General features: G+C 30.1%; 56 protein-coding genes and 1 tRNA gene (1 of these 57 running past the window's edge). 27 read left to right on the top strand and 30 right to left on the bottom strand.

What is annotated here, in order from left to right:
* Positions 1-420, bottom strand: the start of a protein-coding gene (locus L8V77_RS05440) for a metallophosphoesterase (RefSeq protein ID WP_263707057.1). Its footprint begins 711 nt before the window's first position; the window shows 420 of its 1,131 coding nt (coding positions 1-420); its start codon is at positions 418-420; its stop codon lies beyond the left edge, outside the window.
* Positions 421-490: 70 nt separating this feature from the next.
* Here L8V77_RS05440 and abc-f point away from each other — a divergent pair, with 70 nt between their 5' ends.
* Genes abc-f through L8V77_RS05405 form a run of 7 tightly spaced genes read left to right on the top strand, consistent with a single transcriptional unit; the run spans position 491 to position 7,232 of the window.
* A complete protein-coding gene (abc-f, locus tag L8V77_RS05435; protein WP_263707056.1) occupies positions 491-2,428 on the top strand; it encodes a ribosomal protection-like ABC-F family protein in 1,938 nt (645 codons plus the stop codon).
* 53 nt (positions 2,429-2,481) lie between these two features.
* Complete coding sequence (locus tag L8V77_RS05430) at positions 2,482-3,669, top strand: M48 family metallopeptidase (RefSeq protein ID WP_263707055.1); 1,188 nt, start codon at positions 2,482-2,484, stop codon at positions 3,667-3,669.
* Positions 3,669-4,469, top strand: a complete 801-nt coding sequence (locus L8V77_RS05425; protein WP_263707079.1) for a HemK/PrmC family methyltransferase — start codon at positions 3,669-3,671, stop codon at positions 4,467-4,469. Before L8V77_RS05430 ends, L8V77_RS05425 begins: the two co-directional genes overlap by 1 nt.
* A gap of 30 nt (positions 4,470-4,499) precedes the next feature.
* Entirely contained in the window at positions 4,500-4,982 is a 483-nt protein-coding gene (locus L8V77_RS05420) for a DUF4149 domain-containing protein (protein ID WP_263707054.1), read from the top strand.
* Positions 4,983-5,002: 20 nt separating this feature from the next.
* Entirely contained in the window at positions 5,003-5,752 is a 750-nt protein-coding gene (locus L8V77_RS05415) for a flagellin (protein ID WP_263683021.1), read from the top strand.
* 38 nt (positions 5,753-5,790) lie between these two features.
* The gene (cmoB, locus tag L8V77_RS05410; RefSeq protein ID WP_263707053.1) at positions 5,791-6,666 is read left to right on the top strand and encodes a tRNA 5-methoxyuridine(34)/uridine 5-oxyacetic acid(34) synthase CmoB; all 876 of its coding nucleotides are present in this window, start codon (positions 5,791-5,793) and stop codon (positions 6,664-6,666) included.
* 2 nt (positions 6,667-6,668) lie between these two features.
* Positions 6,669-7,232: a hypothetical protein gene (locus L8V77_RS05405; protein ID WP_263663982.1), complete on the top strand. Its 564-nt coding sequence runs from the start codon at positions 6,669-6,671 to the stop codon at positions 7,230-7,232.
* On the opposite strand, the gene L8V77_RS05400 is transcribed toward L8V77_RS05405, so the two are convergent.
* Both L8V77_RS05400 and L8V77_RS05395 read right to left on the bottom strand, forming a co-directional pair.
* A complete protein-coding gene (locus L8V77_RS05400; protein WP_263707051.1) occupies positions 7,212-7,397 on the bottom strand; it encodes a hypothetical protein in 186 nt (61 codons plus the stop codon). The genes L8V77_RS05405 and L8V77_RS05400 overlap by 21 nt on opposite strands.
* Before the next feature lie 8 nt (positions 7,398-7,405).
* Positions 7,406-7,930, bottom strand: a complete 525-nt coding sequence (locus tag L8V77_RS05395; RefSeq protein ID WP_263707049.1) for a thermonuclease family protein — start codon at positions 7,928-7,930, stop codon at positions 7,406-7,408.
* Between the two features lie 53 nt (positions 7,931-7,983).
* Between L8V77_RS05395 and L8V77_RS05390 the strand changes: the two genes are divergently transcribed.
* Together L8V77_RS05390 and L8V77_RS05385 are read left to right on the top strand one after the other, a co-directional pair.
* On the top strand, positions 7,984-9,252 hold the full coding sequence (locus L8V77_RS05390; protein ID WP_263707047.1) for a M20/M25/M40 family metallo-hydrolase: 1,269 nt from the start codon (positions 7,984-7,986) through the stop codon (positions 9,250-9,252).
* 130 nt (positions 9,253-9,382) lie between these two features.
* The gene (locus tag L8V77_RS05385; protein ID WP_263663985.1) at positions 9,383-10,777 is read left to right on the top strand and encodes an anaerobic C4-dicarboxylate transporter; all 1,395 of its coding nucleotides are present in this window, start codon (positions 9,383-9,385) and stop codon (positions 10,775-10,777) included.
* 29 nt (positions 10,778-10,806) lie between these two features.
* Here the strand turns inward: L8V77_RS05385 and L8V77_RS05380 are convergent, their stop codons facing one another.
* The 8 genes from L8V77_RS05380 to L8V77_RS05345 all read right to left on the bottom strand — a co-directional run bounded on the left by L8V77_RS05380 (position 10,807) and on the right by L8V77_RS05345 (position 21,078).
* Entirely contained in the window at positions 10,807-12,657 is a 1,851-nt protein-coding gene (locus tag L8V77_RS05380) for an aryl-sulfate sulfotransferase (protein WP_263707045.1), read from the bottom strand.
* A gap of 43 nt (positions 12,658-12,700) precedes the next feature.
* Complete coding sequence (locus L8V77_RS05375) at positions 12,701-13,345, bottom strand: thiol:disulfide interchange protein DsbA/DsbL (protein ID WP_263707043.1); 645 nt, start codon at positions 13,343-13,345, stop codon at positions 12,701-12,703.
* Positions 13,346-13,400: 55 nt separating this feature from the next.
* Positions 13,401-15,800 (bottom strand): DUF3726 domain-containing protein, encoded by a 2,400-nt coding sequence (locus L8V77_RS05370; RefSeq protein ID WP_263683030.1) that lies wholly within the window; start codon positions 15,798-15,800, stop codon positions 13,401-13,403.
* Between the two features lie 18 nt (positions 15,801-15,818).
* The gene (locus L8V77_RS05365) at positions 15,819-17,345 is read right to left on the bottom strand and encodes a BCCT family transporter (RefSeq protein WP_263707042.1); all 1,527 of its coding nucleotides are present in this window, start codon (positions 17,343-17,345) and stop codon (positions 15,819-15,821) included.
* 9 nt (positions 17,346-17,354) lie between these two features.
* A complete protein-coding gene (locus L8V77_RS05360) occupies positions 17,355-18,347 on the bottom strand; it encodes a dipeptidase (RefSeq protein ID WP_263707041.1) in 993 nt (330 codons plus the stop codon).
* A 26-nt stretch (positions 18,348-18,373) separates the two neighbouring features.
* Positions 18,374-19,819 (bottom strand): aldehyde dehydrogenase family protein, encoded by a 1,446-nt coding sequence (locus tag L8V77_RS05355; protein WP_263707040.1) that lies wholly within the window; start codon positions 19,817-19,819, stop codon positions 18,374-18,376.
* An 18-nt stretch (positions 19,820-19,837) separates the two neighbouring features.
* On the bottom strand, positions 19,838-20,221 hold the full coding sequence (locus L8V77_RS05350) for a RidA family protein (protein WP_263675187.1): 384 nt from the start codon (positions 20,219-20,221) through the stop codon (positions 19,838-19,840).
* Between the two features lie 227 nt (positions 20,222-20,448).
* Entirely contained in the window at positions 20,449-21,078 is a 630-nt protein-coding gene (locus L8V77_RS05345; RefSeq protein ID WP_263663994.1) for a GntR family transcriptional regulator, read from the bottom strand.
* A gap of 146 nt (positions 21,079-21,224) precedes the next feature.
* Here L8V77_RS05345 and L8V77_RS05340 point away from each other — a divergent pair, with 146 nt between their 5' ends.
* Positions 21,225-21,605 carry a YbgC/FadM family acyl-CoA thioesterase gene (locus L8V77_RS05340; RefSeq protein ID WP_263707038.1) on the top strand — a complete coding sequence of 127 codons (381 nt, stop codon included), beginning with the start codon at positions 21,225-21,227 and terminating at the stop codon, positions 21,603-21,605.
* On the opposite strand, the gene L8V77_RS05335 is transcribed toward L8V77_RS05340, so the two are convergent.
* From L8V77_RS05335 to L8V77_RS05325, 3 genes are read right to left on the bottom strand one after another with little or no spacing between them, the layout of a single operon-like run.
* Positions 21,583-22,800, bottom strand: coding sequence for a hypothetical protein (locus tag L8V77_RS05335; protein ID WP_263707036.1), 1,218 nt, complete (start codon positions 22,798-22,800; stop codon positions 21,583-21,585). The two genes, L8V77_RS05340 and L8V77_RS05335, sit on opposite strands and share 23 nt — an antisense overlap.
* Complete coding sequence (locus tag L8V77_RS05330) at positions 22,797-23,408, bottom strand: uracil-DNA glycosylase family protein (protein WP_263663998.1); 612 nt, start codon at positions 23,406-23,408, stop codon at positions 22,797-22,799. Before L8V77_RS05330 ends, L8V77_RS05335 begins: the two co-directional genes overlap by 4 nt.
* A complete protein-coding gene (locus L8V77_RS05325; RefSeq protein ID WP_235362456.1) occupies positions 23,408-23,881 on the bottom strand; it encodes a GNAT family N-acetyltransferase in 474 nt (157 codons plus the stop codon). The genes L8V77_RS05330 and L8V77_RS05325 overlap by 1 nt, the downstream gene beginning before the upstream one ends.
* A gap of 138 nt (positions 23,882-24,019) precedes the next feature.
* On the opposite strand from L8V77_RS05325, the gene rpmH reads away from it, so the two are divergent.
* The 11 genes from rpmH to L8V77_RS05270 are packed head-to-tail and all read left to right on the top strand — an operon-like array spanning position 24,020 to position 35,071.
* Complete coding sequence (gene rpmH / locus L8V77_RS05320; RefSeq protein ID WP_012661270.1) at positions 24,020-24,154, top strand: 50S ribosomal protein L34; 135 nt, start codon at positions 24,020-24,022, stop codon at positions 24,152-24,154.
* Complete coding sequence (rnpA, locus tag L8V77_RS05315; RefSeq protein WP_263664026.1) at positions 24,151-24,477, top strand: ribonuclease P protein component; 327 nt, start codon at positions 24,151-24,153, stop codon at positions 24,475-24,477. The genes rpmH and rnpA overlap by 4 nt, the downstream gene beginning before the upstream one ends.
* Complete coding sequence (gene yidD, locus L8V77_RS05310) at positions 24,465-24,848, top strand: membrane protein insertion efficiency factor YidD (protein ID WP_263664027.1); 384 nt, start codon at positions 24,465-24,467, stop codon at positions 24,846-24,848. Before rnpA ends, yidD begins: the two co-directional genes overlap by 13 nt.
* Positions 24,812-26,392 (top strand): membrane protein insertase YidC, encoded by a 1,581-nt coding sequence (yidC, locus tag L8V77_RS05305; RefSeq protein ID WP_263707035.1) that lies wholly within the window; start codon positions 24,812-24,814, stop codon positions 26,390-26,392. Before yidD ends, yidC begins: the two co-directional genes overlap by 37 nt.
* A complete protein-coding gene (locus tag L8V77_RS05300; protein WP_263702801.1) occupies positions 26,376-27,221 on the top strand; it encodes a Jag N-terminal domain-containing protein in 846 nt (281 codons plus the stop codon). Before yidC ends, L8V77_RS05300 begins: the two co-directional genes overlap by 17 nt.
* The gene (gene mnmE, locus L8V77_RS05295; RefSeq protein WP_263707033.1) at positions 27,218-28,546 is read left to right on the top strand and encodes a tRNA uridine-5-carboxymethylaminomethyl(34) synthesis GTPase MnmE; all 1,329 of its coding nucleotides are present in this window, start codon (positions 27,218-27,220) and stop codon (positions 28,544-28,546) included. The genes L8V77_RS05300 and mnmE overlap by 4 nt, the downstream gene beginning before the upstream one ends.
* A 12-nt stretch (positions 28,547-28,558) precedes the next feature.
* A complete protein-coding gene (gene purL, locus L8V77_RS05290) occupies positions 28,559-30,736 on the top strand; it encodes a phosphoribosylformylglycinamidine synthase subunit PurL (RefSeq protein ID WP_263707032.1) in 2,178 nt (725 codons plus the stop codon).
* 2 nt (positions 30,737-30,738) lie between these two features.
* Complete coding sequence (locus L8V77_RS05285) at positions 30,739-31,509, top strand: TerB family tellurite resistance protein (protein WP_263707031.1); 771 nt, start codon at positions 30,739-30,741, stop codon at positions 31,507-31,509.
* On the top strand, positions 31,506-33,038 hold the full coding sequence (gene purH, locus L8V77_RS05280) for a bifunctional phosphoribosylaminoimidazolecarboxamide formyltransferase/IMP cyclohydrolase (protein WP_263707030.1): 1,533 nt from the start codon (positions 31,506-31,508) through the stop codon (positions 33,036-33,038). The genes L8V77_RS05285 and purH overlap by 4 nt, the downstream gene beginning before the upstream one ends.
* A 15-nt stretch (positions 33,039-33,053) precedes the next feature.
* On the top strand, positions 33,054-34,646 hold the full coding sequence (locus L8V77_RS05275; RefSeq protein ID WP_263707029.1) for a methyl-accepting chemotaxis protein: 1,593 nt from the start codon (positions 33,054-33,056) through the stop codon (positions 34,644-34,646).
* An 11-nt stretch (positions 34,647-34,657) separates the two neighbouring features.
* Positions 34,658-35,071, top strand: coding sequence for an META domain-containing protein (locus tag L8V77_RS05270; RefSeq protein ID WP_263707028.1), 414 nt, complete (start codon positions 34,658-34,660; stop codon positions 35,069-35,071).
* A 10-nt stretch (positions 35,072-35,081) separates the two neighbouring features.
* On the opposite strand, the gene pyrF is transcribed toward L8V77_RS05270, so the two are convergent.
* From pyrF to L8V77_RS05240, 6 genes are read right to left on the bottom strand one after another with little or no spacing between them, the layout of a single operon-like run.
* Positions 35,082-35,765 (bottom strand): orotidine-5'-phosphate decarboxylase, encoded by a 684-nt coding sequence (pyrF, locus tag L8V77_RS05265; RefSeq protein ID WP_263707027.1) that lies wholly within the window; start codon positions 35,763-35,765, stop codon positions 35,082-35,084.
* Positions 35,762-36,160, bottom strand: a complete 399-nt coding sequence (nusB, locus tag L8V77_RS05260; RefSeq protein WP_257397005.1) for a transcription antitermination factor NusB — start codon at positions 36,158-36,160, stop codon at positions 35,762-35,764. Before nusB ends, pyrF begins: the two co-directional genes overlap by 4 nt.
* 1 nt (position 36,161) lies before the next feature.
* The gene (gene ribE / locus L8V77_RS05255; protein ID WP_263707026.1) at positions 36,162-36,632 is read right to left on the bottom strand and encodes a 6,7-dimethyl-8-ribityllumazine synthase; all 471 of its coding nucleotides are present in this window, start codon (positions 36,630-36,632) and stop codon (positions 36,162-36,164) included.
* A gap of 13 nt (positions 36,633-36,645) precedes the next feature.
* On the bottom strand, positions 36,646-37,449 hold the full coding sequence (gene kdsA / locus L8V77_RS05250; RefSeq protein ID WP_263707024.1) for a 3-deoxy-8-phosphooctulonate synthase: 804 nt from the start codon (positions 37,447-37,449) through the stop codon (positions 36,646-36,648).
* 21 nt (positions 37,450-37,470) lie between these two features.
* The gene (locus L8V77_RS05245; RefSeq protein ID WP_263658722.1) at positions 37,471-38,832 is read right to left on the bottom strand and encodes a uracil-xanthine permease family protein; all 1,362 of its coding nucleotides are present in this window, start codon (positions 38,830-38,832) and stop codon (positions 37,471-37,473) included.
* Positions 38,822-39,754 carry a DMT family transporter gene (locus L8V77_RS05240; protein ID WP_263707023.1) on the bottom strand — a complete coding sequence of 311 codons (933 nt, stop codon included), beginning with the start codon at positions 39,752-39,754 and terminating at the stop codon, positions 38,822-38,824. Before L8V77_RS05240 ends, L8V77_RS05245 begins: the two co-directional genes overlap by 11 nt.
* 99 nt (positions 39,755-39,853) lie before the next feature.
* Here L8V77_RS05240 and der point away from each other — a divergent pair, with 99 nt between their 5' ends.
* The 5 genes from der to L8V77_RS05215 are packed head-to-tail and all read left to right on the top strand — an operon-like array spanning position 39,854 to position 46,334.
* Complete coding sequence (der, locus tag L8V77_RS05235) at positions 39,854-41,239, top strand: ribosome biogenesis GTPase Der (RefSeq protein WP_263707021.1); 1,386 nt, start codon at positions 39,854-39,856, stop codon at positions 41,237-41,239.
* A complete protein-coding gene (locus tag L8V77_RS05230; protein WP_263664012.1) occupies positions 41,223-41,720 on the top strand; it encodes a shikimate kinase in 498 nt (165 codons plus the stop codon). The genes der and L8V77_RS05230 overlap by 17 nt, the downstream gene beginning before the upstream one ends.
* Positions 41,717-42,676, top strand: coding sequence for a tryptophan--tRNA ligase (gene trpS / locus L8V77_RS05225; protein WP_263683056.1), 960 nt, complete (start codon positions 41,717-41,719; stop codon positions 42,674-42,676). Before L8V77_RS05230 ends, trpS begins: the two co-directional genes overlap by 4 nt.
* An 11-nt stretch (positions 42,677-42,687) precedes the next feature.
* A complete protein-coding gene (gene serS, locus L8V77_RS05220; protein ID WP_263707019.1) occupies positions 42,688-43,923 on the top strand; it encodes a serine--tRNA ligase in 1,236 nt (411 codons plus the stop codon).
* Between the two features lie 8 nt (positions 43,924-43,931).
* A complete protein-coding gene (locus tag L8V77_RS05215) occupies positions 43,932-46,334 on the top strand; it encodes a tetratricopeptide repeat protein (RefSeq protein ID WP_263678842.1) in 2,403 nt (800 codons plus the stop codon).
* A gap of 85 nt (positions 46,335-46,419) precedes the next feature.
* Here L8V77_RS05215 and L8V77_RS05210 read toward each other — a convergent pair.
* The 7 genes from L8V77_RS05210 to secA form a co-directional block, all read right to left on the bottom strand.
* Positions 46,420-46,494, bottom strand: a tRNA-Asn gene (locus L8V77_RS05210).
* Between the two features lie 68 nt (positions 46,495-46,562).
* Positions 46,563-47,471 carry a radical SAM protein gene (locus L8V77_RS05205; RefSeq protein ID WP_263707016.1) on the bottom strand — a complete coding sequence of 303 codons (909 nt, stop codon included), beginning with the start codon at positions 47,469-47,471 and terminating at the stop codon, positions 46,563-46,565.
* Complete coding sequence (hemE, locus tag L8V77_RS05200; RefSeq protein ID WP_263707015.1) at positions 47,468-48,490, bottom strand: uroporphyrinogen decarboxylase; 1,023 nt, start codon at positions 48,488-48,490, stop codon at positions 47,468-47,470. The genes L8V77_RS05205 and hemE overlap by 4 nt, the downstream gene beginning before the upstream one ends.
* Positions 48,491-48,502: 12 nt before the next feature.
* The gene (locus tag L8V77_RS05195) at positions 48,503-49,009 is read right to left on the bottom strand and encodes a YqhA family protein (protein WP_012661246.1); all 507 of its coding nucleotides are present in this window, start codon (positions 49,007-49,009) and stop codon (positions 48,503-48,505) included.
* 11 nt (positions 49,010-49,020) lie between these two features.
* Positions 49,021-50,037 (bottom strand): aspartate-semialdehyde dehydrogenase, encoded by a 1,017-nt coding sequence (locus L8V77_RS05190; RefSeq protein WP_263707014.1) that lies wholly within the window; start codon positions 50,035-50,037, stop codon positions 49,021-49,023.
* 12 nt (positions 50,038-50,049) lie between these two features.
* Positions 50,050-51,339, bottom strand: coding sequence for a sigma-54-dependent transcriptional regulator (locus L8V77_RS05185; RefSeq protein WP_263707013.1), 1,290 nt, complete (start codon positions 51,337-51,339; stop codon positions 50,050-50,052).
* 8 nt (positions 51,340-51,347) lie between these two features.
* On the bottom strand, positions 51,348-53,939 hold the full coding sequence (gene secA / locus L8V77_RS05180; RefSeq protein WP_263707012.1) for a preprotein translocase subunit SecA: 2,592 nt from the start codon (positions 53,937-53,939) through the stop codon (positions 51,348-51,350).
* Between the two features lie 117 nt (positions 53,940-54,056).
* Between secA and lolA the strand changes: the two genes are divergently transcribed.
* On the top strand, positions 54,057-54,563 hold the full coding sequence (lolA, locus tag L8V77_RS05175) for a LolA-like outer membrane lipoprotein chaperone (RefSeq protein WP_263707011.1): 507 nt from the start codon (positions 54,057-54,059) through the stop codon (positions 54,561-54,563).
* Here the strand turns inward: lolA and L8V77_RS05170 are convergent, their stop codons facing one another.
* The 3 genes from L8V77_RS05170 to L8V77_RS05160 are packed head-to-tail and all read right to left on the bottom strand — an operon-like array spanning position 54,564 to position 57,332.
* A complete protein-coding gene (locus L8V77_RS05170; RefSeq protein WP_263707010.1) occupies positions 54,564-55,208 on the bottom strand; it encodes a flagellar basal body-associated FliL family protein in 645 nt (214 codons plus the stop codon).
* 2 nt (positions 55,209-55,210) lie between these two features.
* Positions 55,211-56,566, bottom strand: coding sequence for an ATP-dependent DNA helicase (locus tag L8V77_RS05165; RefSeq protein WP_263707009.1), 1,356 nt, complete (start codon positions 56,564-56,566; stop codon positions 55,211-55,213).
* Position 56,567: 1 nt separating this feature from the next.
* Positions 56,568-57,332 carry a class I SAM-dependent methyltransferase gene (locus L8V77_RS05160; protein ID WP_263707008.1) on the bottom strand — a complete coding sequence of 255 codons (765 nt, stop codon included), beginning with the start codon at positions 57,330-57,332 and terminating at the stop codon, positions 56,568-56,570.
* Between the last annotated feature and the right edge of the window lie 339 nt (positions 57,333-57,671).

The raw sequence follows: 57,671 nt of genomic DNA, 5'->3' as shown, positions 1-57,671 counted from the left end.
CTTAGGCGTGCTGATAGCATTTGCAAAGCCTTTAAACACCATACTAACGCTAAGTATAATAAGCCAAGAATCAAAAATTAATTTTAAAAACTTTCTTCTTTGAAGGCTAAAAATTTGCTCTTTTTTATTTTCGTTAAAGAAAATCCAAGAACCAATTTCAAAAACCACTCCAAAAAGCAAGAAAAAGCAAGTAATAGTAGGAAAAATAGCTAAAATATAATAAAGCTTTTCATGCAAAAAATCCCCGCGCATATTTACAAAAAAGATTAATTCGCATGCAAAAACTATTAAAACAAAAGCTAATACAAACTTCTTATAAGGTTTTAAAAATTCAACCCTACTTAAAAATCTTTTATAAATATACCAATTTGCCAAAGCAAAAAATAAAACCAATAAAGTAAAAAAAACAAACACTCTCATAGTGTAATTTTATTTAAGCAAAATTAATACTTTTTAAAGTAAAATCGCAAAAAACATTTGGGAAAGAAATTTGGCTTTAATAGATTTAATCGATGCAAATAAGAAATTTAATACAAAAATAGTTTTAGAAAATGCAAATTTTAGTGCAAATTTAGGAGAAAAAATCGCCATTATAGGCAAAAACGGCGAAGGAAAATCAAGTTTTTTAAAAGCCCTTATGGGAACTTTAAAACTAGATAGCGGTAGAGTGATTAAACAAAATAACGCTAGCATAGGTATGCTAAGCCAACAAGTAAGCTTTGAAAGCACCTTAAGCGTGAGTGAGGCTATCAAAAAAGAACTTGAAGAAATTTATCAAGCCTTAAAAGAATTTGAAAACTATAATGAAAAACTAGCTCTTGATCCTGAAAATAAAGAATATTTAAAGAAAGTAGATGAATTAAGTTTATTTATAGATTCAAAAGATGCATGGAATTTAGACCAAAAAATACAAAGAATATTAGAAGAGTTTAAACTATTAGAGTATAAAGACAGAACACTTTGCTCTTTAAGCGGAGGAGAGATAAGACGTGTAGGGCTTTGCACGCTTTTGCTGAAAAATCCTGATATATTATTGCTTGATGAGCCAACCAACCATCTAGATGTATATATGAGTAGCTTTTTAGAAGAAAGATTGAAAGCTTCTAAAATGTGTGTTATTTTCATCTCCCATGATAGATATTTTATCGATGCGATAGCACAAAAATGCGTTGAAATAGAAGCAGGAAAACTAAGTATTTTTGAGGGTGGATATACGCAATATCTAGAAAAAAAAGCAGCTATTTTAGCTTCCTTAGCTAAAAGTCATGAAACCTTACTTAAGCAACTAAAAAGCGAAGAAGAATGGTTAAGAAGAGGAGTTAAAGCTAGACTTAAACGTAACGAAGGGCGTAAAGAACGCATTTTTAAAATGCGTGAAGAAGCCAAGAAAAACCCAGGAGCTATCAAACGCTTACAACTTGAGATTAAAAGAGCAAGTAAAAATTTCAACCAAACCCAAAGTCAAAATCGTAAAAAAATGCTTTTTGAACTTAAAAATATCTCAAAATCTATCGCTAACAAGACACTTTTTAAGGACTTTAATGCACGAATTTTACAAGGTGAACGCATAGCCATAGTAGGTAAAAATGGCTGTGGTAAATCTACTTTTTTAAAAATTTTACTTGATCAAATTCCACTTGATAGTGGAGAAATTAAAAGAGGTGAAGTTAAGATAGGCTATTTTGATCAAAGTAGGAGCTTACTCAATACTGATAAAAAACTTTTAGAAATTTTTTGCCCAAATGGCGGTGATCGCATTCAAGTGCGTGGTAAAAATATGCATGTTTATGGGTATTTAAAACAATTTTTATTTCCAAAAGAATTTTTAGAACAAAGCGTGAGTGTGTTAAGTGGGGGTGAGAAAAACAGAGTTGCTCTAGCCTTGCTTTTTACTAAAGAATATGATGTATTAATCTTAGATGAACCAACAAATGATTTAGATATAACTACAATAAATATCTTAGAAGAATATTTACTTTCTTTTGAAGGTGCGATTTTACTTGTATCACATGATAGATATTTTGTTGATAAAATAGCAACTAAACTTTATGCTTTTGAAGATAATGCAAATATTAACATAGAAGTTCTTTCTTACAGCGAATATTTAGAAAACGAAAAAGAATACAAAGACTTTGAAGAATTTTCTAAAAGTTTAGAAACAAACACCACAACAAGTGTAAAAACAAAAGAAAAATCAAATAAAAAACTAAGCTATAAAGAAAATGAAATTTTAAACTCATATCCTGATAAAATTCATAAATTAGAAGAAGAAATCAAAGAAATCAAAAATGCCCTAAGCAATCCTGCAATCTATCAAGAGCTAGGTATAAATACCCTTTATGAAAAACTAAATTCCTTAGAAAATGAACTTAGTATTTTAGAAGAAGCTTATTTTGAGGTTTTGGAAAAAAGTGAAAGCACTGATTAACTTTATATATTTTAAATAAGATAAAATTACTCAAATTTATTTAAGGAAAAATTATGACTTTAATAACTATTTTATGTATTTACACGGCCTTTTTGGTTTTTATATCTTATATGCAAATTTCTTTTTTAAAAAAAGAAAGAGAAAAACAAGCAATTATTTTAAATGAGCATGATTATAAAAATGCTGCAAATATCGCTATAGAAAATGAAAAATACAAAATCTTTTCTAATCTTTATAATCTGATGATTAATATTTCTTGGATTGGCTTTGGCTTTTTATATTTAAAAGAAATTTTTATAAAAGAAAATTCTACTTTAGAAAATACTTTATTTTTACTTACATTTTTATTGATTATTAGTATTTTAAATTTACCACTTAGTTATTATGAAAGCTTTGTAAAAGACAAAAAACACGGATTTTCAAATATGACTTTAGTACTTTTTATTAAAGATAGTATCAAATCTTTAGCCCTAATGCTTATTTTTGGCTTTTTAATTATCTATGCTTTAGTATTTTGCTTTGAATTTTTTAACACATACTGGTGGATCGTTGCTTTTGCTTTAAGCTTTATAATCATACTTATTATAAATCTCATCTACCCTACACTTATTGCACCTATGTTTAATAAAATGAAAAAACTTGAAGATGAAAATTTATTAGAAAAAATCACCAATTTAATGCAAAAATGTGGCTTTAGCGCAAATGGTGTTTATGTTATTGATGCAAGTAAAAGGGATAAAAGATTAAATGCTTATTTTGGCGGTTTATTTAAAAGCAAAAGAGTGGTGCTTTTTGATACACTTTTAAATGCTTTAAAAGAAAAAGAACTCATTGCTGTTTTAGGTCATGAGCTAGGACATTTTGTGCATAAAGATTTACTAAAAATGTTATTTTCTAGTGCTTTGATGCTTTTTACTTTATTTTTTATCTTTGCACATTTACCAAGCTTTTTTTATATTGAAAGTCATTTAGATGGAGTAAATGCTGGAGTTTTTGCGCTTTTATTGATTTTTGGAAATATTTTTACTTTTATTATCTCCCCGCTACTTAATAAAATGAGTCAAAAAAATGAATTTAATGCTGACTTACATGGAGCAAAACTAAGTTCTAAAGAAGATATGAAAAATGCCCTCATAGCCTTAGCAAAAGAAAATAAAGCCTTTGTTAAAACAAGTAAAATTTATACCTTCTTTCATCTAAGCCATCCTTGTATTTACGATAGAATCAAAGCTTTGCAATGATTTCAATCAAACAGGCCTTAAAGCAAGCTTACGCAAAAGATCCTACTCACAAAGAATATATACTTTTTATTCTTTGTGAGCTTTTACAAAAAGATAAGGCTTGGATTTTTTTAAATCCTGAATTTCAAATCGATGAAAAAGTTTTTTTAGAATACGTAGATAAATTTTTAAATGGCGAGCCTTTTGAGTATTTATTTCAAAAAACACAGTTTTATGGTTTAGATTTTTTTATTGAAAAAGGGGTTTTAATACCGCGTTTTGATAGTGAAATATTACTTGAAAGATGCTTAGAAATTTTAGATCATAACTCTTTTAAAAATATACTTGAAATTGGCTTTGGGAGTGGAATTTTAAGCATCTCTCTAGCAAAGTTAAAGCAAATTTTTATACAAGCTTGCGATATCAATCCAAAAGCATTGGAACTTGCTAAAAAAAATGCAGATTTTCATAATGTTTCAAATTTAATTGATTTTCAACTTTGTGATTTTAAAAATATGCAAGGAAATTTTGACTTTATTTTTTCCAATCCACCTTATATTAAAAATGACTATCCTTTAGATAAATGGGTGCAAAATGAACCACATAATGCTTTATTTGGCGGGGATAAAGGTTGGGAAATTTTACATGAAATTATCCTTTTTGCCAAAAATCATAACACAAAAGTCTTAGCGTGTGAATTTGGTTATGATCAAAAAGCAATTTTAAATAAAATTTTAGAAGAAAATGATTTTAAAGCTACTTTTTATCAAGATTATAATGGATTTGATAGAGCCTTTGTTGCGTGGAATTTAAAAAATTAGACTATAATTATCTTTTTATAGGAGAAAATAATGAAATCAATATATTTATTTTTACTAGCAAGTTTAATTGGGATTGAAATTAGCATAGGCGTACTTTTAGCTCCGACTATATTTTATCCTGCTAAATTCATAGGCGAAGGAGTTTTAACTCATTTTCAAAGTGGACTTTTAATGACACACATTTTTGTGCAATTTGGTTATGTTTTACTAGGTGTGAGTGTTTTATCTGTTTTAATGGAAATTTTCTCATTTAAGGATAAAAATTTAACTTTTAAAATAAATTTTTCAAAATTCATGCTTTCTTTAATCATTTTGGCACTAAGTTTGCTTTTTGTATTTTACTTCACTGCTTATGTTTTAGAAGCACAAAACTTAGGAGAAGAAGCAACTAAGACTCAAGAATTTATAAAAATTCATGGTGCAAGTGAAGTTGTGATGAAAATTATCATGTTATCACAAGTAATTTTATTTTTTTTAAATTTTAAAACAAAAAAAAATGATATAATAAAATAAGTCTTTAAAAGGAGTCAAAGATGAAAATAGGCGATATAGGGACAACTCAACAAAACCATTACTTAAATCAAGCGCAAAAAAACCAAGAAAAAGCTTTAGAAAATATAGCCGCAATGCGTGCTATAGATGGGAGCGATGGGGCAAATTTAGCCATAGCTGATTCTTTAAGAAGTCAGTATAGCACCATAGATCAAGGCATTTTAAATGCTTATGATTCAGTAGGTGTTTTACAAATTGCTGATTCGACATTAAATAATATCTCAGCTACTGCAGATAGACTTAATGAGCTTTCTGTACGCTCAAATAGTGCTGCATTAAATGATAGACAAAAAAGCATGCTAAATGCTGAAGCAAATAAGCTCATCAGCTCGATCAATGATGCATTTTCAAACGCGACTTTTAATGGAAAAAATGTTTTCCAAAGTATGGATTTTGTTGTTGGATCTGGGGTTGAAAGTATCAATTTAAATCAACCAAGCACGGCAAACTTAAGCCTTGAAAACCAAGATGGAATTCGCGATTTTCAAGATCAAGTAGGTTCTTTACGCGCAGATATTGGTGCTGGGATCAATGCTATCCATTCTAATATCAACTCATCTTTGCAAACTAGCATTAACACTAAAGAAGCTGAAAGCAAATTGCAAAATAATGACTTAGCGCAAAATATTAATGATTTTAATGCAAATTACCTAAAAGAAAATGCGTTTTTGTTTGCAAATGCTCACTCAAATGTAATGCTACAAACTAAATTAGCAAGCCTACTTCAATAATAAAAACTCCCAAATAAGGGAGTTTTTTAAGGAAAAATATGCAAGATAATGCTTTATTAAAGCAAGTTTTAAAACATCCTTTATATAAAAAAATTCAAAAACTTAGTACAAAAGTTAAAAACTCAAATTATCTAATAAACGAAAGTTTTGATATTTTTTGCGATAAAAGTTTAGATAATGAGATTGAGGACATTGCCTTAGAATTAAAACCTTGGCGCAAAGGACCTTTTAAAATCAATGATTTGTTCATAGATACAGAGTGGCAAAGTTTTATTAAATTTAACATATTAAAGCCTTATATGCAAGAAATCAAAGGTAAGGTGGTTGCGGATATTGGCTGCAATAATGGTTATTATATGTTTAAAATGCTTGAATTTAATCCTTCAAAACTCATAGGTTTTGATCCTTCTATTAAGTATTATTTGCAATTTTTACTTTTAAACTCTATTGCAAAAACTCCTATACAATATGAGCTTTTAGGCGTGGCTGATGTACCAAATTATGGCATAAAATTTGATGTGATTTTTTGTCTTGGCGTAATTTATCATCGCAGTGATCCTATAGCCATGCTAAAACAACTCAAGCAATCTTTAAATAAAGATGGTGTAGTCTTTTTAGATACTATGTATATAGAAGATGAAAGAGAAATTGCACTTATTCCTCAAAAAACTTATTCAAAAATACCAAATATTTTTTTCATTCCGTCGATATTGGGTTTAAGAAATTGGTGTTATAGAGCTGGATTTAGTGAATTTGAAGTTATAGCAACCAAACAAACTGATTTTGAAGAACAAAGAAAAACACAATGGATTGATTCTTATTCTTTAGATCAATTTTTAGACGAAAATGACTCAAATTTAACTTGTGAAGGCTATGAAGCACCAAAAAGAGTTTATGTTAAATTAAAGGTGTAAAAATGGCAAGAACAGTAAGTGCTGTTACTATAGAAGAGCTAATAGACCCTGAAGAATTAAATCGCATTAAATCAGAACTTATCACTTGTCCAGGGATAAATAATGCTTTAGCAGGAAGCATTTCTCATATAGAAAAAAACTTTGCTAAAGGTATCTTAATCACAACCCATGATATGGCAGTAGATGAGCTAGGATTAGTGCATAGTGGTTTTGTATTTAATGCAGCAAATTATATAGCTCAAGCTGCAATCAATAAAGAATTTAGCGTCTTAATAGGCTCAAGAAGCTTTTTTTATGCGCCTTTAAAAGTTGGAGATGTTTTAAATCTTGAAGCAAGCGCTCTATTTAGCGATGATTCAAGAAAAAGAGAGGTTAAAGTAGTTGGCTTTGTAAATGATATTAAAATTTTCGATGCATCTTTTCAAGTAATCACCACAGATGATCATATATTTAAATTAAAACAAAGTCAAAGCACAAGCTCTAGCAGTCAAAACCAACAAGAAACCTCCAAGCAAGATGCTACTCCAGAGGAATTAAATGCTGTTTTAAAAGGAATCGGGGGTTAAAGGTAAATCCGCCCAATTCTTTGGGCATTCTTTATGGTAAGTCCCGCTTGCATCATAATATTCTTTACAATCATCATAAAAGCGGTTTGAAATTCCTCTTTCATTTACAAAACAACCACCAAAAAATAGTGCTAAAAATCCAATGAAAAATATTTTTTTAAACATCTCTTTTCCTATTTTAATCTTATTTGTTTACGCCATTTGTAAGGCTCTATAGGATTTTCATCTACCCATAAGCCTTTTCTATTTTCTTTGGCATAATTTTGCTCATTTACATACAAATCACTATAATGTTCATAAGCCCAAGCAAAGCCATTTTTAACCATAACTTGGTTGATATCTTTATCATTTAAATATACAATGGCTAAAATTCTACCATATTTATCCTCATCTTTTATATTCAAAACCACTTCTTTATTCAAGACAATTGCATTTAAAAATTGCGTAGCCATCTTTCCATAAGCTTGATCACTTTCAGGTGCATCTATACCAAAAAGTCTAATTTTAAGTTTTTCATCTTCAAATTTAGCCTCAATAGTATCCCCATCCACTACACGACTTACCTTAGCATTAATATATGAGCCACTATCATAATTTAAAATATAAGCAAAAGCAAATAAAAAAAGTGCAATTAAAAATTTCTTTGGATCTTTTAGTAAAGTTATTAATAATTTAATTTGCTTTTGAGAAATTTTCATTTAAACCTCATCTATATAAAAATATGCCATAATTACAACAAAAAGGAGATTTTATGCAAGAAATTATACAAAATTTTAAACAAATTACTCAAATACCCCATTGTAGTTTCCATACTGAAGAATTAAAAAATTTTCTCATTGACTTTGCTAAAAGTCAAAACTGCCAAGTAAGTGTTGATAAAGCAGGTAATATCCATGCATATAAAGGAAAACCTAAAATTTGTTTACAAAGTCATTATGATATGGTTTGCATGGGAGAGGCTCCTAATATACAAATGTATGAAGAAAATGGATATTTAAAGGCTAAAAACTCGAGCTTGGGTGCAGATAATGGCATAGGAGTATCATTAATGATGCAAGCTTTAAAAGACTTTGAAAATATCGAATGTCTTTTTACTAATGATGAGGAAGTTGGCCTTTGTGGAGCAAATAATCTTGCACATACTTTAATTTCAAACAAGCTGTTAAATTTAGATCATGAGAGTGATGATGAAGTTGTTATAGGTTGTGCTGGTGGTGTAGATATTTTTGCTAGCTTAAACTTAGAAATAGGCGAAAAAGAAGGTGAATGCTATGAAATAGAGGCAATTGATTTTAAAGGTGGGCATTCAGGGATTGATATTGTTAAAAATATTAAATCTTCTATTAAAGAAGCAAGTTATTTTATCACTCAAAACCAAGGTGAGCTTTGTAAGTTTAACGCAGGTGAGAGAATCAACTCTATACCAAAACATGCTAAAATCATAGCATTTTTTAAAAATCCCCCAAAAGAAAATAATCATTTTAAAGTGAATTATATAGGTAAAATCAAAAGGACATATTATAAAAATTCTCAAATCATTTTAAATCTTATCAATGCTTTTGCACAAGGTGTTAGAACTTTTAATCATCAATTAAATTTAGTCCAAACAAGTATCAATCTTTCATTAGCTTATGAAAAAGAAGGTAAATTTCATTTTGAACTTTTTGCAAGGTCGAATGATTCACAAGAGCTTAAAAATATAGAATTTGAAACCTTAACTTATTTTAAAATGCAAAATTGTGAAGTTTCAAGTGCAAATTTTTATCCGCCTTGGGCCAACAAAGATACTAATTTTGGAGAAGAAATTCTAAGTTATTTTAAAAAAGAAAATCCAAATGCCAAGCTTTATACTATACATGCTGGTTTAGAATGTGGTATTATAAGTGAAAAACAACCACTAGAATGTTGCTCCATAGGCCCAAATATCCATAACCCCCACTCAACAGATGAAAAATGTGAAATAGCTTCTATTGAAAAAATCAGCAAAATTCTTTTTGCTATCTTAAAAAATTACCAATAAGCAAAAAACCAATATTTTGACAAACAAATTCAAAATATTGGTAAATATTTATTTAAATAAGAAAAAATTTTATTTACTATTAATAAAAATTACACTATACTCTCGCATATTTTAAAAACAAGGAGAGAGTATGGAAATGCTAACTAGCCTTAGCGAAGGCACTCAATTTAGTATCCAACTAGCCGTAGTTCTCATTTGTCTTTTTTATGGGGCAAAAAAAGGCGGTATCGCTCTAGGTTTGTTAGGCGGTATAGGTTTATTAGTTTTAAGTTTTGGTTTTGCTGTAGCACCTGGAAAACCTTCTATTGATGTTATGCTTACCATCTTAGCTGTTGTTGTTGCTAGTGCAACTTTACAAGCTAGTGGTGGTTTAGATGTAATGTTGCAAATTGCAGAAAGAGTTTTAAGAAAAAATCCTAAATTTTTAACCATCTTAGCTCCTTTTGTAACTTGCTTTCTGACCATGCTTTGTGGAACCGGACATGTTGTTTATACTATGATGCCTATTATTTATGACATTGCTATTAAAAATGGCATTCGTCCAGAAAGACCAATGGCTGCTTCTAGCATTTCTTCTCAACTTGGAGTTATAGCAAGTCCTGTTTCAGTTGCTGTTGTAAGTTTAACTGCATTACTTTTAAATCCAGAAATTAATAAACATCCTTTAGCAGGATTTGATGGCTATGTAGATTTACTTGCTATTACTATACCTTCTACTTTAGTGGGCGTTTTAGCTATAGGAATTTTTTCTTGGTTTAGAGGAAAAGATCTTGATAAAGATGAAGAATTTCAAGCTAGAATCAAAGATCCAGAACAAAGAGAATATATCTATGGTGATAGCAAAACTCTTCTTGGACAAAAACTTCCAACTATTCAATGGGTAGCTATGTGGATTTTCTTAGGTGCTATTGCAATAGTGGCTATACTTGGAGCCTTCCCAGAACTTAGACCACAATTTACCTCAAAAGGCGTTACTAAACCTATGAATATGGTTGCAGTAATTCAAATGTTTATGCTTTTAGCAGGTGCAGCACTTATCATCTTTACTAAGCTTGATGCAAGCAAAATTGCAAAAAATGAAATTTTTAAATCAGGTATGATAGCTTTAGTAGCTGTTTTTGGAATTTCTTGGATGGCAGATACTATGTTTGCAGTACACACTCCTATGATGAAAGAATCTTTAGGAAATATTGTTATAGAACACCCTTGGACTTATGCAGTTATGCTTTTATTAATTTCTAAATTTGTTAATTCTCAAGCAGCAGCAATTGCAGCTTTTGTGCCACTTGCATTAGGAATTGGTGTTGAACCAGGTATTATCATTGCTTTTGCAGCAGCTTGTTATGGATATTATATTTTACCAACCTATCCAAGCGATCTTGCAACTATACAATTTGATAGATCAGGTACTACAAAAATAGGTAAATTCGTCATCAATCACAGCTTTATCTTACCAGGTTTAATTGGTGTAATTGTTTCTTGTATAGTGGGTTATTTCTTAGCTTTAGGTGCAGGATATTTATAAAATCAAAGGGCTTGTTTTAAAGCCCTTTTTTATTTAAATGCTTTTTCTAAATCAATAGGCATAGCCTGATAACCAGTACTTGCTCCACTAAAGCGAATTTGTACTGAAGGTTCTTTAGCTCCCCATTTAAACTCATCTATTTCAGGTTTTGGTTCTCCTATAGCAACACCCTTGCTTAAATCAAAAGCCATACCAGCACTAGCACTATAAACCATAATAGAATTTTTATCTTTATAATACTCAACTAAAGAAGTAATAGGCGAAAACCATTTATTACCTCTTTGTTTGCCATATTCCCAAATTTGCTCTACGGTTTTATTTTTTTGATCTATTTTATATACAACCGCTCTTGAATATTTCATCGAAGCAAAAGCAGGTTGTGTTATAGCTCTTGCATCGCCATTATCAAAAGCTGTAATGTAAATATATCTTTTATTAGATTTTTCATCTATTCTAAAAGCAGTGTGTTGTGTCCATATAAAATCAAAGCCACCTTCCATATTTTTATAACCAGGACATTTACTATAATCATCTTCACAAATTATATTTTTGCCATTTTTATCAATAGGTTGTAAAAGTGCTTTTTTATACTTTTCTCCCCAGCCCTTATGCGCTCCTAATATCCATTTTACTTTTTTATCACGGCCGATTTTTATAATAGCGCTTTGATGACGACTTGAAATGATAATGCTATCATCACTTGGATCATAATCTACACTATTTACATGAGCCCAGTTACGCCCTACTCCAGTGCCTGCTATATCCCCAAAAATTTCACTTGTATCCATTTTGGCTAATTCTTCATTGCTTAGAGTTTTACCCGCTTTTGAAACATCTACATTCAAACAAACCGCACCTTGATCTAAAACTTTGATAATATTAGCTCTATATGGATCTAAAATTTCAAAAAGCCTCCACTCTTCTACCACATTGCCATTTTTATCAACTTCTACTATCACATCACGCACCGAGCGCACATTTTTACCATCAGGACGCTTAACATTAGCCAAAGCTACTCTTAAAAGATAATTTCCATTTGGCATTTGACTCATAGAATGAGAAAAATCTATATAAGAAGAAGGTAAAAGGCGGTTAAAAATTTCTCTACCCATTAAATCATATTTTACATATCTTTGACCAAACCCAAAGCTTAATGCCCCATCTGAGTTTTGTCTAAAACCCATCATAATACCACGATTATAAATATTATTTTTATCCATTAGCTTATCATTATCTAAATACCAACGAATTTCACCCTTTGTATCGACAATGAAGGCATTAGAAGCCTCATCCCATTCTAAAGCACCACCACTTGGGTTATTCCATATAGCTTGAGAGCTTTTTGCGCTGTATTTTCCTGGAGTATTATTTACTAGATACAATCTATCTTCAAATTCTTTATCTACTTTAATCACTTCCACTTTTTCAAAAGGTACACCTCTTTGCATAAGACTTCCACTTGGCTCTATATTTACCCCACCTGTTGCTATTTTATATACCTCATCTATTACTTTTTCACTTTTTCCAAAAGCACTTTTAGTATAGCTTACTTTTACTGTGTTTAAATACGATGGATAAAGTCCAAAAATAGGAATTCCTCCATAAGTTTTGATTTTACTAGGGCTAACCTTATAAGATATAGTTTGCCCATTTGGTTTTGGAACTATAGTTACGCTTACATCGCTTAGTTTATACCCTCCATCCATAATTACAGCACTAAGCGGGGATAAACCATAAGGATTAAGCTTTATAGCTCCAATTTTTCCTTGCACTTGATAGTCTATCTTAGCCCCACTTGCTCCGCCTACAGCTAAAGCTAAATTTGGCGCTAAAACCACGCTAGCTAGCAAGCTTAAGCTGATGATTTTTTTAATTTTCATGCTTATCCTTTATAAGATCAATAACACCTTTAAAATAAAGGCATTATTTAACTGAAAGTTCTTTAACTATACGGATTAGTTCTTCTAAAGAAGTAATGTATTCAGGATTGATTTGATATTTACCATTTACTACAAAAGCAGGTGTGCCGTAATTTCTTGAAATTTCATTAGCCACATCATAAGCAGCTAAAAGCTCTTTGGCTTCTTTGGTTTGTAAAAATTTTTGCAATTCTTCTTTGCTAGAACCGATAGCATTTAAACCTATTTTATAAAACAAATCAAGATTATTTAAATTTAACTTTTGCTCAAAATGACTTATAAAATACACATCAGCAAGCTTATAGGTAAGACTTTTTTCGCTAGTAACATCCAAACCTAAGGATTTTTCTTTAAAAGAAGCTAAAGCAAACATCTCATTTAAAGCCCCACCATACTCACTCATAGAACTTACTGAAAAAAGATCATATTTTAAACTTGGCAAAACCTCTTTAACCTTTGCTAAAGTGTGAAATTGATGATGAGTGTAACAATGAATACAACGATAAGAAAATACCTCTATTAGAGAATTTTGTGCATTTGGGATAGGTGTTTTTAAAGTAATATACTCTTTACCCTCACTTAACGCATTTGCATTTATAGCAAAACTGAGCGTACAACAAACAATCAAAAAAATATTTTTTAAATTCAATTTTAACTCCTATATCATGATATTGCAATATAATTATATTGCAATATCATAAACATCAGGATTCAACCACACCTCCAGCATCTTTTCTTGATTGCTCACTAGATTGAACCATAATTCCTTTTGTATATTTCAACAGTTCCTCCCATTCTTTCTTTTGTAGCAAGATGCCTTTTTGAACACTCTCTTCGTAATTTTTTTCAATAATATCATGAGAAATACTTACATTCTCATCATTTCTGATTAAAGGATTTTTAGAAATTTCAATATAAAGCGCTCTTTCATCTAAATCACAAGGTATATTTTTCATTAAAATATCTGGAAAATCTTCATTATTTTTTATAAAGTATTCCACATACTGAGATTGCTTTATGTCATACCAATAAGCTTTAACATATAAATTTTTATTTGATAATCTTTTTAACTGAGAATACACAAAACACCTATTATAACATTTTGAAATTTTTATATTTAAAGAATTATATTGATTTAAAAAATCAAGTGCATACGCAATAATAATTTGAATATGACATAATATGCTATGATGATTAAGATCAACACTTAAATACTCATTTGTAATGTTTAATGTTATATCTAAATTGTCACTTTTTAAATAAGGCGCAGCTTTAAGAAAATTTGACAATCCATTTAATCCAGCCATTTGCATGTCAATAACCATAGATGCAATTAAATCAGCTTCTCCAAGATTTAATTTTAATCCATTATAAGCTTTAATACAAGCAGCTTTAAGTTCATTTTTGGAAACATAAACATTATTATTAGATAAATCACAAACACTATGCTTATTTTTTGGCAATAATGGAAACATCCACTCATTAGCATGAATTTCATCCATTAAAGGTGCATTCTGAAACAATGTCACTTGAACCCATCTATCTGATCTTGGATCATACTTTGTTGCACCAAACATAGACAATTTAGCTCTTAAAAGATGCATAGGCAAAAAGTCTTTTGCTAAAACATTAGCTCTTATATCACCCATTACACAATTTCCCATAGTCCAAACTCTTCTAGCTATAGATGTAAAACAAGGGTTTTCTAATAAAAATTTACTTATATGTAAATAATCATCCTGATTTTTTAAAGCATTGTAAAATTTAACCACTTGCCTAGCAATATCTAAAGGTTGTTCTAGTTCATCTCCATTATCAATACCTCTTACTCCAAGCCTAGGCTCTTCTTTTTCTTCAGATATATACCAAAACCAATAATTATTTTCAGGATTTTCAAAATTAATACCTAAAGCCCAATCATATTTTTTCTCTATTACATTTTTAATTTCAGAAATTTTAACACCAGTAAGTTCTAATGGAGTTTCATCGATTGTCATCATTTTATCGTGTATATCAACTAATTCAGGATACAGTTCTAATAAACACGAAAGTACGATTTCTTGTGCTTCCAAAGAATATTTTTTTGTATATTCTACAAATTCCTCAATAACCATAGAAGCATTTATTTTTGTTTTTATTTCTTTTACTATATAAGAAAGCTCACTTGAAGCTATTTTGTTTAAATTATCTTGCCTTGAATCTATTGTTGTTATTTCTTTAAGATGTAAACTTGCTCTTTTTAAATAATCAATCAATTCTTTAGCCTTACTCATATCAAGCTTTTGTTGCATAACTTTTGACAAAGCTAATTCTCTTTGATAAAGCCAGTTATCAACAACTTTTGGGTGTTTAATCAAATAAGGAGCCATACCAAGTCCAGTAGCATTTCCCACACCTAAATATCTTTGAATATCTCTATCAAGTTCTACAGCTTTATCTCCGCAACGCTGTTTGGCTATATAATTTACCCAATCTAAACTAAATTGCCTTACAATATAAACAGCGCACATTTCAGCAGAAAATGACTGAGAAAAATCTCCATTTTTTTGCAGATTATCAAAATCAGAAATTCCAAATTTTCCACTTCCATATACAGCTGTGGTTCTTAATATATAACCAACTTTAGCTAGTTCATCTAAATCAGGTTGTTTTCCATTAGCTAAAGAATTAACAATATATTCAAAAATTCTTACACTTTTATTAGCCCTTGCTAAAACAAAAGCATTGTTAAAATTTCTACCAGCTTCTTGCAGTGGAACATTTTCTTTTAAAACAGTCAATAACCCACTATCAATCTCTCCATTTACAAAAGTAAAAGTAACATCCCACTTATTTGCTATAACCCTATCATTTCTTTCTTCATCTTTTATATAATTAGCAAATATAACAAGATGATATATTCCATGAGGTGTTCTAACTTGATATATTACATCACCAAATCCTTTATCATCTAAATCCCATAAAATATTTTTTAATACCCATTTTTCTTGAGCAATTTTCCTCATCAAAGTTCTAGTAAAACTAAGTCTAGATGAGTGCATAGAGCCTAGTCTTTCTAAAGACATGACTTCTTGTGGACTTCTTAATTTCATATCATTTTTCATTTTGTCTCCTTTTTTGTATTAACGTAAATTTTGCTCATCTGCCATTTTAATTGCAATCTGTATAGAGTTCCATAAGGTTGGTAATAATATAAATGAAACAGGCACAGCAGTAATTACTATAAATGATTGTAAAGCCGAAATTCCTCCCTGTCCGATAGATATTAAAATAATTGCCAATACCCCCATTAAAATTCCCCAAAAAGCTCTAAGAAATTTACTAGGTTCAGTGTTCCCACTAACAATAACACTCATAGTATAAGTCATAGAATCACCAGTTGTAATAATAAAAATAGCTGCCAATATCAAAAATAATGCTGAAATAAATGTTGACAATGGCAATGACTGTGTTATTGCTATTAACGCAGCAGGTATATTAAAACCTTTAAAAGCAGAGCTTATGCTGCCTGGATTTTCAATCTCAAAATATAATCCTGTTCCACCAACAATAGTAAACCAAAACATTGTAATAATTGGTGCGCAAATACTTACAGCTATAATAAGCTCTCTTAAAGTCCTACCTCTTGAAATTCTAGCAATAAAGATAGCCAATACTGGACCATATCCTAAAAACCACCCCCAAAAAAACAAAGTCCAAGATGCAAGCCAAACAGTATCTTCTCTATAAGTAGCCATAGGTATAAAATTTTGTATCAAAGTTCCAACACCTTGAACATAAACATCCAAAATAAATTTTGTAGGACCAAAAATAAAAATAAAAAACATCAAACCTACAGCTAAAATAACATTCCATTTACTAAGAATTTGAATGCCTTTTGCTAAACCCCTAAGCGAAGATATAGTATAAACTAAAATAGCCAAAATAATAATACTCATTTGAGTGATTATATTATCTGGTATTTGAAAAATCATATTTAGTGCATAAGAAATTTGTAAACCTAAAAATCCTATAGGTCCTATAGTACCAGCAGCAACAGCCACAATACAAAAAGCATCTATTAAAGAACCAATCCATCCGTGTATAACTTTATCACCAAAAATAGGATAAAGAATAGTTCTAGGTCTTAAAGGAAGGCCTTTTTCATAGTGTAAATACATTAGCACTATTGTGGTAATAGTTCCAGAAACAGCCCAAGATAAAAAACTCCAATGCATGTAAGATTGCGCTAGAGCTTCTGTGATTTTTTGAAAAATATTACTAGTATTTCCAAATACAGGAGATGGAGAAACAAAATGAGCTATAGGCTCTCCAGCAGCCCAAAAAACACCTCCGCCTGCAAGTAAAGTACACATAATAATAGATATCCATTGAAATGTACTCATTTCAGGATTTTTAATATTACCCAAAACTACGCCGCCTGTTCTTCCCCAACTAAGCCCGATCCCAATAATAAAAGTCAAAAGTAGTAAAATTTGCCAATAAGCACCAAAGTATTTTGCTGAGACATTAAAACCAAACTCAACGATCGCACTAAGTAACTTTGAATCAATTAAAGCTATTACAACAAATATCATCAAAAATCCACTACTACAAATTAAAGTCAACTTATCAATACGAGTATTGTTTTTAGGAGCACTGTTTAACATTTTAACTCCTTAGCAAGTTTGAGCTTTTAAGCCATCTTGTAAAAAATAAAGCCAATTAAGACCCATGATTTTTTTTACATCATTCTCAGAAAACCCATAATTAATCAATCCTTTATAGATATTATATAAGCCACTAGAATCATTAAACCAAGACACATTTTTAGGCCATGTGGAATTAGTAGCACTACCTTCGCCATAATCTTTTATCTTAGACCATCTACCATTGCGCATCCATTCTAATACATCTAATGGTTGATTCAAACATAAATCACTTCCTATACCTATATGATCAACCCCTATCATATCTGCCAAATCAGCACTCATTTTACAAAAATCATCCAATGCGCAATCACTTCCATTTGGCAAATGAAAAGGATATAAAGACAAACCTATCAAACCTTTTCTCTTAGCTAAAGCTTTTATCACCTCATCGCTTTTATTTCGCAATCCATTGTGCGCAAATTTAGGATTAGCATGAGATATACATATAGGGCGAGACGATATGTCAATAGCTTCCAATGTTGATCTATCACTACTATGAGACATATCAACAATCATACCAACCCTATTCATTTCTTCAATCGCTTGTTTGCCAAAGCGAGTGATACCACTGTCGTTTTTTTCATAACAACCAGTAGCCAATAAGCTTTGATTATTATAAGTTAGCTGCATAATCAACAAACCAAGCTGTCTCATAACAGATATTAACCCTATTTCATCATCAATCAAAGAGCAATTTTGTGCTCCAAAAAAAATCCCTACCTTATTTTGAGCTTTTGCTTTTAAAATATCTTCGCTTGAAAAAACAGGCAATATATATTCATTAAATTCTTCAAAAAATCTATGCCACTGGGCAAATCTAGTGAGTGTTTCTCTAGCATTTTCATGATATACTAAAGTAACATGCACAGCACTAACACCGCTTGATTTTAAAAATTTAAAATATTCTTTATCCCATTTGCAATATTGCAAACCATCTATAATGATATCTTTCCCAAACATAACCACCTCCTTTTTGTAAACAACATTTAATAAGCTTTTACATAAGTTGTTTTTACAACTGTGTAAAATTCCTTCGCATAAGAACCTTGCTCTCTTGGACCAAAGCTAGATTCTTTTCTGCCTCCAAAAGGTACATGATAATCTGTTCCAGCTGTAGGAAGATTAATCATAACACAACCACTTTTTGCTTCTTTTTTAAATATGTTTGCATTTTTTAAACTCGATGTTACAATCCCTGAAGTCAATCCAAAACGAGTACCATTATTAAGCGCAACAGCTTCTTGTAAATCTTTTGCTTTAATCACACATGCTAATGGAGCAAAAATTTCTTCCTGATTAATATCCCAATCATTTTTAGTATTAATAAATAAAGTAGGAGACATATAGTAACCATTTTTATCAAGTGATAATTTTTTACCACCAAATACCAATTCCGCTCCAAGATCTTTAGCTCTTTGAACCCATTTGAAATTAGATTCAAATTGTTTATTATCGGCTACTGGTCCCATAAAAATTCCATCATCTAAGCAATGGCCAACCTTTAATGTTTTCATTCTAGAAACCATTTTCTCAACAAAAGCATCGTGAATACTTTCTATAACAATCAAACGAGAACTTGCTGTGCATTTTTGTCCAGTACCTGAAAAAGCTCCTGCAATAGCACACTCAACAGCAAGATCAAGATCTGCATCATCCATAACAACTAAGGCATTTTTACTACCCATTTCTAATTGACATTTAACAAAATTTGCAGCCGTAGCACGTGCTATTTTTCTACCAACATCAACAGATCCAGTAAAAGAAAGTGCGTTGATATTTCTAGAATTAATAATAGTCTCACCAACTTCTCCACCACTACCTAAAACTAAATTAAATACACCGCTTGGCAATCCATGCTCATGAATAATCTCAGCCAAAGCTACAGCAGAAGCTGGAGTGGTATTAGCTGGTTTCCATACTATACTATTACCAAAACAAAGAGCAGGAGCTATTTTCCAAGAAGCTGTTGCAATAGGGAAATTCCAAGGAGAAATAATACCAACAACACCAACAGCCTCTCTTGTAATCTCAACATCAACACCACTTCTTACAGATGCTGCATTTTCCCCAATTTGCCTTAATACTTCAGCTGCATAATATTGAAAAAATTGACCTGATCTAAATGCTTCTCCTTTTCCTTCTATTTTTGTTTTTCCTTCTTCTAAGGATATAATTTTTCCAATCTCATCGCTTCTATTCATTAAAGATTCACCGATTTTATAAAGCAAATTTGCCTTTTCTTCTAAAGGAGTTTTTTCCCAAGAAACTTGAGCCTCTTTAGCAGCATCAATAGCTAGCTCTACTTGTTTTTTATCAGCCTGTGCTACATCCCCTAGATCATTATCAATATCAGATGGATTAATATTTTTTATAGTATTAACACCCTCTACCCATTGACCATTAATATATAAACCCTTAGTACAATCTAACATTTTATCTCCTTTATAATTTTAATTATGAGTTTGCGCATAAACTACAAATTCAACCAGCATTTCTTCTCTAGCCAAACCAGAAACAATAAATGCAGCTCTATTTGGATAAACTGTATTGAAATAGGTTGAATATACCGAATTTACAAATTTTAAATCTTCTCTTTTTGTAACATAAATTAAAATCTGTAACACATCATCTAATTTAGAACCAGCACATTCTAAAGTATGAATAAGATTTGAAAAAACTTGCTTGGTTTGCGCTTCTATACCACCAGTAACAACCTCTCCATTTTTATCAATAGGAATTTGTGCTGTATATAAAATATTATTTGATACAACCGCCCATTCTAATGGAGATTTTGAGGGGAATAATTTTGTTTTAACCGCTATTTTACTTGACATACAACTCCTTTTTGTATTGTTATATTTTCAAGTCTATAGGAAAAAAACTTAATAAATACTTAATGCCGACAATAAATATATTATATATTTTCTTACCTTGAAAAAACATGTAAATATGTGAATATTGGTAAATATATTTAAAAGATATCCCTATGATTAAAACATCAAATAAGTTAGTAAGGTAGTTTTAGTTGTAAAATTGAATATATACTTATTATATGATTATATCAAATCAAATATTGTTTAACAAAATTCTCAAAATAATCAATAATGTCATCAACATATTCCAAAGCTTTTTCTGTGTTTTTTTGATACACAGCTTTTAATATATTCTTGTGTTTTTCTTTTACAATATCATGTTGACTATTTTGAGCATAGCGATACCAAAATCTCCTTGAAATCCCTTGCACATTTCTCAATTCTTCGTAAATAAAATAATTTTTAGAAGCTTTAGCTAATACATCTTGTCTTTTATCAAGCCATGATAAAAAATTTATTTCATCATAATTTTCAATTTCATTTAAAAGTTCATTTATAGCTTTTTTATCATCCTCAGTAAGTCTTTTTATAGCACATTCTATACAAAGTTTCAAAATAACTCTTCTTACTTCCAAAAGTTGCATTTGTAAAGAAGCATTCATTTGTGGAACCATTATTCCTGCTTTTGATATATTCACCAAATAACGTTTTGAAAGCAACAATAACGCTTCTCTTACAGGCGTACGTCCAACATCAAGCATATTTGCTATGCCCTGTTCTGTCAAAATACTACCAGGCTCTATTTCACAAAAAACTATTCTTCTTTCTAATTCATCATATACTTGTTCGGCTAAAGTTTTATTTTTCACTTTTTTCATGTAATTTCCAAATATAAAATAAAAATTATAGAATAATATCTAATTATTAATGTATTTAAGACAGAATATTAATGATTAAAATTCATATTTGATATTCAATTTACTTTAAATATAATGTATTATAAAAAACAAAAAAAGGATTTTAAATGCAAATACGAATTTATTATGAAGATACCGATGCAGGTGGAGTGGTATATCATAGCAATTACTTAAAATTTTGCGAAAGAGCAAGAAGTGAGATATTTTTTCAAAAAAACGCGAAAATTTTTGATAAAAATACAGGACATTTCCTACTTACTAAAGCAAATTGTAACTTTTTAAAACCAGCCAAACTTGGAGATCTTATAGAAGTAAAAACATTTATCGCAAAACTTAAAAAAGCCTCAGTTTGTATAAAACAAGAGATTTACAAAGATAACACCAAGCTTTTTGAGGCTGATTTTACCCTAGCTTTTTTAAAAAATGAAAAAGTAGCCCCTATAGATGAGGCTATAGCTAAGATTTTTACTGATTTTGCAAAGGAGTAAAACCTAAGCCTTGCGAGCGAATGATTTTAACCTTATAGTCAAATTGATTATCATTTAAACTCTCATCGAAAATTCTTTGAGAGTCTTTATCTAAAAACTGCGTATAAAAATAATCAAGCCCCACGCTAGTTGCATACGCTATCCAGTTGTAATTAATATTTTGCGAAAAAAGCTCATTAAGATAGCTTAGAGTTTGATCCTCATTAGAAATGGAATTTGCTAGTAAAAGTTTTTTTCTATCATTAATTTGCGTTAGGCTTAGCAAAATAGGATTATAATTAATCTGAGTTGATAATAGCACAAAAGGTTCTATATCATAAGTTCTTATTTGCGAGCTTATGAGTGCTGTTTTTATCAAAGAAGTATTTAAAATAATACTAGAATCTTGAAAACTTCTATTTTGATTTAAAATGCTTCTAAAATCAAATTTAGAACTATTAATAGTGTAAATTTTCTCGCTACCATTCCCTATGTTTAAAACATTTTCATCTAAGCGATTTGCCAAAGGTGTTCCATCTGAAAAAATGATATTTTTACCATTTGAATACTCTAAAAGTTTTTGAATTTGTTTTTGATAATCTATACTTCCAAAATATACATTTTCATTTTGCGTATCAAAATTTCTTTTGTGTGCAGTAGGAATAAAAACTTTTACATTAGAATCAAGGCTTTCTTTTAATAAATTTTTCACACCTTTATCTGTAAAACCAGCGATGATGTAATTAAATTTTTCTTCTTGAGCTTGTTTAAAAGCTTTAGTTATCTTGTTCTCATCTTCTGTGCCTATTAAAAACACCTTTACTTTTATTTGCGCTCTTTGTCTTAATAAATACGCTATGCTTGAGTTTATAATAGTATTAGAATAACTTTTAATCGTTTGCTCAGGTATAATAATAGCTAATTTTACACTAGCATTTTTTTGAATTCTTTTTTCAAAATCTATGATGGAATTTAAAAGTTTAGTATAGATATTAACCAAGAGTTCATTTGCATTATCATTGTTAAATCTTGATAAGAAATTGAAATAAAGTCCTGTTTCTAACAAAGTAAATAAACAATCATTATCACAATTTTGAAATTCTAAATTAGGATAAAAAGACTCACTAGGTTCTATGGGCGATGGTTTTTGCTCTTTCGCAAAGACATTTAAAGTTAGAACAAAACTCATCATCAAACAAACTAAACTTTTTCTCATAAATAACCTTTTATTTTTTTAATATCTTCTATAAATTCAGCATAAAAGCTAGGATTTTTACTCAAAAAATTCAAATCATAACTTGGCAAAAGCAAAGCATTATTAAAACGCATACATTGCCCTTTGTATTTTTGAAAGTTCTCAAAACCCAAACTTACAAAAGCTTCTTGACCAAGACATAAAATAATCTTTGCTTTTACAAAATCAAGCTCGTTATAAAAATACGGCAAGCATAATTTTAGCGCTTGATCATCTATTTTAAAATTACTAAAACATTTAAACATATAAGAAAAATATATCTCATCTTCTTTTAAATTTAAAAGCTCTTTGCATAATCTTAAAAACTCTTGTTTGTTTTTAGAAGCAAAAAACTTTCCACTTTCGTTTTCTTCTTTATCAATAAAAGCTTGATAAATCAGAATTTTAGCATTTTTGGCTTCTTTTTCTATTAAACTATACTTTCTTAATTTAGAAAAATGACAAAGATTGCAAGTTTTTACTCTTTCGTTTAATTCTTTAAAACTTAAGTTAAAATGTCTAATTTGCTTTTGTTCATCAAAGTATTCATAACCAAAAGCTTTTAGATAATACAAACTGCGTTTATTCATCACATCAATGCTTCTAAATTTTCACCCTCTAAACGATAAGTTCTCCACTCACTCATATGTCTTGCATTTAACTTGGTATAAAATTCAATCCCCAAATCATTATCATTTAAACAAACCCACTCTAAGCGTTTAAGATTTTTTTCTTTGCAAATTTGCGCTAGATATTTAAAAACAGCTCTAGCATAACCTTTTTTTCTATATTTTGGCTGTATGTAAATATCTTCTAGGTATAATCCACCCAAACCCCAAAAAGATGAAAAAGTAAAATAATACATCACATAGCCTATTATCTCACCATCAACCTTTAGGCTCAAAGCCTTAGCATATTCATGTTTAAAAAATGATTCTTCAAGTTCTTTGCTTGTGCATTTTACATCTTCAAGCATATTTTCATGAATAGCAAGTTCTTTGAGTAATTCTAAAATTTTTTCCAAATCTTCTTTTTTACTCTCACAAATTTCAAAAGCCATTATTTTTCCTTAGTTTACAAAATAAAATCAAAATTTAGCAAAAAGTTTTAAAATAACTCTTAATTAAAAGCAGATTTAAGTAAGATTTTGCTAACATACTCGCTTATTATTTTGTTTTTTATTTTAAGTTAAGGAAAAAATATGAAAAGAACATATCAACCACATAAAACTCCTAAAAAAAGAACTCACGGCTTTCGTGTACGTATGAAGAGCAAAAATGGTCGCAAAGTGATCAATGCTAGACGTGCTAAAGGTAGAAAAAGATTAGCGGTATAAAAGATTTTCTAAGTATTAACGACTTAGGAGAGTTTGCAGCAATTTATAAAGAAGGTAAAAAATGGCATTGCGAAGGCATGATCATCTTTTACTCTTTAAGCGAAGAAAAAAAATTCGCCGTTGTTGCTAGCAAAAAAGTTGGAAAAGCTGTTATAAGAAATAGAGCCAAAAGGCTCTTAAGATCAGCTTTTTTTCAGGTTAAAAATCAAGTTGAAAACGGAAAATACATACTTGTAGCCAAAACGAGTATCACTGAAATTCCTTTTTTAAAATTAGAAAAAAACTTGAAATGGGGTTTGAAAAAAATAGGATGCATAAAATAGTTTGTCTAAAATTTATCAGATTTTATCAACTCTTTATCAGTCCTTTTAAACCACAATGCTGTAGGTATTACCCAAGTTGCTCTGAATATGCCTTATGGCAATTTAAAAAAAATAATATTTTTAAAGCATTTGGTGCAGTTTTTTTAAGAATTTTAAAATGCAATCCGTTTTTTAAAGGTGGTATTGATTATCCTAAAATACGCAAGAATAATCTAAACTCAGGTATATGTTTTAAACCTAGTTTTAATGCTTTAAAACAACTCAATTATCTTTATATCCCTTGCAACGATAATCAATTTTTTTTAATTAAGATTATATTTCCAAAGGACAATCCGTGTCAGAAAATTTATCTCAACAAAAACGCATATTAATTGCTGTTGTATTATCATTTTTATTTTTTGTAGTTTATGATTATTTTTTTATACCCAAAGCTCCACAAACTGAGCAAAATATCACTCAAATAGAACAAAACAACTCAGCTCCACAAAGCACTACGAGCACTAACTCTCAAGCTCCAAAAACAGAACTTAGCGTTAATCAAAAAGAAGAAATAGCAGTTGTTAAAAGTGAACATTTTGAAGCACATATTGACTCTTTAGGTAGGATAGCTAAATTTTATCTAAGTGATGAAAAATACAAAGATGAAAATGGCAAAAGTATTAATCTAGTAGATACTTCTTTATCACCTTTACCATTAGAAATAAGATTTAGTGATGCAAAAATCAATCAAGAGGCATTTAATACACCATATACCACAAGTCAAAAAACTATCAATGTCAGTGATGAAAACACAACCTTGATCCTTACTCAAAATTTAAATGATTTAGTAGTAACTAAAAAAATCACTTTCCATAAATATGGAAACTATGATTTAGAGGTTAATCTAAGCAAGGATGCAACTTATTTTATCACTCCAGGTTATCGTCCAAATATAGCAGTTGATAGCTATACAGTACATGGGGTTTTGATCTTAGATAAAGATGATAAAATCACAATGTTAGAAGATGGCGATGTAGAAAATGATGAAAGTTTTTCTAATGTAACCCTTATGGCGGCTTCAGATCGCTATTATAGTGCTTTCTTTTATAATTTTGAAAAACCACTCAATGCTGTAGTTACTAAAGATAATCACGAAAATTCTATCGTTTTTGCAAGTGCGACAAATACTTTTAAGGCAAGCGGTTATGTTGGCTCAAAAGAGCATGAAATTTTAAGAAGCATTCATGCGGATTTAGATGATGTTGTGGAATATGGTTGGTTTACTTTTATAGCTAAGCCTATGTTTGAATTTTTAAATTTCTTACATGGCTACATGGGTAACTGGGGTTGGGCCATTGTAGTAATGACTTTAATCGTGCGTATTATTCTTTTCCCACTTACTTATAAATCAATGATTTCTATGAATAAACTCAAAGATTTGGCACCTAAAATGAAAGAAATCAGAGAGCGTTATAAAGGCGATCCGCAAAAAATGAATTTGCACATGATGGAACTTTATAAAAAACATGGTGCAAATCCTATGAGTGGATGTTTGCCTATACTTATTCAAATTCCAATTTTCTTTGCAATTTATAGAGTTTTACTAAATGCTATAGAGCTAAAAGCTGCACCTTGGGCTTTTTGGATTACAGATTTATCTGTGATGGATCCATGGTTTATCTTACCTATATTTATGGGTCTAACTATGTTTATCCAACAACTTATCACACCAATGGCTATACAAGATCCTATGCAAGAAAAGATTATGAAATTTTTACCATTAATTTTCACTTTCTTCTTCTTAACCTTCCCAGCAGGTTTAACTTTATATTGGTGTGTAAATAATATATGCTCACTTATTCAACAAGTGATTGTAAATAAACTTTTCAAAAACCACAAAAAAGAGGAAATAGCTAAACATGAACATAGAAGCTAAAGACTTACAAACTGCACTCATAGAAGCCTCAAAACAACTTGAGTGCTCTGTGATTGATCTAGAATATGAAGTTATTCAACATGCTAAAGCAGGATTTTTTGGTTTGTTTAGAAAAAATGCTATTATTTGTATTAAAGGACACAAAAAAACCAAAAAACCTCATCAAGAAAAAGCTAAAAAAAATCAAAACGAGAATTTTAGCAAACATTCACAAAAAAATCTTGAAAAAAATGAACACTACAAAGAACACAGAGAAAGTTTTCAAAAACCACTTGAAGCCAATGCTCCAACTAAAGAACATTATAAAGTAAAAAATGATGCTATTTTTGATTCATTTCATAAAGAATCACCAGAAGAAAAAAATATCGCTTCTTATGTTGATGAGATAAAAATTTCACTAGAAAATTTACTGGCAACTTTTGATTTTGATATCAAGGTTGTACAAGTTAGTGTTTGGGACGAAAATTGTGTATTGATAAAACTTGATGGAGAAGATGCAGCTTTACTTATAGGCAAAGAAGCCCATAGATATAAGGCTTTTTCATATTTACTTTATAACTGGCTTAGCGCTAAATATAAAATTCAGCCAAGACTAGAAATCGCTCAATTTTTAGAAAATCAAACCCAAGCTATAGAAAATTATTTAAAAATTCTTATAGAAAAAGTAGAGAGTACAGGAAGAGTCCAAACAAAGCCTTTAGATGGAATTTGGCTAAAACTTGCATTAGAAAAATTAAGAGAACGTTTTCCTGATAAATATGTAGCTATTAAACAAAATGACGATCAAAGATACATCGTTGTAAATGATTTTTTGAAGAAAAATGAATGAATGACACTATAGCTGCTATAGCCACAGCCCATGGAGTGGGCTCTATAAGTATCATTAGAGTAAGTGGGGAGAAAGCTTTAGAGCTTGCATTGAAAATTACCCACAAAAAAGAATTAACGCCCCGCTATGCACACTTGTGCAAACTTTATAAAAACAACAATGACTTCTTAGATGAAGCTTTAGTGATTTATTTTAAAACACCCTGCTCTTTTACAGGAGAAGATGTAGTAGAATTTCAACTTCATGGAGGTTTTTCTTTGAGTGAAATTTTACTTGATGAGCTTATTTTAGCAGGAGCGCGTCTTGCTAGCCCTGGAGAATTTAGCAAAAGAGCTTGTTTAAATGGCAAAATGGATCTTTTAAAAGCTTTAAGTATACAAGATGTCATCATGTCAAAATCAACAAGTGCTGCAAATATCATAGCAAAAAACATTAAAGGTGATTTAAGTAAATTTTTAAATACCATTAGAATGGATCTTGTTCAAACCCTTGCTTTTGTAGAAACTAGTATTGATTATGCAGATGATGACTTACCACAAGATTTACTTGATCAAATCATTACCATGTGTGAAAAAAATTCAAAACTTTTACGCGATATAGTAGATATTTCTTTAAGTAAAAAAGGACTTATAGAAGGCTTTAAAGTTGCTATTATCGGTAAACCAAATGCAGGAAAAAGCTCATTATTAAATTCACTTTTAGCATTTGATAGAGCTATTGTTTCTAATATTGCAGGTACCACAAGAGATCGTATCGAGGAAAGCTTGAAAATAGGCTCACATTTAATCAAAATTATCGACACAGCAGGTATAAGAAATGCAGATGATGAGATAGAAAAAATCGGGGTTAATTTAAGCTATGAAAGCATTAAAGAAGCAGATATTATCATAGCTGTTTTTGATGGATCTAAAGAATTTGAAGAAGAAGATGAGCGTATTTTACAAGCTTTAAAAAATTGTGATAAAAAAATCATTTATGTTTTAAACAAAAGCGATCTGACTACCAAATTTAAACATGAAATTAGTACTTCTTGTATACGCATTTGTGCTCAAGAAAACACCCAAGCCATTAAGGAAAATTTAAATGAATACTTAAATACTTTAGATGGCGATGGAATGCTAATTAGCAATACCTTAATACTCAATGCTTGCAAGAATGCTAGCGAAGCTATTTTGCGCGCAAGGGATTTATTAAAAGAAAGTTCTTTAGAACTTTTTGCTTTTGAACTAAATTTAGCCATAGGAGAGATAGCCCAATTCACAAAAGATTTTGAAAGAGATGAAATTTTAGATGCTATGTTTAGTAATTTTTGTTTAGGTAAATAAAAAGGAGAGAAAATGGATAAAGAAATTATAAAACAACACAAAATTAATGACGAAGAATATCAAGAAATTTTAAATATACTAGGCAGAAAGCCTAATTTACTAGAGCTTGGAGTAATTTCTGCTATGTGGAGCGAGCATTGCTCATATAAATCAAGCAAAAAATACCTTAATGGCTTTCCAACCAAGGCTCCTTGGGTAATCCAAGGTCCTGGTGAAAACGCTGGGGTGATAGATATAGGCAAAGGAATGGCAGCTGTATTTAAAGTAGAAAGTCACAATCACCCAAGCTTTATAGAGCCATTTGCAGGTGCAGCAACAGGTGTGGGCGGAATTTTACGTGATGTTTTTACCATGGGCGCAAGAGTTGTTGCAGGTATGAATTCTTTAAAATTTGGCAACATCCACGATGAAAAAATAGGCAAACATCAAAAATATTTAGTTAAAGGTGTAGTAAGTGGAATTTCACACTATGGTAATTGCATGGGTGTGCCTACTATTGGTGGAGAATGTGCTTTTGATGAATGTTTTAATGGAAATATCTTAGTTAATGCTTTTGCGCTTGGAACTTGTAAAATCGAAGATATTTTTTATGCAAAAGCTGAAGGTATAGGCAATCCTGTAATTTATGTGGGTTCAAAAACTGGTCGCGACGGGCTTGGCGGAGCTGTAATGGCAAGTGATAGCTTTAATGAATCTAGTAAAAGCTTAAGACCAACCGTGCAAATTGGCGATCCATTTGCTGAAAAATTGTTAATGGAAGCTTGTTTGGAACTTTTCAAAACTGATTATATAGTTGGAATTCAAGATATGGGTGCAGCAGGACTTACTTCAAGCTCTTTTGAAATGGCAGGACGCAGTGGTAGCGGTATGAAACTTTATCTTGACAAAACTCCTATGAGAGAAGAAGGTATGACTCCTTATGAGTTAATGCTAAGTGAATCTCAAGAGAGAATGCTAATTTGTGCTAAAAAAGGCTATGAAGAAAAAGTTATTGAAATTTTTAACAAATGGGGGCTTGATGCAGCTATTATAGGCGAAGTTACCGATACTGGCAAAATGGAACTATTTTGGCATGATGAATTAGTTGGCTTAATCCCTATTGAACCACTAAGTGAAAAAGCACCTATACTTGATAGACCTGTATCTAAGCCAAAATACCTAGATGAGATAAAAAACTATCAATTTAAACTTAACATTCCTACTCAAGAAGCATTTGAAAAACTCCTTGCAGATGAAAATGTTAGCAATAAAGCTTATATTTATGAGCAGTTTGACTCAAGCGTACAAACCAATACTTTAAAAAGTGATGGGGCTTTAGGAGCAAATAGTATTAGAATTAAAGAAAATAACTGCTTACTTTCTATGGCCATTGAGTGTAACTCAAGATTAAACTATGTAGATCCAAAAATAGGTGCAGCAACAGCTGTTGCAAGTGCAGGAAGAAAAATAGCATGCTCAGGAGCTAGACCTTTAGCAATTAGTGATTGTTTAAATTATGGCAACCCACAAAATCCTGAGGTAATGTGGCAATTTGCACAAGGTTGTGAAGGTATTAAACTCGCTTGTAAAGAACTCAATACCCCTGTAGTAAGTGGCAATGTTTCTTTATATAATGAAACCGATGGAGTAAGTATTTTTCCAAGCCCAACTATAGCTTGCGTTGGGGTAAACGAAAAAGCAGAAAATGTTTTAAAATCATATTTTAGCAAAGATACTAGCGCTATTTATCTACTTGGAGAAAGCAAAGGTGCTTTTGGTGGATCTTTGATTGCTAAAGTGCTAGATCAAAAAGTGGCAGGAGAGCTTGAAGATATAGATTTTAACGCAGAATTAAAACTATGGGATTTCTTACTAAAAGCAAACGAAGCAAAATTACTTGATTGTGCTAATAGCATAGGTATAGGTGGTCTTGCTATCACTTTAGCTAAAATGAGTGCAAAGGCAAATTTAGGTATTGAAGTAAAAACTAATTTTGAAGATAAGAGTTTTATTTTCGAAGAAAGTCCAACAAGAGTTATAGTTGGTGTTAAAAATGAAGAAAAATTTATCAAATTTACAAATGAAATGGGAATTAAATTTACAAAACTTGGAAATTTAACTGAAAAAGATTTCATTTTAGATGATATTAAGATATCTTTAGCAAAACTACAAACAATTTATTTTGATAAATTTAATGAGTATTTAGGATAAAAATGCTTTTTGTTTTACTCGTATTGGCAATTTTGGCATTTTATTGGTATTATAAAACATGGGGTAAAGATGATCTTTTAGGCTCTTTAAAAAAAGGAGCTAAAAGTTTCTCTCAAGGTTTTAAACAAGGCTATCACGAAGAAAGAATTGATGGATTTAAAAGAAGATTAAACTACTATGTTATAGCACTTTTAGCAAAAATAGCAAAAAGTGATGGCAGAGTTAGTGAAAATGAAGCTAATATGATCTCACAAATTCTTGATTACAATGCCAAAGATTCAAGAGAAAGAAAATTTTTAAAACAAAGTTTTAATGAACACAAAAACACCTTAAATGACACCTATGAAGTAGCCAAAGAACTCATCAAGGAAGTACCTTTACCTCAACAAGAAAGAATTAATATATTAAATGTTTTGGTCGCAATGGCCTTGATTGATGGAGAACTTAACAGCACTAAAAAAGATGTATTAAAAGCCATTGTCAAAGCATTTAATCTTGATGTAAATATACTTGAGAGACTTCTAAATTCTATGCAAACTCAAAAGGTGGGTATGAATTTGCAAAAAGCATGCGAGGTCTTAGGTGTAAGCGAAAATGTAAATTTACAAGAGCTTAAAAAACGCTATAGAGAACTTGCTAAAAAATATCATCCTGATATTTTAAACGCAAACAACAGCGATGAAGCAAAAATAAAAGAAGGTGTAAAAAAATTTCAAGAAGTTAATGAATCTTATGAATTTTTAAAACAATACATAGAAAGGAAAAATCAATGAAAGCACTAATTAGTGTCAGTGATAAAGAAGGAGTAGTAGAATTTGCTAGTGAGCTTGCAAAATTAGGTTTTGAGCTTTTATCTACTGGAGGCACTTATAAGCTTTTAAAAGAAAATAACCTACAAGTACAAGAAGTTAGTGATTTTACTCAAAGTCCTGAAATGTTTGAAGGACGTGTAAAAACCTTGCACCCAAAAATTCATGGCGGAATTTTGTACAAAAGAGAAGATGAAAGCCACCAAAAGCAAGCTAAAGAGTATAATATAGAAAGCATAGACTTACTTTGTGTAAATTTATATCCTTTCAAAAAAACTACAATTTTAACCCAAGATTTTGATGAGATTGTAGAAAATATCGATATCGGTGGTCCTGCTATGATACGCAGTGGCGCAAAAAACTTTAAAAATGTCATTGTAGTTTGTGATATTTTAGATTATGATAAAATCATACAAGCTTTAAAAGATAATACTTTAGATCTTGATTTTAGAAGAGCTTTGATGATCAAAGCTTATGAGCATACAGCAAATTATGATGCTTATATAGCAAATTATATGAACGAACGTTTTAATGGTGGTTTTGGAGCAAGTAAATTTATTGTAGGTCAAAAAGTGTTTGACACAAGATATGGAGAAAATCCTCACCAAAAAGGTGCTTTATATGAATTTGATGATTTTTTCACACACAATTTTACAACCTTAAAAGGCGAGGCAAGTTTTAATAATCTAACCGATATTAACGCAGCTTTAAATTTAGCAAGTGCTTTTGATAAAGCTCCAGCAGTAGCCATTGTAAAACATGCAAATGCTTGTGGTTTTGCTATAAAAGAAAACTTACTCCAAAGCTATATCCATGCGCTTAAATGCGATACCTTGAGTGCTTATGGAGGAGTTGTTGCTATCAATGGAACCTTAGACAAAGAATTAGCGCAAAAAATCAATGAAATTTATATAGAAGTAATCATTGCAGCAAATGTAGACGATGATGCTTTGGAAGTTTTTAAAGATAAAAAACGTATTAAAATCTTTACACAAAAAGCGCCATTTTTAACTAGAGCTTATGATAAATATGATTTTAAACACATAGATGGTGGTTTTGTATATCAAGATAGCGATGAAGTTAAAGAAGATGAATTAAAAAATGCAGTATTAAAAAGCGAAAGAAAAGCTAATGAACAAGAATTAAAAGATCTTGAAATAGCTATGAAAATTGCTGCATTTACCAAATCAAATAACGTAGTTTATGTAAAAAATGGAGCTATGGTAGCCATTGGTATGGGTATGACAAGTCGTATCGATGCAGCTAAAGCAGCTATTAATAAAGCTAAGGAAATGGGGCTTGATTTAAATGGTTGTGTTTTAGCAAGCGAGGCTTTCTTTCCATTTAGAGATAGCATAGATGAGGCTAGTAAAATAGGTGTAAAGGCCATTATCGAACCAGGTGGAAGTATAAGAGATGAGGATATCATCCAAGCTGCCAATGAATATGGTATTGCACTATATTTTAGCGGTGTAAGACACTTTTTACATTAATACAAGGAGCTTCAAATGTTTAAAAGCATAGGTGCGAAGATATCTTTAGCAATGATTTCTACATTGCTAATTAGTTTTATTATCATGCAAATTATCTTACAAAAAGATTCTCAGCAAACGACCGATAGAATCAGCCGTGCACATTTAGATACCTTAAGCACTTCTGTTTTTCAAACATTAAGAATGGCAATGAATTTAGGTGACCCTGCTATTATAGAACAAGCTATAAAAGATGCTGGAGAAATTGAAGGCATAAAAGATATTAAAATTTATCCTTCAAAGGGCACAATTGAACTTTTTGAAATGCAAAAATATACAAAAAGTGATGAAAGTATCATCAACGAACAATTTAACAAGCCGCAAATACAAGCTGTTGAAATCAATAACAATCAAGGACATTATCTAAGACTTATACGCCCATTAATCGCTAATGAAAGTTGCTTAGCTTGTCATGCTAATGCTAAAGAAGGTGATGTTTTGGGTGTTATGGATATGTACAATGATTTAAAACATGTAGATGATGATTTGGCAAGCTCAGCTAGAACTTATATTATAATCTTTAGCATAGCTTTACTTTTTACTGTTTTTGCTGTGCTTTATATTTTAAAAATAGTTGTGGGTAATCCTGTTTTAGATCTTTTAAAACATGCTAAAGAATTAGCTAGCGGCGATGGAGATTTACGCGCAAGAATCAACATAAAAAGCACTGACGAAATAGGCAAAGCTTGCACCTACATCAACCAATTTATTGAAAAAATTCAAAATGCAGTGATTTCTACTAATGAAAATTCTCAAATGGTAGATAAACAATCTAAGCTTTTAAATACCAATGCACTTGATCTAGCAAATAGAACAAAAGAAGGTCACACAAAAACTGATGAATCTTATCATTTAAGTGAGCAAATTCATACAGAGTTACAAGATCTTGCTGAGCTTTCAAACAATGCAAATAAAGCCAATACAAAATCTTTTGAAGTTTTAAACACCATGCTTGATTCATTAAACCAGGTAGTAGATAAAGTAAGAGTTGTTGCAGAAAATGAAGATGTTTTATCTCAAAAAGTTGAAGTTATGGAAAAACAAGCAGAAGAGATCAAAAAGGCTTCTGATATGATGGGAGAAATTGCTGATAAAACCAATCTTTTATCATTAAACGCAGGTATTGAAGCTGCGCGTGCTGGAGAATTTGGTCGTGGTTTTTCAGTTATCGCTGAAGATGTAAGAAATCTTGCTCAAAGCTCAGAAGATTTTTTAAAAAATATTGCTATTGTCACCAAGCAACTAGTAGATAGTATTAATGAAGTTTCTAAAGAATTAAAACACAATGCTAAAGAAATTAATTCTTTAAACCAAGATGCAAAAGATCTTGTAGAAGGGACCAATGAAGTAAAAGTTTGCAATGAAAATGCAAGAGACTTGGCAAATGCTTGTATGCAAAAAATCTCAAGCACACAAGAAACTTTACAATCTTTACTTGATAAAATGCAAGAAACGGTAAAATTAAGCGATAAAAATGAAGAAATTTCAAAAATTTTGCTTGATGTTGCTCATGAGTTAAATGTAGTTTGTCAAAATTTAGAAGATGAATTAAAACATTTTCATGTATAAGGAGAATAAAAATGAAAAAAATAATCACATTAAGCATAGCAAGTTTAGCTGTTTTTAGTGGGTGTTCTGTGGCAACTTTAAGTGTTGATGATTTACAAAATAAAGAATTTACCATAAGTTCTTATGAAGCAAATGGAAAAAGCTACGAACTTCCTCAAAATACAAAAACAAGTATTAGTTTTGACAATAAAGACAAAAGGCTTTTTGGAACAGCAGGATGTAATAGATTTTTTGGAAATTATAAAGATCAAGGAAATAGTATAAAAATAGAAGACAATCTTGCTTCAACAAAAATGCTTTGTGATCAAGAATCTATGAAATTTGAAGACAATTTCCTAAGATACTTTAATGGAGAATTTAAAATCATTAACGATGATGAAGGAATTATTTTAGAAAATAAAAAAATGAAAGTTTATTTAAAATAAGCCTTAAGGCTTATTTTAAATACTCTAATATATCCTCGCAAATCTTTCTAGGTTCTTTTGCTTTATAAATAGGTCTTCCAACCACAATAAAATCTGACAAATTATCCTTAGCACACTCTATATCAGCTACTCTTTTTTGATCATCTGAATTTTCTTTAAACGGACGAATTCCAGGCGTTAATGTAATAAATTTTGTACTTGTATTTTCTTTTATCAGCAAACTTTCATATACCGAGCAAACCATACCATCAAGACCACTTTCATAACTAATTTTAGAAAAATCTTTAACAGCTTGTTTAATATCTTGTTTATACACACTAAAAAATTCTTGCTCATCAAAGCTAGTTAAAGCAGATACGGCAAGCACTAAAGGTCTTTTGCTTAAAGCATTTAAGCGCTCCATAATCATACACATAGCACTTTTACCTGCACTTGCATGGATATTAAACATATCTACATCAAGTTTAGCAAGTTCTTCACAAGCATCTGCCATAGTATTTGGTATATCATAAAGCTTTAAATCTAAAAAGATTTTAAAATTATCCACTTTTTTAATCGCTTCTAAAAGCTTTGCTCCATCTCTTAAATACGATCTAAGCCCTATTTTAACCCAAAGATCTAAACCTTTTAATTCCTTGGCTAAATTTATACACTCATTATAGCTTGCCACATCAAAAGCCACGCAAAGTTTCATTGTGCTTCCTTGTTGATTTTATCTAATACTCCATTGATAAATTTAGGAGCATTGTCCCCTGCCATTTCTTTTGCAAGCTCTATAGCCTCATTAATGATAATCGCTTTTTGTGTAGAAGTAAATAAAATCTCATAAGCACCCAAACGCAAAATAGCCTTTTCTATACTAGCTACTCCATCTAACTTATGCTCTTTTAAACACTCATTAATTTTCTCATCAAGCAAAGTAAGTTGCTCATTAATGCCATTATACAAATCTAGAGTGAATTTTCTTTGGTCATTGCGAATTTTTTTCTCATCTAAAAATTCATTAATAAAATCTTTATTTTCTTGATTTAGCTGTGCTGCATAAAGCAAAGAAACAATACTTTGTCTTACTTGGTGTCTAGTAGCCATTTTAAGCCTTAATTTTTTGGATTAAATTAAGCATTTCAACCACAGTAAGCATAGCTTCAAAACCTTTATTACCTGCTTTACTACCTGCTCTTTCTATGGCTTGCTCTAAAGTATCAGTTGTTAAAACTCCAAAGCTTACAGGCACATTAGCTCCAAGCCCCACACTCGCTATACCTTTAGTAGTTTCAGCTGCTACATAATCAAAATGTGGCGTACTTCCACGAATTACCGCTCCAACACAACAAATTCCATCAAATTTTTTACTCTCACAAGCTTGTTTTAGTACAAAAGGAATTTCAAAAGCACCTGGCACTAAAATAAGACTTAAGTTCTCTTCCTTACCCCCATGTCTTAAAAAAGCATCTTTAGCACCTTCAACTAAACGATCTGTGATAATATGATTAAATCTTGCATTAATAATTGCAATTTTCTCATCACCTTTTAAACTTAAATTTCCCTCTATTATCTTCATATTTTTCCTTTTTTTAAATGATTTCTTGAATTTTTAAAAGCGTATTTACGCAATTTTTAAGTCTTGAAAGATCAAGCATATTTGGTCCATCACATAAAGCCTTACAAGGATCAATGTGTGTTTCAAAGAAAAATCCATCTACACCCACACTAGCAGCAGCTCTTGCTAAAGGCTCTACAAATTCACTTTTGCCTCCACTACTTCCACCATTTGCTCCTGGCATTTGCACACTATGAGTAGCATCAAAAACAACCGGAGCATATTTTCTCATGATAACCAAACTTCTCATATCTACAACTAAATTTCCATAACCAAAACTCGAACCTCTCTCAGCTACAAAAACCCCATTTTCTTTGGCTATTTCAAAACCTTCTTCGTTAATGCCTCTAGTTTGTAAAATTTTAGCTACGCTGTATTTAATGTCTTCAGGGTTTAAAAATTGCCCCTTTTTTACATTTACCTTAGCTTTTGTTTTAGCAGCAGCCACCAATAAATCAGTTTGCCTGCATAAAAAGGCAGGAATTTGTAAAACATCTACAACCTCAGCCGCAATACTTGCTTGAGAACTCTCATGAATATCAGTAAGAACTTGCATGCCGAATTTATCTTTAACTTTTTGCAAAATTTCCAAGCCTTTTTCAATACCTGGTCCTCTAAAACTATTAATACTAGTTCTGTTTGCTTTATCAAAGCTTGATTTAAAATAAAAATCAATTCTATCATCTTTTAAAAAGCATTCAAGCTCTTGTGCAACCTTAAAAACAAGCTCTTCATTTTCTATCACACAAGGCCCTGCTATTAGTATCATTTTTTTCATCATTTTTTCCTTGTTTTTTTATTATTTTACTTTATTTTTATTATTTTCTTCAAGAGGAAAAACAAAATTTAAAATAATAGCTGTAATCCCACCTGCTGCAATCCCTGAAGAAAATAAAGTTTTAAACCACATTGGCATAAATTCTAAAATATCAGGATTATTAGAAACTCCAAGTCCTATACCCAAACTCATAGCTATAATGATAATAGAACGACGGTTTAAATTTTCTTTAGAGATAATCCTAACCCCCGTTGCAGCTATAGTACCAAACATCACTAAAGTTGCCCCACCTAAAATAGGTTCTGGAATTTGCAAAGTAATATCAGCCACAATAGGAAATAAACCCAAAATCATCAACATAAAAGCTACAATAAACCCTACATAGCGACTTGCAACACCTGTTAAAGCTATGACACCATTATTTTGCCCAAAACATGAGTTTGGAAAAGTATTAAAAAAGGCCGAAACAAAAGAATTAAAACCATTTGCCAAAACTCCACCTTTTAATCTTTTTGCATAAAGTTCACCTTTAACCGGCTGATTTGAAACTTCACTAGTAGCGCTAATATCACCAATTGTTTCTAAAGAAGTTACCATAAAAACTAAAATCAAAGGTAAAATGAGATTATAATCAATACTCAAACCATAGTGCAAAGGATCAGGTAAAAACATTAAAGGTAAATTTTCATTAAAATTAAAGCTAAAATTTTCAAAAGTCATAGCCACTAAAAGCCCTATTATCATAGCTATAAATAAAGAAGAAATTCTTATATATGCATTATTAAAGCGATTTAAAACAATAATGCTAAAAATCACAACTCCGGCTAATAATAAATTTTGTAAAGAACCAAACTCACCACTTGCCTTAGCCGCAAATCCACCTCCTGCACTCACAAGACCAACATTAATCAAACTAAGACCTATAATCATCACTACTATACCAGAAACCAAAGGCGAAATCACTCTTCTAATAAAAGGTAAAATTTGAGAAATAATCATTTCAGTGGTAGAACAAAGCATTAGAGTGCCAAAAATAGCCCCAAGCATTGCTTCTTGTGATAAACCATTATTTTTTAAAACAAGCCCACCTAGTATAATAGGCGCAACAAAGTTAAAACTAGTCCCTTGAATAGATAAAAGTCCACTCCCTATAGGACCCCAAGTTTTAATCTGTAAAAGCGAAGCAACACCTGAAGCAAAAAGTGACATGCATATAATTCTAGCTGTATTAGTATCATCTATTCCAAGACCCTTACAAATTAATAAAGCAGGTGTAATCACAGCCACAAACATAGCCATTAAATGCACTAATGCAGCAAAAAATGCCTTAGCAAAAGGTGGTTTATCTTCTAAACCATAAATTAAATCTGTTTTATTTTCCATTTTTCTTTCCTTTTGTTTGCTTACTAACCAAAATAATTCCTCCTATAATAATGCTAAAAATTCCTATAAAAACCATCAAACTAGGAAATTCATCTCCTAATAATATGCCCAAAAATAAAGTAAAAACTACATCTATATAACTAACCCCAGCAACAACTCCTGCCTTTTTTGCCACCCCATAAGCTTTGGTAACATGAATTTGATACATTGCTCCAAAAACACCCATTAAAATAATAAAAATCCAAGCTTTAAAACTAGGCATCACAAATGGAGCAATTAAAAAATCAAGTTCTTTTGTTTCATAAAAAGAACCTATAATCATAGACATTAAAGGCATTAAAGTACCAATTAAAACAAAAGATAAAGCTATAAAAGGTGCTGGATATGATTTTCTAAGCTCTCTTACACTAGTTAGTGCCAAGGCTGCACAAAAACCACTTAAAATTCCCAAAATACTATTTTTCAAATCAAAACCTGAGTGCATAGCACTATCTGCAAAAGGCTGACAAATTAACAATACTCCTATAAAAGCAATCAAAATCCCAAAACAAGCTTTTAATCCCAAGCTTTCTTTAAAAAATAACAAAGCAATTAAAGCTATAAAAATCGGTGCTGTTTTTTGAAAAGCAAAAGCCCCACCTAAAGAAATATTAGAAACATTATAAAAGAAAAGATATAAGGCAATCGTTCCTATAACACCTCTAAAAATAAGCAAACCCAAACGACCGCCGCTTTTATGAAAATTTAATTTTGAAAGCGCATAAAGCATAAAAGCTGTGCCTATGATATTTCTAAAAAACATAATTTCAATCGATGATAATTCTTCACTAAGAATTTTTGCACAAGCGCCTACAAGTGCAAATTCTATGGAAGCAATAATCATAAAATATATACCTAAATTTTTTTTAACTATTCTTAACATATAAATTCCATATAAAATTTCCCGTTATTTTAGTCTTTTTTGCTTAATTTTAAGGCAATTTTTATATAATCACAAATAAAAATTTAAAAATGAGTATTAATGCAAAGTATTATTTTAATAGGAAAACCAAATGTTGGCAAATCAAGTCTTTTTAATAGACTTGCAAGAAAACGCATAGCTATCACCAGTGACATAAGTGGGACTACAAGGGATACCAACAAAATAGAAGTGGAAATTGATGGTAAAAGAGCCTTATTGGTAGATAGTGGTGGACTTGATGAAAGCAATGAGCTTTTTAAAAATGTCAAAGCAAATTCATTAAAAGCTGCTAAAAATAGTGATATTATCTTTTATATGGTGGATGGAAAATTTCTGCCCGATGATGAAGATAAAGCTTTTTTTTATGAAATGAAAAAACTCAACAAACCTATGGCCTTAGTAATTAACAAGGTGGATAATAAAAAAGATGAAGAAAGATCTTGGGAATTTTCTAATTTTGGCGTGAAAGAAGTTTTTAATATCTCTGTTACACATAATATAGGCATTGATGAGCTTTGCATGTGGGCTGGCAAGTTTTTAAATGAAAGTTTTTTAAACGCAGATGAAGAAGAAGACTTTGAAAGTTATTTAGAAAATTTTGATGAAAATAGCGGAGATTTTAAGCTAAAAACTATCAATGAAAATCATATTAAAGTAGGAATTATCGGCAGGGTAAATGTAGGAAAATCAAGTCTTTTAAATGCTTTAGTTAAAGAAGAACGTAGCGTGGTAAGCGATATAGCAGGCACTACAATTGATCCTGTTAATGAAAGCATTATGCATAAAGATAAAATCATTGAGTTTGTAGATACTGCAGGGATTAGAAAACGTGGGAAAATACAAGGTTTGGAACGCTATGCGCTAAATAGAACTGAATATGCCCTAGCCAATGCTCAAATTGCACTTTTAGTACTTGATGCGGCTGAGGGTTTTAATGAACTTGATGAGCGTATTGCAGGACTTGCTGCCAAGCATTGTCTAGGTGTGATTATCGTGCTTAATAAATGGGATAAAAGCGAGCTTGATTTTGATAGAACTTTAAAAGAATTAAAACTAGATCGTTTTAAATTTCTAGCTTATGCACCCGTTGTAAGCGTATCAGCTTTAAGCGGAAAAAGAGTACATGTACTTTTAGATAAAATCTTAGAAGTTTTTGCCAATTTCACGCAAAAAATTCCAACTGCAAAATTAAATGCCTTGGTAGAAGAAGCCACAAGAGCTCATCCACTACCACATGATTATGGTAAATTAGTGAAAATTTATTATGCGGTTCAATATGACTTAGCACCCCCAAAAATAGCTCTAATCATGAACAGACCAAAAGCTTTGCATTTTAGCTATAAGCGCTATTTGCAAAATCAAATTAGAAAACAATTTAATTTTGAAGGTGTTCCTTTGATTTTAGCTTCAAGAAAAAAAGGTAGCAAAGATGAGCAAGAAGGATAATCTCCTTTTTGTAGGCTTTATGGGTTGTGGTAAAACAACCATAGCAAGAGCTTATGCTAAAAAATACAATAAAATATTTTTAGATACAGATAGTTTAATCAAAGAAAAATTTAATCTTGAAATTGATGAAATTTTTAAAACATATGGTGAAAAAAAATTCCGTAAAGAAGAGAAAAAACTTGTTTCTTTTTTAACTTGTGTGCAAGATTGCTCTATTGCAAGTGGTGGTGGTTTCATAGGACAAAAAAAACTAAAAGACATTGGGACAATTATATATTTAAAAGCAAGCTTTGATTATCTTTTGCAAAGATTAAGCAAGGAAGAATTAGCCACTAGGCCTTTACTTACAAATATAAATAATGCCAAAATTCTTTTTAATCAAAGGGCAAAAAAATATGAAAAAAAAGCAGATATTATAATTAACATTGAAAACAAAAGTATTAAAGAACTTATCAAAGAGATTAAAAAAGAGGTAAAATGAGAGTTATTACAGGATTGCAACCAAGTGGAGATTTACATATAGGCAATTATTTTGGCTCAATCAAACAAATGCTAAATATGCAAGAAGAAAATCAAATGTATATGTTTATAGCAAATTACCATGCTATGACTTCAAGTTTTGATGGTGAAAAACTCAGACAAAATTCACTCAAAGCTGCAGCAGCTTTTTTGAGTTTAGGGATTGATCCGCAAAAAAGCGTATTTTGGTTGCAAAGTGATGTAAAAGAAGTAATGGAACTTTATTGGATTCTTTCTCAATTCACCCCAATGGGACTCTTAGAAAGAGCGCATAGCTATAAAGATAAAATCGCCAAAGGTTTAAATGCCAACCATGGACTTTTTTCTTACCCTGTTTTAATGGCTGCAGATATTTTGCTTTTTAATGCTCAAGTAGTTCCTGTAGGCAAAGATCAAATTCAACACGTTGAAATAGCAAGAGACATAGCCTTAAAAGTAAATAATGAATGGGGTGAAATTTTCACTCTACCTCAAGCTAAGGTTAATGATGAAGTTGCGGTAGTACCTGGCACTGATGGAGCCAAAATGAGTAAATCTTATCAAAATACAATCGATATTTTTAATACACCAAAAGCTATTAAAAAACAAATTTCTTCCATTGTTACAGATAGTACAGCTTTAGAAGATCCAAAAGATTGGCAAAATTGCAATATATTTAAAATCGCAAAATTGTTTTTAGACAAAACAGAGCAAGAAGCTTTAAAAAGTCGTTATGAAAAAGGTGGCGAAGGTTATGGGCATTTTAAAATGTATTTAAATGAAATCATTAGCGAGTATTTTGCCTCAGCCAAGGACGAATATGAAAAATTATTAGCCAATCCTTCAAAAATTGAGGAAATTTTAGAATTTGGAGCAAGTAAAGCAAAAAAACAAGCCCAAGAAACAATGGAAAAAATTTATGCTAAAATAGGACTATAAAAGGAGTTAGAATGTTAGATTTAAAACTTTTACAAAATAATTTCGATGAAATTGCACAAAAATTAAAAGCTAAAAAAGTGGATGAAAATTTACTCAAAGAACTGAGTGATTTATTTATAAATTTAAAAAAAGAAAAAGCACTTTTAGAAGAATTTCAAGCTTTTCAAAACAAATTTAGCAAAGAACTTGCAACAGCACAAGACAAAGAAAGCTTAAAAGCACAACTAAGTCAAAATAAAGAAAAAATTAATACTCAATCAAAAATCGTTAATGAATTAGAAGAAAAACTGGGGCAAATTGCTCTAGCAGTACCAAATATCCCTGATGATTGTGTGCCTTTTGGGGAAGATGAAGATGAAAATGTAGAATTAAAAAAAGTTCTTACCCCACCTAGTTTTGATTTTGAAATTAAAGAACATCATGATTTAGGAGAAAAATTAAATTGGCTTGATTTTACAAGAGGAGTTAAAATCTCGCAAAGTCGCTTTTGTGTACTTAAAAATGAAGGAGCTTTACTAAGTAGAGCCTTAGTAAATTATATGATAGATTTTAATAGAAGTAGAGGTTTTGAGTTAGTTAATGTGCCATTTTTAGTAAATAGTGCGACCATGTATGGTACTGGACAACTTCCTAAATTTAAAGATGATATGTATAAGGTAGAAAATGATGATTTATACCTCATCTCAACTTCTGAAATTCCTGTAACCAATCTTTATTCTAATGAAATTTTAGCTCAAGAAGAATTACCTTTAAAAATGACTTGCTATAGCGCTTGTTTTAGACAAGAAGCAGGAAGTGCAGGTAGAGACACAAGAGGTATTATAAGACAACATCAATTTGAAAAAGTAGAACTTGTTAGTATATGCAAGCCTGATCAAAGCGAGCTAATGTTTGAAGAAATGCTAAATTGTGCTAGTGATTTGCTAAGCTCTTTAGGTCTAGCACACAGACATTTGATGCTTTGTACTGGAGATTTAGGTTTTTCAGCTGCAAAAACAGTGGATTTAGAAGTTTGGCTTCCATCTCAAAATAAATACCGTGAAATTAGCTCTGTATCTAATTGTAAAGATTTTCAAGCAAGACGTGCAAAAATTCGCTTTAAAAACGATAAAGGCAAAAACGAATTAGTGCATACACTTAATGGCTCTTCGCTAGCTGTTGGAAGAACCTTGGTAGCTATTATGGAAAACTATCAAGAAAAAGATGGAAATATAAGAATTCCTGATGTGTTAAGAAAATACTTTTAAGAGAAAACATGGCCGAAGAAGTAACACTTAAAGAACAAGACAACCAAGAAAAAGCTTTCTCTGAGTTAGATGAAAATCCAGGAGTAGAAGAACAAGCTATCCCTCCTGGCATGATACCTCCTGAATTAGAGGAGGAAGAAAGTACCTTTCAAAGAGTGGAAGAAGAACCTCAAGCACCGCAACCTGAAGAGAAAAAAAAGCTTTTTGATAAAAAATTTATTATTTTAATTTCTGCACTTGGAGCTCTTGCTCTAATATTGCTTGTAGTTTTAATTTTACTCATAGTTTTCAAAGAAGATAAACAAGCTATTTTAAATACTCAAGTCTTAGATGATAATACTAGCTCAAGCATCACTAAAGTAAAACAATCAGCATTAGATCTTGTAGTACAAAAAGCAAATTTATTATATGAAAAAGGTGATGTAGAAAGCGCTTTAGAACTTTACAATAACATTAACATTTTTAATCAATCCCTATCTAGTTATAATCTTGGCGTAGCCCAAATGAAACAAAAAGATTATGCTAGCGCAATTGAAAATTTCAAGCAATCTTTAGAATTAGAAGAGCACAAAGTGGCTGCTGCCATAAACACTGCTGTGTGTTATTTTAATCTTGGTAATAAAGAAAAATTTAATTATTATCTTGACTTAGCAAGAGTGCATTTACCACAAGATTCCAAATCATCTTTGTATGATTATTATCTAGGTTTAATTAATTATTATCAAGGATTTTACCCTGAAGCTTTGCAAATGTTTATGCGCTCAAACAACATCAATGGTTATCAAGGTGAATCTTATTATCTTGGAGCAAAAGTTTATGCTTTATTAAAATCAGAAAAAAACGCCATTGATTTTTTACAAAAACAAGAAGATTACGAAGCAAGCTTACCCTTAGGCTTATTATATGCAAAATCAGGAGACTATCAAAAAGCTAAAGAATATCTTGAAAAAGCCTCAAAGATAGGAGAACATGAAGCTAGAAGCAAGGTTGCTTTAGCCTTAGTTGAATTAAAAACTGGTCAATTTGAAAGTGGTGCGCAAATTTTAAAAGCTCTTTACATCAAAGATAAAGATATAGGTTCAAAATACTATAATATCAAAACAAGATTAAAAAGAAATTTTTCAAATATTGATATTGCCCAACAAAATTTTGCCAAGAGATTGATTACTGGAAAACAACAAATATATGATTTACTGTTTTACTTTTCACCATATCGTGTTTTTGATGTTAAACAAAGCATGGAGCTTATTACAAAGGCTGATTTGGGAAATTTTATACAAGGATATGAGTACGAAAATGAATTACTTGTTAAAAGCAAGGCTTTATCAGGGGTTAATATAGAATTATCTCATGCTATTAACCTAGCTTTTAATTTTCATCTAAGAGAAGCTAATCAAGAATTTAAAAACTTAAGTGAAATTTATCATGCTCATGATGTAATTCATTATAATCTTGCCCTAACTTACGCACAATTACAAGATTATAACAATGCTTACAAGCACTTTTCAACCGCATATCATTTAAATCCTAAAAATTATATTGCAGGAATTTTTGGCATATATTGTATGGATCTAGCAAAGAAAGATTATACAAAACTTGCTAATGAACTTTTAGAAAATCTCCAAGCAGATAATACCATTGATCAAAACAACAATATATATAAATATTTACTATATTTAGCTAAAAATGACTTTACTGCTACTATTCCTTACCTAGATAATCTTTCAAATACTAATAACACACCTTTGGAGTTAATATTTGCTATTATAGCTGCAAATGGCAATAATCTTGAAACCCTAAGAAACCAAAAAATAAAAGAATTAAAAGATTTATTAAGTGAGGATATTATTAGCAATATTTTATATTTTAACTCCAAAAATATGAATTTAAATATCAAAGAATACGCCAAACAAGCTCAAATGTATTTTTTAAATACCAAACTTGATTATAATTCTTTATTTGGAGGAGCTGGGATAGTTAAAGATAGCTATGTAACGCTTATGCAAATAACAGGCTTGCTTAATCATGTTAGAAATGATATTAAAAAAAGACTAGCCATGAGTAATAAAAATTCCATTGGATTAATCTTTGCTCTAGCTTATGTAGATATATTTGCAAAAGAATACCAAGAAGCATATACACTTTATAATATTTTAATAGATGATTACAAAATTAAAGATGCTCAAACTTTATTTTTAGCTGCAGTTGCAGCAATAGGTTCAAACAATCCAAACTCAGCCATTGCTTTGCTTGAACTTGCAAGATTAGAAAACGAAGAAACCTTAGAAGCAAGGCTTGCTTTAGGACTTTTATACCATGAAGTGCAAAACCTAGAACCTGCTATGTTTCAGTATGAAAAAGTAGGCAATAACTTCGAAAGCAAATTCTTTACTTTTGATATCAAAAACTAGTATTTTCGTAACAAAAATACTAGTTATATAAAATCATATAATTTACTTAACACTTATAAAACCAGGATTATAATTTAAAAAGAAGTGGCTCCGGATGTAGGATTCGAACCTACGACCAATCGGTTAACAGCCGACTACTCTACCGCTGAGCTAATCCGGAACATCAATAAATAAGAAATGGTATTATATAAGAAAAAAATACTCTTGTCAAGAGTTTTTCACAAAAAATTATATTTTTTTATAAAATTTCACTCCAGCTAGATTTTTTTCAATAATTTCTTGCTCCTTAAGTAACTTTTCTAATATATCTTTACTATATTGACTAAATTTATTTTCAACATCAAATTCACTTTGAGCTCTAAGTTGCAACATTTTTAAAAGCTCTTGAGTATTAAAATCAATTTTTTCACCTTTATAATAATGCTTAGCAAGCACAACAGGGGCACTATTAATATACATACTTAATTCTTCTAATTTTTCCATAGATACACCTTTAACAGGATAAGCTGGAGGTCTATCAATAGTGCTAAAATCTACTCTTAATGGCTTTATTTTATCAAATACCTCATTTAAAGCTAACATTTCTTCTTTATTGTCATTTAAACCTTGTACAACTAAAACTTCCATAACAAGCTCACCTAGAAATTTTTCCCTAAAAGTAATCATTTTATCAATCATTGCTTCAAGTTTAATTTGTTTTAGAGCTTTATCTATTCTATAAAATGTTTTTTCTTTAGCACTATCAAGACTAAATTTAACTACATCAATATCCAATAAAGCATTGAATGCATTTGGATTTAACACACCACTACCATTACTTAAAATCAAAAGTTTTTTATCTTGTTTTATTTTATTTAACTCGCAAACTAATTCTTTTAAATAAGGATACAGACTAGGTTCACCATTTGCAGTTAATGTAAGAAAATCAAATTTCACATCGCTAGCTAAAGATTGCTTTACCTGTTCTAAGATATCTTGAATTTTTGGATATACTAAAGATTTTTCCACAGGTTTTGCAGCTTGCAACTCACAATATACGCAATCGAAATTGCACTGCTTTTGATTTGGACTTAAATCAATCCCTAAAGAAAGCCCAAATCTTCTCGAGCTTATGGGGCCAAAGGTAATTTTATTCACTTTTTAGATTTCTCTTGAACTAGCTTGATAAAATATTTAGCATTTTCAACAGGAATATCAGGCAAAATACCATGTCCAAGGTTAAAAATATGTGCACTATCTTGCATGATATTTAAAATTTTATCCACTCCTACTTCAATCGCATTTTTATCATACAATCTACAAGGCTCCATATTACCCTGTAAAGTATACTTAGCGCCTAATTTTTCTTTTGCCAATTCTAAAGGCGTACTCCAATCTACACCAAAAACATCAAAATTTCCATTTATACCATCCAAAAATCCACTAACACCTTTAGGAAATAAAATCACGGGAATATGTGGATATTTTTCTTTGATAAAATCAGCAATTTCAAGCATATATTTAAAAGAAAATTCAAAAAACATCTCTTTTTCTAAAGCACTTGCCCAACTATCAAATATCTGTATAGCATTAGCTCCTGCTTTAATTTGTTCTTGAATATAATGCTTTAAAGCTAAAGTAAGTTTAGATAAAATTTGATGTAAAAATTCAGGATTTTGATAAACTAATTTTTTACATTTTGCATAATTTTTACTACCACCACCCTCTATCATATAAGTAACAATAGTCCAAGGACTTCCACAAAAACCAATCAAAGCTTTATCATGCGCAAGTTTTTCTCTAGTAAGCGCTAGTGCATCATAAACATAAGAAAGATTTTTAATACTTTTTTCAACATCTAATCTCTCCAAATCTTCCTTAGTTTTAATGGGATTTGAAAATACCGGCCCTTCGCCTTTTTCAAATTTTAAATCCATACCCATTTCTAAAGGCACTACTAAAATATCTGAAAAAATAATAGCTGCATCAACGCCCAAAATATCCACAGGTTGCAAAGTAACTTCACTTGCTTTTTTATAGTCCTTGCAAAGTGATAAAAAATCCCCAGCACTTGCTCTAACTTCCATGTACTCAGGTAGATATCTTCCTGCTTGACGCATCATCCAAACTGGAGTATAAGGAGTTGATTTTTTAAAACACGCATCAATAAAAATCATTTTTATTCCTTATTAATGATCGCTTTTATGTAAGAAATAAAGCCCCACACAAAGAGCCAAAATAGAACCTGCTAAATAAGTCATATCCAAAACTGTATTAAGTTGCATTTGTAAAATTCTTTGGAAAAAATTTACAACCAAAACCATTATGATCACTTTTGCAAGTTTATCTTTTAGCTGATCTAAACTATGCACTTCTAAAACTTTTGACTGCTTTGTTTGTTTAAAATCCTCTATTTCACTAATAAAAAGCTCATAAATTCCAAAAGAAAAAATAAATAAAACCAAAGCCATCAAATATAAATCCACAGCTCCTATAATCAAACCAACAATATCTTCATGCAAATCTACCGTAGAATTTGGCAACATAAAGTATTCAAATACATATTTTAAAACTTTAATCACATCATAACTTGCGATAAAAAATAAAACAAAAGCCCCTATTAAACCAAAAATTACAGGTAAAATAGTAACCAAACGACTTTTAACTAATAAATTCTCAAAAAATCTTTCTAGCATTTTTCTCCTTTTTAAACCATTTCTAGCCATTTTTGTGCAATACGCACTGCATTTGTAGCAGCTCCTACACGAATTTGATCAGCCACGCACCATAAATGTAAAATGTTTTTGTGATTAATATCACGTCTAATTCTTCCTACATAAGTTTCGTTAGTGTCACTTGTAAAAAGCGGCATAGGGTATTTTTTATTTTCTACATCATCAATCACAACAACACTTGGTGCCTTAGAAAGTATCTCTCTAACCTTAGCAACATCAACATCTTTTTCAAAATGCATAGTAATAGCTTCACTATGGCTTCTAAGCACAGGAACTCTTACGCAAGTTGCTGAAATTTCAAGTTTTTTATGCAATATTTTTTGCGTTTCATTTACCATTTTTAATTCTTCTTTGGTGTAGCCATTGTCGCTAAAAACATCAATTTGAGGAATCAAATTTAAAGCCAAAGTATATGGAAAAGTTTTTGCTTCAAATTCATCTAGTTTAAAAGCAAAAAAACTTTGCATTCCTTGAACTAGTTCTTCCATACCTTCTTTACCTGCGCCACTTGCTGCTTGATAAGTACTTACATCTACTCTTTTTAGATTAAATGCATCATCAAGTGGTTTTAAAACATGCACCATTTGTATGGTAGAGCAATTTGGATTAGCAATAATCCCTGTTTTTTCCCAATCTTTAATATCTTCACTATTGCACTCAGGAACCACCAAAGGAACATTCTCATCCATTCTAAAATGGCTCGTATTATCAATCACCACAGCACCACATTCTACTGCGTATTTTGCATACTCAGCACTTATATTTCCTCCAGCACTAAAAAAAGCAATATCTACAGGATTTTCTTTAAAAACACTTGGAGTTAATTCTTTTACTTTATAGCTTTTACCTCTAAATTCTACTTCACTACCTGCACTTTTTGCACTTGCTAATGGCAAAATACTTTCAACTGGAAAATCAAGCTCATCTAAGACATTTAAAAGTTCTTCACCAACTGCTCCTGTTGCACCTACAATAGCTATTTTTTTCATTGTCCGTCCTTTTTAAGTAATATTGTATTTTTTCATTTTTTCGCTAAAAATTTTCTCACTCATCCCTATAAGCTTAGCTGCTTCTGCAATATCTTGTGAATTTTTTAAAGCTTCTAAAATCAATTCTTTTTCAAGATTTTTAATATCTTTACTTTTTCTGCTTTCTAAAAATAAATCTTGAGCACTAATCTTATCATTTTCACTTAAAATGCAAGCTCTTTGTATAATAGAAATCAATTCTCTAATATTACCTGGAAAATCATAAGCTAATAAAGCATCTTGTGCTTCTTGGCTTAAAGTTTTCTCATTAAAATCATATTCTTTACACGTATCAAGTAATACCTTTTGCGCAATTTGCAAAATTTCTTCTTGACGCTCTCTTAGCGGTGGTATATTAATAGGAATAGTATTAAGTCTATAATATAAATCTTGTCTAAATTCATTATCTGCAATCTTTTTTTCTATATGAGCATTAGTTGCACTGATAATTCTTACATCAATCTTTATACTTTTAGTACTCCCTAATCTTGTAATTTCTTTTTCTTGTAAAGCTCTTAATAATTTTGCTTGAATTTCATAAGGCATTTCACCTATTTCATCTAAAAACAAAGTGCCTTCATTAGCGAGCTCAAACAACCCTATTTTAGTAGTATTAGCATCAGTAAACGCACCTTTTTCAAAACCAAAAAGCTCACTTTCTATCAAATTTGATGGAATTGCTGCCATATTAATAGCCACAAAAGGTTTTTGTGCTCTTTTTGAATTTTTATGCACAAAATTTGCAAAAACTTCTTTACCTACCCCACTTTCTCCAAAAAAAAGCACACTTGCATCTGTCTTAGCAGCTTTTAAAGCCAAATTTAAACAATTTTCCAAAGCCTTAGAAGTACCATAAAAATCTTGATTTTCTTCTTTTTTAGTAGTCTTTTTATTTGTTTTTTTAGAAGTCTTTTCTTGAATTATTTTTGCGCGTTTTATTGCAGTTACTAAAGTATTAATATCAAATGGTTTTACTAGAAAATCTTTTACTCCAAGCCTTACTGCCTCTATAGCGCGATTTAGCGTTGCATTGCCTGTGATAATGATAAAATCATATTTATTCTCACAAGCTTGTACAAATTCAATACCATCCATACCCGGCATATTAATATCTGTAATAATTAAATCAACATCATCATTAAGTTTTTTTAGTGCTTCAGTTGCTGATTTATAGGATTTTATAGTAAATTCTTCATACTCACCCAAAGCTATTTCGAGTGATTTTCTCATATTTATATCATCTTCAACTATAACTAAATTCATCTCAAACCTTAAGCTAAAATACCTTTTTTAGGACCACTTTTACCATGACATTCTTTATATTTTTTGCCACTACCGCAAGGGCAAGGTGAATTTCTAGGTACTTTAGTAATTTGCGCTTCACCGTTTTCATTAACACCACTTTCTGTAGTATTTGATAAAAACTGCTCATTTTGCTCATGGCTTTTTTCTTCAAAAATTTGTGCTTCTTTTTGAGTAAAAACTACATTAAATAACAATTTTAAACTGTCAAATTTAATACGCTCAACAAGCTCTATGAAAAGATTATAACTTTCTTTTTTATATTCCACTAAAGGATCTTTTTGGTTATAACTTCTTAAACCTATACCAGTTTTTAAAATATCCATTTGGTATAAATGCTCTCTCCATAGATTATCTAAAATTTGAAGATATAAAATTCTTTCAATTCTTCTAGCTTCCTTATCTTCAATAATACTCATTTTGACTTTATAAGCTTTTTCTAAAATTTCACTTAATTTATTTTCTACTTCAATCACACCTAAATCTTTAAAATCAGCTTCGCTAAGCTCAAGGTTGCACTCATAACTTACTTTTTGCTTTAAGCTTTCAAAATGCTTAACATCATCTTCAAGCTCTGCATTTAGATAAATTTGACTTACCAAATGATTGCTATATTCAACAATATTTTTTAAAATTTTATCTTGCAAATCAAATTCTTCATCTAGTAATTCATTTCTATAATTATAGATAGTCTTTCTTTGCTCATTAGCCACATCATCATATTCAAGCAAATGTTTTCTACTTTCAAAATGTAAACTTTCAACTTTTTTTTGAGCATTTTCTACAGCTCTTGTAACAATGCGACTTTCTATATGCTCACCCTCTTCTATACCCAATCTTTCCATGATATTTTTAATGCGATCACCGCCAAAAATTCTCAAAAGATTATCCTCTAAACTTAAATAAAATCTACTTACACCAGGATCACCTTGACGCCCTGCACGACCACGAAGTTGATTATCTATTCTTCTACTTTCATGGCGCTCAGTTCCTATAATATAAAGCCCTCCTAAAGCTCTTATTTCATCATCTATTTTTATATCAACCCCACGACCTGCCATATTAGTAGCTATAGTCACTGCACCTTTTTTACCCGCATCTTGGATAATCAAAGCTTCTTGCTCGTGATTTTTAGCATTAAGCACATGATGAGGAATGCGTTCTTTTACAAGCATATTATGAAATACTTCACTTCTTTCAATACTTGCAGTTCCCACTAAAACTGGCTGACCCTTTGCATTTGCTTTTTTTATCTCTTCAATAACTGCTTTAAATTTTTCTTCTTGAGTTTTATAAATCAAATCATCTTTATCTATTCTTGCAACCGGTATATTTGTAGGTATAGAAACTACATCTAAATTATATATTTGAGAAAATTCTGTTGCCTCAGTTTGTGCAGTACCTGTCATGCCTGCTAACTTTTTATACATTCTAAAATAATTTTGGAAAGTAATATCTGCTAAAGTTTGACTCTCTTCTTGAATTTTTACCCCTTCTTTAGCCTCTAATGCTTGGTGTAAACCATCACTAAAGCGTCTTCCTTCACTTAGCCTTCCCGTAAATTCATCAACAATTACAACTTCTTTATCTCTTAATACATAATGCACATCTTTTTCAAATAAATTATGTGCTTTTAAAGCCTGATCAAGCTGATGGGCTAATATTGCATTATCTAAGCTATATAAATTTTCTACTCCAAATAATTTTTCTGCTTTAGAAATTCCAACCTCTGTAATCATGATAGTTCTATTTTTCTCATCAACAACAAAATCTCCACTTGGTAATTCTTGAGGAGTAGCCGCTGCTTGACCTTTTTGCATTTGTTTTGCTACTTCATTTGCTTTAATATATCCATCTAAAGTTCTATTTGTAGGTCCGCTTATTATAAGTGGAGTTCTTGCTTCATCTATTAAAATGCTATCTACTTCATCAACTATAACAAAATTATGTTCTCTTTGCACTTTTTCAAGTTTTGAAAATTTCATATTATCACGCAAATAATCAAAGCCAAATTCATTATTTGTACCATAAGTTATATCACACTCATAAGCTTTTTTATGCGCCTCATCGCTATTTTGTTCTGAAAGTATCACCCCCACACTAAAACCTAAAAAATTATAAATGGCACTCATTTGCTCTGCATCTCTTTTGGCTAAATAATCATTTACAGTAACTACGTGCACACCCTTGCCACTCATAGCATTTAATACAACAGGTAAAGTTGCAACCAAGGTTTTACCTTCCCCGGTTTTCATTTCAGCGATTTTTCCCTCATGCAAAACCATACCACCAATTAATTGTACATCAAAATGACGCATATTAAGCGTTCTTTTTCCTACTTCTCTAACTATTGCAAAAACATCATTTAGTATTTGGTCTAAAGTTTTTTCTTCTTTTTGAATTTGTGTTTTAAAATCTATAAAATTTTGTTTTAATTCATCATCACTTAAATTTTGGTATTTTGACTCTAAAGCATTAATTTGCGCAACTCTCTTTAAATATTTTTTTACTTCTCGATCGTTTTTTGTGCCAAATATTGCTTTAAATACACTAGAAAACATTTTTTTACCTTTAATTACAAAAATATATGCTAGATTATACCTTGATTTTAATTAGAACTATATAAAATTTTATTTGCATAAATTTTATATAATTTGTAAAATTTTTAAAGGATAATTATGAAATATTTTGTATTTTTAATGATATTTGCTTATAATATTTTTGCTTTCGATATAAATTTTAAAAATTTTAGCAGTGATTTTGAACAAAAAGTGCAAAGTAATAATTCTTCGCTAAATTATAAAGGAAATTTTATCATCACTCAAAATAAAGCCTTTTGGAATTATACTAAGCCGAATAAAAAGCAAATTTATATCAACAACAAAGAAGTTGTTATCATAGAACCTGAATTAGAACAAGCCATTTATACTCAATTACAAAATTTACCAAATCTTCAAGCAATTTTTAAAAATGCAAAATCAATATCTCACGAAAGCTATGAAGCAAAATACGAAAATATCATATATAATATCAAACTAGAAAACGGTAGCCTTAACAGTATTTCTTATAAAGATGAATTAGGAAATTTAGTTAGTATTTATTTTTACAACCAAAAATTTGATCAAAATATCAACGATAATATTTTTATACCAAAAATTCCAAGCCATTTTGATATAATCCATTAATCAAAATGGTATCTCTTTAAACAAATCTTGTTCTTTGCTTGGTGCTAACATTTGCATTTGAGCATTTTCCATAGTTTTTAAAATCATATCCATAGCTTCTTTGCTTGTATTAACATCTTGATTAAAACTTATATTACTATCTTTAATACTGTTTGCTTGAGTAGCATTTATATCTTTTGACTGGGTATTATTTTGATCTGAAGTTTTAGCAACTTTAAGGATATTTTGAATTTCTTCTTGCTTAGCAGTTTCTTTTAAATCTTCTTCCTTTTTTTCTAAATCTTTTACAAAACGCTTCAGTTCTTCTATATCAAATTGAGCCACTGAGTTAATTTTTAAAATATAAATGTTTTTTATTTGGGTTTTGTATTTTTTATTGCTAAATTTAAGCAAAGTTTCTTTGAAGTTGTTTTTGCCCACTTCTGTAAACAAATCTTCATAAAAATAACTAGATACAATAGTATTTAATGCGTCTGTAATTTTCTTTTGTTCTAAATTTTCTCCCTCAAAATCTAAAGTCATTTCAATCTTTTTTAAAGTATTATTTCCAGCTTTTGAATACAAATCCGTTCTAAAATCTTCTATACTCAAAGAATTGGCGTAAATACTACAAAAAGAAAAAAATAAAATTACTGCCCATCTCATAATCACTCCCTATCTTCTTCTAAATTTATAAACTTTTCTTGCAGATAAAATCGCTTTACCTCTTTATCAAATTTTAAAATTTTTAAAAAATAATCCTCAAAAGGCATTTTATAATTATATATTATTTTTAAATTACTTGGATTAATGGCTCTTGATAAACATACATATAATTGTCCTTTTTCAAAAATTCCATCAATATCACATATTAATTTATCTATACTCATGCCTTGAGATTTATGGATTGTTATAGCATAAGCTAATTTTATAGGAAATTGAACAAATTTAGCTTTTATCTTAACTTCTAGTTTTTCATCTTTGTCTAATTCATACTCTTCTAAGGTATATTCATATGGTTTTAATTTCAATCTTTCACCATTATTTTTTTCTATCAGAATATATTCTTGCTCTTTATCTTTTATAAAATCTAAAACAACACCTTGCTCCCCATTATAATAATTTTCTTCTTTATTATTCACACAAAAAATAATCTTAGCACCTATTTTTAATTTTAACTCACTCAAAGAATTAAGTCCATTAATCCACTGCTCGTAAGTTTTATCATCTAAGGTACAATCTAGTTTTTCAGCTTTTGCTTTAAATATACTTTCTTTACCTTGCAAAAGATTTAATTTTTCAGTATTAATATGATTAGTCTTTTTATTGGTAGCGCATAATAAAGTATACTCATCCATATACTCAAGTAAATTTTTTGAACTAATTAACATTTTTTTAAAGAAATTCAATATTTCTTTATTTGCTTCACCTATTCTAAGAAAAAACAAATATTCGTAAAATTGTTTATCTAAAGTTCTTTTTGTAATACTAAGTTTTAAATTAATAAATTTAAGATCGTTCCAGGCTTGTGAAGAAAAAGCATATAAAGTATTTTGAAATAAATTATTTTGAGTTTGATTTTCTTTATGCTTAATCACGGGTGGAAGTTGAAAAAAATCTCCAACTAATAAAATTTTACCATTAAAACCACTTCTTGATAATCTATAATAAATCATTTCCATCAACGAAGCACTTACCATAGAGATTTCATCAATAACCAATAAATCACATTGTTTTAAAATTCTCTTTAATTTTTCTAGTTTATCTTTTTGCTTTCTATCTTCATAATATAACTCATCATAATTCTGACATCTTTTAAAAGCAAAAAAACTATGTAAAGTAACCCCACCTATATTAAAAGCACTAAGAGCGGTAGAACCCAATACAATAACAATTTTTCCTTGAACTCTATAAGATTTTATAAGTTCCATAGTTAAAAAAGATTTACCAACACCTGCGCCACCACTTAAAAATACATTATTATTTTTTAAAAAAAATCTTAATTTATCTGCAACTAAGTTCAAACTACTCTTTCATGCAAGATACTATCAACATCATTGGCCTATGCCATTCTTTTTTAAATTCATTTTTGAATTCAGGAAAAAGATTGATAATTTTATTAGAAGGCTTTGGCTCAATAATATTGGTTATTTTAAAATTATTTTGCAATAAGGGAGAAATATAACTTGTTAAGGTACGGTGATATTTAACCACACCCTCGCCTAAAAAATTATATTTATTTTTATTTTCATAAAAATAATTTTTAATAGGAAAATATTGAATATCCCCATTATTATCATATATAAAATCTTGGGAAATATTTGCGGTAAAAACAGGATGCTCAACACTAAAAACCAAACTACCATTTTTATTAAGAAGATTTGAAATATTAAAAATTAATTTTTCATAATCCTTTATATAATGAAAAACTAAAGAACTAATAACTATATCAAATTTCATATTTTGTAAGTCAGTGATTTTATCTATTTCTTCACAAGAACCTCTATAAAAGGATATTTTATTTTTATATTTACTTGTTTTAGTCTTAGCTTTATCTAACATTTTTAAAGATAAATCAATAGCAAAAACTTTTTTAGCCCCATTTTCTAAAGCATAAATACTATGCCATCCATATCCACAACCTAAGTCTAATATAACTTTATCTTTTAAGCTTGGTAAACATGTTTTAAAATCTTCCCATTCACCAGCACCATCCAATCCTACTTTAGATCTTAACATTAAGGCATATTTATCAAAAAAAATATTATCATCATACTTATTATCTAACATTATACATCCTTATAATAACTTTATTATATCAAAACTTTTCATTTTAATCTCATCAAAACCCCAAACCTTCTAATTCTTAATAAATACCCTATCTAATCTAATCAATACAAATTAATTAAAAATTTTCACAATATAACTAAATAGCATATAAAACTAAAATTTATAAACTAATAAAAAAATAAATAATTAAAAACTAGAAATTAAAAATTCACCTACAGTCAATAACCAAGCTGACTAAAAAACACAAATAAAAACCACAAAAATTTAAAAATAAAAATCAATAATAAGTAAAAAAATAAACTAAACCAAGGATTAGGACAATAAATAATCAAATAGCAT

Source organism: Campylobacter sp. IFREMER_LSEM_CL2127 (genome assembly GCF_025771745.1).
GTDB lineage: Bacteria > Campylobacterota > Campylobacteria > Campylobacterales > Campylobacteraceae > Campylobacter_D.
The sequence above is the reverse complement of the archived record's forward strand: the minus strand, read 5'-3'. Positions and strand labels throughout refer to the sequence as shown.

What these genes read in the sequence shown, in the direction of transcription:
- L8V77_RS05380 (WP_263707045.1), bottom strand. Translation starts at nt 12,657, where the DNA reads ATGAAAATTAAAAAAATCATCAGCTTAAGCTTGCTAGCTAGCGTGGTT.
- L8V77_RS05230 (WP_263664012.1), top strand. Translation starts at nt 41,223, where the DNA reads ATGAGCAAGAAGGATAATCTCCTTTTTGTAGGCTTTATGGGTTGTGGT.
- L8V77_RS05405 (WP_263663982.1), top strand. Translation starts at nt 6,669, where the DNA reads ATGGCAAGAACAGTAAGTGCTGTTACTATAGAAGAGCTAATAGACCCT.
- L8V77_RS05185 (WP_263707013.1), bottom strand. Translation starts at nt 51,339, where the DNA reads ATGAATTTAGTTATAGTTGAAGATGATATAAATATGAGAAAATCACTC.
- L8V77_RS05355 (WP_263707040.1), bottom strand. Translation starts at nt 19,819, where the DNA reads ATGTTAGATTGTACTAAGGGTTTATATATTAATGGTCAATGGGTAGAG.
- L8V77_RS05300 (WP_263702801.1), top strand. Translation starts at nt 26,376, where the DNA reads ATGAACATAGAAGCTAAAGACTTACAAACTGCACTCATAGAAGCCTCA.
- L8V77_RS05270 (WP_263707028.1), top strand. Translation starts at nt 34,658, where the DNA reads ATGAAAAAAATAATCACATTAAGCATAGCAAGTTTAGCTGTTTTTAGT.
- L8V77_RS05275 (WP_263707029.1), top strand. Translation starts at nt 33,054, where the DNA reads ATGTTTAAAAGCATAGGTGCGAAGATATCTTTAGCAATGATTTCTACA.
- L8V77_RS05370 (WP_263683030.1), bottom strand. Translation starts at nt 15,800, where the DNA reads ATGAAAAATGATATGAAATTAAGAAGTCCACAAGAAGTCATGTCTTTA.
- L8V77_RS05385 (WP_263663985.1), top strand. Translation starts at nt 9,383, where the DNA reads ATGGAAATGCTAACTAGCCTTAGCGAAGGCACTCAATTTAGTATCCAA.
- L8V77_RS05400 (WP_263707051.1), bottom strand. Translation starts at nt 7,397, where the DNA reads ATGTTTAAAAAAATATTTTTCATTGGATTTTTAGCACTATTTTTTGGT.
- L8V77_RS05350 (WP_263675187.1), bottom strand. Translation starts at nt 20,221, where the DNA reads ATGTCAAGTAAAATAGCGGTTAAAACAAAATTATTCCCCTCAAAATCT.
- L8V77_RS05245 (WP_263658722.1), bottom strand. Translation starts at nt 38,832, where the DNA reads ATGGAAAATAAAACAGATTTAATTTATGGTTTAGAAGATAAACCACCT.
- mnmE (WP_263707033.1), top strand. Translation starts at nt 27,218, where the DNA reads ATGAATGACACTATAGCTGCTATAGCCACAGCCCATGGAGTGGGCTCT.
- L8V77_RS05420 (WP_263707054.1), top strand. Translation starts at nt 4,500, where the DNA reads ATGAAATCAATATATTTATTTTTACTAGCAAGTTTAATTGGGATTGAA.
- L8V77_RS05360 (WP_263707041.1), bottom strand. Translation starts at nt 18,347, where the DNA reads ATGTTTGGGAAAGATATCATTATAGATGGTTTGCAATATTGCAAATGG.
- ribE (WP_263707026.1), bottom strand. Translation starts at nt 36,632, where the DNA reads ATGAAGATAATAGAGGGAAATTTAAGTTTAAAAGGTGATGAGAAAATT.
- L8V77_RS05390 (WP_263707047.1), top strand. Translation starts at nt 7,984, where the DNA reads ATGCAAGAAATTATACAAAATTTTAAACAAATTACTCAAATACCCCAT.
- L8V77_RS05345 (WP_263663994.1), bottom strand. Translation starts at nt 21,078, where the DNA reads ATGAAAAAAGTGAAAAATAAAACTTTAGCCGAACAAGTATATGATGAA.
- serS (WP_263707019.1), top strand. Translation starts at nt 42,688, where the DNA reads ATGTTAGATTTAAAACTTTTACAAAATAATTTCGATGAAATTGCACAA.
- L8V77_RS05395 (WP_263707049.1), bottom strand. Translation starts at nt 7,930, where the DNA reads ATGAAAATTTCTCAAAAGCAAATTAAATTATTAATAACTTTACTAAAA.
- L8V77_RS05195 (WP_012661246.1), bottom strand. Translation starts at nt 49,009, where the DNA reads ATGCTAGAAAGATTTTTTGAGAATTTATTAGTTAAAAGTCGTTTGGTT.
- L8V77_RS05335 (WP_263707036.1), bottom strand. Translation starts at nt 22,800, where the DNA reads ATGAGAAAAAGTTTAGTTTGTTTGATGATGAGTTTTGTTCTAACTTTA.
- L8V77_RS05190 (WP_263707014.1), bottom strand. Translation starts at nt 50,037, where the DNA reads ATGAAAAAAATAGCTATTGTAGGTGCAACAGGAGCAGTTGGTGAAGAA.
- hemE (WP_263707015.1), bottom strand. Translation starts at nt 48,490, where the DNA reads ATGATTTTTATTGATGCGTGTTTTAAAAAATCAACTCCTTATACTCCA.
- L8V77_RS05240 (WP_263707023.1), bottom strand. Translation starts at nt 39,754, where the DNA reads ATGTTAAGAATAGTTAAAAAAAATTTAGGTATATATTTTATGATTATT.
- L8V77_RS05170 (WP_263707010.1), bottom strand. Translation starts at nt 55,208, where the DNA reads ATGAGATGGGCAGTAATTTTATTTTTTTCTTTTTGTAGTATTTACGCC.
- L8V77_RS05415 (WP_263683021.1), top strand. Translation starts at nt 5,003, where the DNA reads ATGAAAATAGGCGATATAGGGACAACTCAACAAAACCATTACTTAAAT.
- nusB (WP_257397005.1), bottom strand. Translation starts at nt 36,160, where the DNA reads ATGGCTACTAGACACCAAGTAAGACAAAGTATTGTTTCTTTGCTTTAT.
- purL (WP_263707032.1), top strand. Translation starts at nt 28,559, where the DNA reads ATGGATAAAGAAATTATAAAACAACACAAAATTAATGACGAAGAATAT.
- L8V77_RS05160 (WP_263707008.1), bottom strand. Translation starts at nt 57,332, where the DNA reads ATGTTAGATAATAAGTATGATGATAATATTTTTTTTGATAAATATGCC.
- L8V77_RS05340 (WP_263707038.1), top strand. Translation starts at nt 21,225, where the DNA reads ATGCAAATACGAATTTATTATGAAGATACCGATGCAGGTGGAGTGGTA.
- L8V77_RS05285 (WP_263707031.1), top strand. Translation starts at nt 30,739, where the DNA reads ATGCTTTTTGTTTTACTCGTATTGGCAATTTTGGCATTTTATTGGTAT.
- pyrF (WP_263707027.1), bottom strand. Translation starts at nt 35,765, where the DNA reads ATGAAACTTTGCGTGGCTTTTGATGTGGCAAGCTATAATGAGTGTATA.
- L8V77_RS05365 (WP_263707042.1), bottom strand. Translation starts at nt 17,345, where the DNA reads ATGTTAAACAGTGCTCCTAAAAACAATACTCGTATTGATAAGTTGACT.
- lolA (WP_263707011.1), top strand. Translation starts at nt 54,057, where the DNA reads ATGAAATATTTTGTATTTTTAATGATATTTGCTTATAATATTTTTGCT.
- rpmH (WP_012661270.1), top strand. Translation starts at nt 24,020, where the DNA reads ATGAAAAGAACATATCAACCACATAAAACTCCTAAAAAAAGAACTCAC.
- L8V77_RS05330 (WP_263663998.1), bottom strand. Translation starts at nt 23,408, where the DNA reads ATGAATAAACGCAGTTTGTATTATCTAAAAGCTTTTGGTTATGAATAC.
- kdsA (WP_263707024.1), bottom strand. Translation starts at nt 37,449, where the DNA reads ATGAAAAAAATGATACTAATAGCAGGGCCTTGTGTGATAGAAAATGAA.
- secA (WP_263707012.1), bottom strand. Translation starts at nt 53,939, where the DNA reads ATGTTTTCTAGTGTATTTAAAGCAATATTTGGCACAAAAAACGATCGA.
- der (WP_263707021.1), top strand. Translation starts at nt 39,854, where the DNA reads ATGCAAAGTATTATTTTAATAGGAAAACCAAATGTTGGCAAATCAAGT.
- trpS (WP_263683056.1), top strand. Translation starts at nt 41,717, where the DNA reads ATGAGAGTTATTACAGGATTGCAACCAAGTGGAGATTTACATATAGGC.
- cmoB (WP_263707053.1), top strand. Translation starts at nt 5,791, where the DNA reads ATGCAAGATAATGCTTTATTAAAGCAAGTTTTAAAACATCCTTTATAT.
- yidD (WP_263664027.1), top strand. Translation starts at nt 24,465, where the DNA reads ATGCATAAAATAGTTTGTCTAAAATTTATCAGATTTTATCAACTCTTT.
- purH (WP_263707030.1), top strand. Translation starts at nt 31,506, where the DNA reads ATGAAAGCACTAATTAGTGTCAGTGATAAAGAAGGAGTAGTAGAATTT.
- L8V77_RS05430 (WP_263707055.1), top strand. Translation starts at nt 2,482, where the DNA reads ATGACTTTAATAACTATTTTATGTATTTACACGGCCTTTTTGGTTTTT.
- L8V77_RS05215 (WP_263678842.1), top strand. Translation starts at nt 43,932, where the DNA reads ATGGCCGAAGAAGTAACACTTAAAGAACAAGACAACCAAGAAAAAGCT.